The organism is Algoriphagus marincola DSM 16067 (assembly GCF_000429405.1).
Taxonomy (GTDB): domain Bacteria; phylum Bacteroidota; class Bacteroidia; order Cytophagales; family Cyclobacteriaceae; genus Algoriphagus; species Algoriphagus marincola.
In genome coordinates this window covers 402,372-460,042 of sequence record NZ_AUBU01000002.1, presented here as the reverse complement: position 1 = coordinate 460,042, position 57,671 = coordinate 402,372, and the positions used below count along the sequence as shown (strand labels likewise).

The following is a 57,671-nucleotide window of genomic DNA, read 5'->3' as shown; positions in this document are numbered from 1 at the left end:
GCTTTTTGACTACCCCTTCTGCAAATTGCAAGGATTTCAATGCCTTTTTCTTAAAGTCCCGAAATTGATCCACCGACTCAAAGTTTTCATAGCGACGACCATTTAAGCAAACTGTTCGTAGCACATCCACACCTGCGTTTTTTGCATCCTTGATTTCCTTTTCAAATCGATCTAAATCCGTCTCATCTTTTGGTAACCCGATACTTCCTTCCAAATACAAGTCCAACTTCTCCCGTTCTTCTCTTACCTTATTGCTAAAGTCAAGTCCCCAAGCTCCCACGGTAGTCTGAACTCCTCCGGCACCGATTTGATGACAGTGCCGCATCAAATCCAAAGCATTTTCAAAAGGAGGAAAATTCTCGTTTTTCACCCTACCTCCATAGCGCATTCCATAAGAATGGATGACTATTCCCATCGAATAGCCTTTCAAAAAATCAGGAATTCTGGGAAAAGGCATAGAGAGGGAAAGTCCTGCCAAACTGCTGGCTTGAAGGAATTGGCGTCTTTTCATCATGGCTTGGGGTTGGGTTTTGTCTCTTCTTGATTGAGTTTGGCGATATGCGCGTTCAGTTCGTCAGCTGACCAAGGGTAAACTCTCCCTTGCGATGTATGGCGCGTACCTCCCACGAGTCTTGGACTGATTGGTCCGGCTTGATTTCCCCATTCATTTCGGATATAGGTCAAAATAGCCGCAATACTTCCATCATCCATGGTGGAATGGGATGGCATAACAGGGAGAATTTCCGGTGCATCATATTCTTTCCCATTGACAGAGATCGGACCTTCGATTCCGTGCAATAAAATCAAAGCAAGCCTTCGCTCATCTCCAATCACCCATTCAGAACCTACCAAAGGCGGCCCCATTCGATTGACACCTCCTCCATTACTCGCATGGCAACCTGCGCAGGAAGTCAGGTACTTTTGCCTACCATCAGCAAAAAGCACTTGAGATTGCGCATCTAAAGTCAAAATATCATTAGATTCCTTATCAGGCGAAAACCCCTCCCAACGAAAAAGATTCTTTGCCCGAGAAAGCTGCTGATTTTGTGCCGTCAATTGGAATAATTCCGGCTCTTCATCTAACCAAAATTTCCCTTGATTTTCTGCCTTTGAACCTTGAATGGCTAGCGCTGACAATACTGCCTCAGAAGACCAATGAGTTGATTTGGAAGCAATAAAATTCAAAAGAGAAGCAGTCTCATCTGGATCTGAACCTTGTACTACAGCCAAAGCGAGCGTCTCTAAAAATATGGCTTTCGCTTCCGTTTGGGTTTCAAGAAAGCTCTCTTTATCAAGAAAAGACAAAAATTCAAACTCATCCCCTTCTAAGCTGCTCATGACCGCATCCCGAAAAAGTGCCTCAGAACCAAAATCCTCCAAAATGGACTTCAACAGATCAAATTTATCAGGAACTTGCAGTTGGGAGGCTGTTAAAGCGATCTGAAGTGCCAAAGCCTCATCTTGAATCGGTCTCATTTCCTTTAGGATTATTCCCAATCGCTTAGCAACTGACTCATCTTTTTCAGCAGCTTTTTCCAAAATCCTTAAAACATGCCTTTGCACCTCTGTACTTGAGGTGCTGAAGATTTGAAATAAAAAATCAGCATCTGCAGAACCCAAGCCTTCCAAGGCCCATAGTGCATGGATTTTTCCCAGTTCGGTTTTTGACTTTTCTAGGATAAAATTTTCAAGTAGCGGAACCAAACTCCCCTTTTCGCTTTCTACCAAAAGCCGTTGAGTCATGTCTCGATACCAGCCATCTGCATGGTCCAAGGTTGAAATTAAATCTTCATCGGAAAGCTCTGTTAGATTAACACTTTCAAAATTAGAATGACCTTTCGGAACTATTCGCCAAATCCTACCCATATGGCCCGGCTGATCAAGATTGCGAAGCAAGGTCTGCTCTCGAAGATAGTCTGTCATGTAAGAACCATGCTGTACGATTCCCTGATACATATCAGCGATATACAATCCCCCTTCAGGACCTAAAGTCCCATAAACAGGCCGAAAACGTTCATCCGTTGAGGCCATAAATTCCCTTCCGGGATTAGGATCCTCAGCGGATAGTTTTACGCCCTCCTCTCGAATGACATTGCGCTTTACAAGATTCCCGGCATTCTCCATCACAAACATATTACCATGATACTCCTGGGGCAAAAGGCTTGCTCGGTAAACGGTCGGTGCACTTGCCGAAGTAAATTCAAGTAAACGGCCGGTAGAGTCCAATGTGCCGGGAATATAGCCCCGATTTACAGCCAAATTACTTCGGATGGGATAGACACGGCGATCAATGGTCAGGCCATGATCGATTCCTGTATTCGTTTGATGATTCTTGTTTCTGCTGAAAGTATTTGGCGGAACCAGATCACCATGAAGCTGCGACCAGTTATAATTATAGATCAAGCGACCCTGATCATCTTGGGTGATACCCCATTGTCCTCTAAATTCGGTACTATCCCGGATCCATTCTCCATCCTGTAGTCGATATCGAAGCCTGGATTTGGCGCTGTAGTACCAGTTGTCTAGATTTCTGACAAAACCATTATCTGAATGTTCGGGAATTCCATTGGCAGCATAGGTGGAATCCAATAAGACCTTTCTATCAGCTATCCAATCTCCGTCCAAGTCTTCGGTAACCCAAAGCGCATTATTTTCGGCGACCAAAGCCCCATTTTCAAAAAGCCCTAAGGCACGAGGCATGATCAAGCTGTCCAAATAAACAATCCGATGATCCATTTTGCCATCACCATCTGTATCTTCTAAAATAGCAATGGATCCGACGGGTTGGCCCTCTTCAGAGCCATCGATATCATTCATATATCCACGCATCTCCACGACCCAAAGCCTCCCTCGTTCATCAAATTGGATGATCACGGGACTTTCTACCAAGGGTTCGGAAGCAACCAATTGAACTTCCAGTCCAGGATCAATTTGAAAAGTGAGAATTTCTTCCTCGGCAGCTCGTGCAGGGCTATCAGGAGTCTCAGGTATTGGCTTCGGCTCCTTGCAGGCAGCAAGAATTGAAATGGAGCAAAAAAAGACTTTCCAAGAGAGCCTATTCATGGCATGTAGATTATTTTGGGCGATAAGGTCAATAAACCTCCTTTCTAAAATGAAATATATTTCCCTGATTACCAAACGAGTATTTGGTGAGCGGTTTGAATTATGAGCTTTTGAAAAAGAAAGGGCTCAAATAAACCACAGGAGAGTTTACTCCCGCAAAGAAGCAAAGTGGCAATGGATTGAATGAAGAATTAAAAAGATACTGAAGAAAGAGTATTGAAGGCACGAAATATATTAGCCGGGGGGGGGGGGGGGGGGCAAACCCCAGGTAAAAGAACAACATCATTCCCAAGCGCTGGCCCTTGATCTCGAAAAGGAAGTAGAAATAGGGTGCCAGTAAGACGGAAACGAATTTGCTTAGTGAACAGATGCTATAACGTCAATTTACCACGGCGGAAAAGTACTTCCAATTTTCAAATCCTAAATAAACCTCCAATCAAAGGAAGCCTCCTATTTTCAAAAGAGATTCAGAAATCCTGAAAATTGGACGTAAATTCCATTCACAAACCCATGAAACAACTTCTGATCGCCATATTTCTTTGTGTGAGCATTGCCGGGCCGATGAGTCTGGGAATGGCTGCGTTCGAATTGCGCTTTTGGGAGTTGAGGGAAAATTTCTCGGAGCGATATACCCAAAGCGAAAATAAAGAACGCGTTCAGACCCTAATCTTTTCAAAAAGCGAAATCTCTCAAGTTTTGAAATGGGAGCATGATCGGGAATTTGAGTACCAAGGTCAGATGTATGACGTGCTGGAAATTCACGACAAAGGCGAACAAGTCGAATACCTGGTTTGGCATGATGAGGAAGAAAGCGAATTGAAAGAAAAAGAGCGCGAATACGAGGATTTTGAACATGAAAACCATGAAAGAGCCCAATCAAAAAGTTCTTTTCACCTCACTTTTTTCTTTCAGGAAATCCCACTAACAAGCTTCTTGAAATTATCTCCGGAGCCTTTAGACTCAGTCCAAATCGAAGCATCCTGGAATAATCTTAATACCCTTCCAGTCACCCCTCCTCCTATTCTATTCCGATGATTTAGCATTGCTGCTTATCGCCAGCATTTGTATCAATTAATCCAGAATAGAAATGAAATATTTTATGACCTGGGTGATTTGTTGTGCCTTGATTTTTGAAATGAGAAGTCAGACGATCATCATTTTGGACAAGGCCAATGAAGAACCAGTAAGTACTGCGGCAGTCAGTGATCCTGCCACGGGCAGAGTGGTTTTTGCCAATAAAAAAGGACAGGCAGACCTGAGTTCTTTCGCGGCATCTACTACCTTACAAATAAGCAGTTTTGGGTATAGCATCCTGATGATCCGAAAATCAGAATTGGCTTCGAGTGATGATCTGGTTTTCTACTTGGAGAAAAACAATCTGAATTTGGGAGAGGTAATCATCTCGGCCAATAAATGGACCCAAGACAGTCGGAACATCCCTCAAAAAATCACCCCTATCCCAAAGGCTGAAGTGGAATTTCAAAACCCTCAAACAGCAGCTGATTTGCTTGGGATTTCTGGCAAAGTCTATGTACAAAAAAGCCAACAAGGGGGAGGAAGCCCGATGATCAGAGGGTTTGCCACCAATAGACTTCTCTACTCGGTGGACGGAGTGCGGATGAATACGGCTATTTTCCGAGGAGGAAATATACAAAACGTCATCAACCTTGACCCTTTTGCCATTAGCAGTACGGAGGTCCTTTTCGGCCCTGCTTCTGTCATTTATGGGAGTGATGCTATTGGAGGAGTGATGAGTTTCCAAACATTGAATCCATCATTTTCTGTCAACGAAAAACCTGTAGTATCTGGCACCTTGCTTGGCCGATATTCGTCGGCTAATCAAGAAAATACGGGACATGCATCAGTGCAAATCGGCTGGAAAAAATGGGCCATTGCCACCAGTTTTACTTCTTGGGACTTTGATGATTTGAGGCAGGGAAGTAATGGTCCTGACGATTACCTGAAGCGTAACTATGTCGAGCGAATAGACGGAGAAGATGTGGTAATCCCAATCGAGGACCCTGCTTTGGTGCAGATTCCATCAGGTTACAATCAACGAAACTTGATGCAAAAGGTGCGTTTCCGCCCAAATGATGATTGGGAGTTTCAGTATGGTTTTCATTATTCGGCTACCTCTAGGTATGGGCGCTATGACCGGCACAATCGTGTCCGAAATGGACTTCCCCGCTATGCTGAATGGAATTATGGCCCGCAGAAATGGATGATGAATCACCTGAAAGTTTCCAATTTTCAGTCCAACGGCATCTATGATCGTGTAAACCTGAGTTTCGCCCTTCAAAATTTTGAAGAAAGCCGAATCGACCGGGACTTGAACAACCCGATTCGAAACACACAAATCGAAGAGGTCAATGCCTACTCGGCCAATTTAGATTTTATTAAAAACTTAAATCCCCAGAATTACCTATTCTATGGCTTGGAGTGGGTTTTAAATGATGTAAACTCTTCGGGTTTTACGACAAACATCGATTCAGAAATTCAGGAAGATGGACCTTCCCGCTATCCCAATTCCACTTGGACCTCTTTTGGAGCCTATCTCAATTGGGAGTCAAAAATCCATGAAAAAGCGACTCTTCAAACAGGCCTTCGATACAGTCATTTTGGAATCGAGAGTCAATTTGATACCCGCTTTTTCCCTTTTCCCTTTGAAGAGGCAAGTCTACAAAATGGCAACCTGACGGGAAGTGTGGGAATCATTTGGAATCCGGCTGAATCCTGGATCCTCAGCACCAATTTAGGAACCGCATTCCGCTCTCCAAATGTGGATGACATCGGGAAGGTATTTGATTCGGAACCCGGGGCTGTCACCGTCCCCAACCCAAATTTAAATCCGGAGTACGCCTACAACTGGGATATTTCTATTGCCAAAGTGATCAATGAGACTTTGAAGATTGACCTGACTGGCTTCTACACGCTGCTTGATAATGCCTTGGTACGTAGAAACTTCCAATTAAATGGTCAGGACAGTATCTTCTATGCCGGAGAACTGAGCCAAGTACAAGCTATCCAAAATGCAGCCCAAGCTCGAGTTTACGGTTTACAGTTGGGTATGCAGATCAAATTGAGTAGCCGCTTTACTTTCCTTACGGAAATGAATTTCCAAGAAGGGGAAGAAGAGCTGGATGATGGAAGCATAAGCTCCTCTAGACATGCGGCACCTTTCTTTGGAGTGAGCCGAATCGACTATCAGGCGAAGAAGCTTCGCGCTCAACTCTATGTGGATTATCAAGGTGAAAGAAGTTTTGAAAATTTAGCCTTCGAAGAGCAGCGAAAAGATGAAATCTATGCCAAGGACGAAAATGGGAACAACTACTCTCCAGCTTGGTACACGCTCAATCTGAAGTTTTCCTACCCTTTGACTGATTTTCTTTTTCTAAATGTTGGATTGGAAAATATAACCGATCAGCGCTACCGACCTTACAGCTCCGGGATCTCCGGACCTGGTCGTAATTGGGTTTTCTCCCTAAGGGGAAATTTCTAAGTATTGTTTAAAGTCTGGGGTTTTCCTCAGACTTTTTTTTAATTTAATCAGTGAACGCCCAGACTTTTATGATAGACTACCCCCAGTCCCCCGAAGAAATACAAGCCTACCTGAAAAATGGCCTTAGCAAGGAAGAAGCGGCTAAACGACTGGATCAATTTGGGCCTAATCAACTGAAAGAAAAAAAGAAGAAATCCACCTTCCAACTTTTTCTAGACCAATTCAAAGACTTTATGATTACCATTTTGGTCATCGCTGCTGTATTCTCAGGCATTGCCGGAGAATGGTCAGATACGATTATCATTTTGGTCATAGTTGTTTTGAATGCCATCATGGGCTTCGTACAAGAGTATCGTGCCGAAAAAGCTATGGAATCCCTCAAAAAAATGAGTGAGGTCCAGTCCCAAGTCATTCGGGGAGGAAAAAACCAAGTCTTACCCTCCCGGGATTTGGTGCCGGGCGATTTAGTACTCTGTGAGGCGGGGAATATGATCCCGGCAGATATTCAATTATTGGAAGAGAATGCCATTAAAGTCGATGAGTCTTCGCTGACTGGAGAGTCAGTCCCTGTGGAAAAAGAGGCAAGTAAATCCATCACCCCATCTGCTGAAATCGATTCTCCTACACACCTTTTTAAAGGCACGCTACAAACCAATGGACGCGGGATGGGAATCATTTTGGCAACCGGAATGAATACCCAACTGGGGAAAATCGCCGATTTACTTCAGGAAAAAAGGCCGAACACTCCTCTTCAAATTCGAATGGAGAAATTCGGCAAAACCATTTCACTTTTTATCCTTTTGATTTGTCTGGTGATTTTTGGAATGGGTATTCTGAGAGGAGAAGACCCCATCCCCCTAATGCTTGTCAGCGTGAGTCTAGCCGTGGCGGCCATTCCAGAAGCATTACCCGCTTTGATCACCATTGCGCTATCTTTGGGCGCAGCCCGACTTGCAAAAAAGGAGACTTTGATACGCAAACTACCCGCCGTGGAAAGCTTGGGCTCCATCACCTTCATTTGCACGGATAAAACCGGTACCCTCACCAAAAATCAGATGAAAGTGGTCCGGAAAGAAGCCTCCGAAGAATCATTTCCGGAAGGCCCGAATCCACTTCACTTGGCTATGGCGCTCAATCATGATATTCAGTCCAACGAGGAAGGGGATTTCATGGGCGAAGCGACTGAGTTGGCATTGGTAGAGCATATCGTGGAAGATTTGGGTCAAAAGGAATACGAGCAGATTCATGAAAAATATCCCCGAGTCGGAGAGATCCCTTTTGATTCCGAGCGAAAGCGTATGAGTACTTTCCATCAATTTGAGGACCATGTTTTAGTCATTTGTAAAGGGGCTACTGAGACTATCCTCGACGTACTTGAAAAGGATATTTCTTCAGAAGAAATTATAAAAATGTCCGACCAATGGGCTTCTGAGGGAGAGCGGGTTCTCGCTTTTGCAGGAAAACTCATCCCCTTCCTTCCGGCAGAAGAAGAATGGGAGAATTTGGAAAAAGACCTGTCTTTTTGGGGTTTGGCGGGCATGATAGACCCTCCTCGAGAAGAAGTGAAAGAAGCTATTCAGGAATGTAAAACGGCGGGTATTCAACCTGTCATGATTACTGGAGATCATCCCGAAACTGCCAAAACCATTGCTGAGCAAGTTGGTATTTTGGAGGAAGGCAGACTATCCATCAGCGGCTCGGAATTGCGTGAGCTTTCAGATGAAGATTTTGAAAAGCAAATCGAAAAAATCAGTGTTTATGCTCGGGTTTCTCCCGACCAAAAATTACGAATCGTCAAAACCCTTCAAAGTAAAGGACAATTTGTAGCCATGACAGGAGATGGGGTGAATGACGCCCCGTCCCTTCGAGCAAGTACGATTGGAGTGGCGATGGGAATTACCGGTACAGACGTGAGCAAAGAAGCCGCACACATGATACTTTTGGATGATAACTTTGCTACCATCGTGCGAGCAATCCGGGAAGGCAGAAGAATTTTTGACAACATCCGGAAGTTCATCAAGTACATCATGACCTGTAATGGGGCAGAGATTTTGACAATTACGCTTGCTCCATTTTTGGGTATGCCGATCCCCCTTCTTCCCATTCATATTCTGTGGATCAATTTGGTTACTGATGGCATCCCGGCATTGGCATTGGCAAAGGAAAAAGCCGAAAGCAATATCATGAAACGGCCTCCACGACCACCAAAGCAAAGCCTTTTTGCTGATGGTGTAGGGATTCACATCCTTTGGGTGGGCACCTTGATGGCAGGGGTAACACTCTTTACGCAATATTGGGCTATCCGAAATGAATGGCATTGGCAAACCATGGTTTTTTCCGTCTTAGCATTATCCCAATTGGGGCATGTCATGGCAGTAAGAAGCGACCGTGATTTCCTTTTCAAACAAGGGCTCTTCAGTAATCTGCCTTTGATTCTCGCCGTTTTAGGAATGATTGCTTTACAGATATTGGTGATTTATGTGCCCGTTTTCAATAAGCTTTTTCATACAGAGGCGTTGAATCTACCCGAGCTACTGATTTGTGGAGGGATGGGTTTGGTTGTTTTTCATGCTGTGGAAATGGAGAAACTAGTGAAAAAATTGCGAAGGAACAGCTGAATATGCTTGCATAGTTGAGCATTTTCGAAAAAAAGTCTGTGCAAGAGAAACGAAAACTCATGAATAGAAGAAAGTTTTTAAAATCCGGAATAGCATTGGGAACTGCTCTGGCAGCTGGTGGAATTTATGCATGGAAAATCGAGCCTTATTGGTTGGAATTTGTTCGCCTCCCCATGCCTGTCAAAAATTTACCCAAAGAGCATGTAGGGAAAACCCTCATCCAACTTTCTGATATCCATGTCGGTGATAGGGTTCCTGCTGATTACTTGATAGAATCCATGAGAAAAGCACAGGCCTTAAATCCCGATTGGGTTGTTTATACGGGGGACTTCACGCATTTCAAAAACTCCGAGCAGTACAGCCAACTCAGCACTGTGCTCCAATCAGCTACCAAGGGAAAAATAGGAACTTTCGCCTCCTTAGGAAACCACGATTATGGACATGCTTGGTCCATGCCCGAGGTAGCAGATGAAACCACTTCTATCCTCGAAAATGCAGGAATCAAGACTTTAAGGGATCAAAAATACAACTCGGAGGGATTGACGATATACGGAGTGGAAGACCTCTGGGGCACTAATTTCAATCCCGAAAAAGTGATGAAAACCTGGGATCCCAAAGAAGCCGCTCTCGTGATGTGTCATAACCCTGATGCCTGTGATCTACCGGTTTGGAACGGTTATGATGGTTGGGTTTTGGCTGGCCATACCCACGGAGGTCAAGTCAGACCACCTTTCCTTCCGCCACCTATTCTGCCCGTCCAAAATAGACGCTACGACCAGGGAAAGATTGACCTGGAAGATGGACGAACCCTTTACATCAATCGGGCTCTAGGAAATTACTTCCCTATCCGCCTGAATGTCCGACCTGAAATAACCGTTTTCACCCTTACCCAAGCATAAGTCCAATCTTCCATTTAATTCTTTCCCCAATCTGATTATCTTCCGAATTCATTTTTACAAAAAATAAAAATCGGTGTCATTAGAAAAACAGGAAAAACTACCAAGAAACCTTGGACTTTGGGCCATTTGGATGCTTGTAGTCAACGGATTTATTGGAGCAGGAATCTTTGGATTGCCTTCCGGCGCAGCGGATTTGGCAGGAGATTACAGCGTTTGGATTTATGCTTTTTGTGCACTGCTCATGCTTCCGGTGATTTTGAGCTTTGCCGAAGTTGGGAGTTACTTTAGGGGGACAGGCGGCCCGATCAAATACGGAACGCAAGCTTTTGGAGGGTTCGTAGGTTTTCAAGGTGGCTGGTTGTATTACCTCGCCCGGCTGATTTCCTTCGCCGCCAACACGGTCCTTTTATCAGACAGCATCGCCTATTTTTTTCCTGGTGCAGGAGAAGGCACCGGTCGTCTTTTTACCATTTTGCTTACCATTCTGGGACTTAGTTCGGTGAATATTTTGGGTTCGAGTGAGTCCATCCGATCCATGACCTTTTTCACCGTTATCAAATTTGGAGTCTTGATAAGCTTGGTTTTTGGAGGCTTTGTACTTTTGGGAGACACCATGGTCCCAACATTTGATTCAGCGCTTCCTCAGGCGGGAGATTTAGGTGCGGCAGCCTTGCTTTTGATTTATGCTTTTGTAGGCTTTGAGGGGGCGATTGTCCCTGCAGGAGAAGCTAAAAAACCCGAGCGAGACATGCCCATGGGGCTAATTCTAGGACTTATAGTTGTGGTGATTTTATACATGCTGATCCAACTAGTGGCTATGGCAGCAGTCCCAAATTTGGCAGAATCCACCACTCCCCTATTAGACACAGCATCCAACCTCTTTGGGGAATTTGGAGCCTACTTTCTGATGGTTGGTGTGGCCACCTCCGTAATCGCCAATCTGATTAGCTCCATGTTTTCCGCTACGCGTGTCACCTATGCACTTTCACTAGAAAATTCCCTCCCAGCTTGGTTTGGAAAGGTCCACAATCGCTTTCTTACACCCGCCAATTCAGTCCTATTTTTCGGAATCGCAGCCTTTATCCTAGCGGCCATGGGCTCTTTCCGGTTCCTGGCGGCCATGACAGTTTTATCCCGGCTTTTCCTATTTATCATGACTTGTGCAGCCGTACCTGCACTTCGACCAAAGTTCCGTGGACAAGGAAGATTTATTTTAAAAGGCGGCTATCTAATTCCAATTTTAGGAATTTTGTCTTGCCTGTGGCTGATGATGCAAGTAAGCTGGGAATCAGTTTGGATGACAGGAATCTTTGTATTGATTGGAACGGGTCTGTATTGGATCGGAAAGCGACAAGCAGATAATTCCACAGAATAAACGCTTAGCTTTTCCGATAAATAGTAATTTCGTCCATGTCCCAGGAGAAACTTGCCATCCGTACCGTAATTTTCAGCATGCTGGGAAATGCGCTGCTCTCAGGAATCAAATTTCTGGCAGGTATTTTCGGAAATTCCTTTGCGCTGATCGCTGATGCTATTGAGTCCTTGGTGGATGTTTTTTCAAGTATTTTGGTTTTGATCGGCTTGAAATATGCACAGCGGCCGGCAGACGAAAATCACCCCTACGGACATGGAAAAGCTGAAGCCCTGATTACCTTTTTGGTGGTGGGTTTTCTAATCGTCTCGGCGGTGACCATTGCCTATCAGGCCATTCAAAATATCCGCACACCACATGAGGGACCGGCATCTTGGACCTTGGCGGTTTTGGCAGCGATTATTATGTGGAAAGAAATATCCTACCGATTTGTACTTAATCGCAGCAAAAAGCTTCAATCGAGCTCCCTCCGAGCCGAAGCTTGGCATCATCGCAGTGATGCTATTACTTCAGTAGCTGCATTTATTGGGATTTTGATCGCGATTTGGGGTGGTGAGGGCTATGAAAAGGCTGATGATTATGCAGCCACTTTTGCCGCAGGCTTCATTCTCTACAATTGCTACCTTATTTTTCGGCCGGCACTTGGGGAAGTCATGGATGAAGACACGCATGATGACTTGACTGCCGAAATCCGAAAAGTCGCACTGACAGTAGAAGGAATCACTGGTACAGAAAAATGCTTTATTCGAAAAGCGGGTATTAAATTCCACGTTGATTTGCATGCTAATGTGGACGGGGACTTGACTGTGAGAGAAGGACATGACATCGCCCATGATCTCAAGGATACTTTGAAGAAAGAAATCCCCGAACTAGGGCATATCTTGATACATATCGAGCCATTCGATTAGAGGCTGACAATTGATGTCTTTACAAATCCTCTTCTGCGTTTTTTAAGCTAATTTGAGACCATGGAAAAAATCCTAACCACAAGTTACAAAAGCCCCGTCGGCGAATTGATCCTTGGAGCTTTTCAAGGTCGACTTTGCCTTTGTGACTGGCAATATCGGAGGATGAGAAAGGCAGTGGACGAACGTATCCAAAAAGGACTAAATGCTGATTTTTTGAACTTTGATATTGATTCGGAGAAGAAAAAAACCACTTCAGCTACAGATAAGGATTTTAGACCTGAAAATATCGAAGTCATCCAAGAGGCTATCAAACAGTTAGAGAGTTATTTTTCCGGAAATCGAAAAACCTTTGATGTGCCGTTAAGCATGGTTGGAACAGATTTCCAGCAGAGCGTTTGGAAGGAATTGATGGAAATCCCTATTGGTGAAACGAGAAGCTACTTGGAACTTTCCCGGCAATTGGGTAATCCGGATGCAATCCGTGCGGTCGCTTCTGCCAATGGTGCTAATGCAATTTCCATCATTATTCCCTGTCATCGGATTATTGGTTCGGATGGAAGCCTGGTTGGCTATGCCGGAGGCTTGGATGCAAAAAAGAAACTATTACGGCTTGAGGGAGCGAAACCTTTAAAAAACCAAAACCAGCTTGATTTTTTTAACTAGGCGAATAACCCGAAGCACTGCTTCGCAATTTCCAATTCTTCGTTGGTTGGGATGACCATGAGTTTGACCTTAGAATCCAAGGTTTGAATCTCCTGAATTCCTTTACCTAAACTCTCATTTTTCCCCAAATCCATCTGGATGCCGAGATAGTCCATATTTTCACAAACCAATTTTCGGGTCAAGCCATCATTTTCACCCACTCCTCCTGTAAAAATCACCCCGTCCAACCCATTCATACAAGCAGTGAATGCGCCTATATATTTTTTGATGCGGTAAGCGTACAAGTCATAGGCAAGTTGGGCACGAGGATCCCCTTCCTGCAGGTGCTTCTGAATATCCCGCATATCGCTAAAGCCTGTCAGGCCAAGCATGCCGCTCTTTTTATTCAAAAGATTATTAACCTCATCGAGGCTATAGCCCAGTTGATTGACCAAATAAAAAATGACTGCCTGATCGATGTCCCCTGCCCGGGTTCCCATAATCAAGCCATTCATGGGCCCCATACCCATGCTGGTATCAATCGATTTCCCATTTTGAATGGCAGCCATACTGCAGCCATTGCCCAAGTGAATGCTGATAAGCTTAATATTTTGACTTCCTAAATAATCTATCGCGCGCTCGGAGACATATTTATGGCTGGTACCATGAAATCCATAGGCTCGAATACCATGTTTCTCATAAAACTCATTGGGAATGGCCATCCGAAAAGCAACAGGAGGCTGTGTCTGATGAAAAGCCGTGTCAAAAACAGCCATTTGCTTGGCCTCAGAAAAAATCTCTTCCGCCACTTCTATACCCAAGTAATTTGCTGGATTATGTAGCGGAGCAAGGGGAAAAAGCTCCTTGATTTTTGCTTTTACCTCAGAACTGATCAGTTGAGTACTGGCAAATTTTTCTCCTCCGTGTACTACCCGATGTCCAACCGCTTCTACCTGCTTTGGATCAGAAATGACGCCTATCTCAGGATCTGTCAGATATTTAGCAACCAACCTCAAACCCTCAGAATGAGAATTAATAGCTTTGGTTTCACTTCGTTCTATTTTCTCCTTTGGCAAAAAAGCCTTATAGTCAATTCGGGACTCATCCAACCCAATTCGATCCACTATTCCTGAACAAATTACCTGCTCATCGGGCATTTGGATCAACTGATATTTGATGGAACTACTTCCGGAATTAATGACAAAGATTTTCATTTGGCTGATTCTTGTGCTTGAATGGCTGTGATTACAACCGTATTAAAGATATCAATCACCGTACATCCTCGACTCAGGTCATTGACGGGTTTGTTAAGCCCTTGGAGCATAGGACCTATGGCAATAGCCCCGGTTTCCCGCTGCACGGCTTTGTAGGTGTTATTTCCTGTGTTGAGATCTGGGAAAATCAATACACTTGCCTGTCCGGCTACCTCGGAATAGGGAAGTTTTTGCCTACCTACAATCGGGTCTACTGCTGCATCGTATTGAATAGGCCCCTCAATTTTAAGTTCTGGACGTCTGGATTTGACGATTTCGGTAGCCTTGCGTACTTTCTCTACCTCCTCCCCTGCTCCGGATGTTCCCGAGGAATAGGATAGCATCGCCACCTTGGGCTCTATACCAAACATCAATGCCGATTCGGCTGAAGATATGGCGATATCCGCCAACTGCTCGGAAGTGGGATTTGGTACGACAGCGCAGTCTCCAAAAACTGAGACACGATTAGGGAGACACATAAAGAAGACCGAGGAAACGGTATTAACTCCGGGTTTGGTTTTGACAAACTGCAAGGCAGGTCGAATCGTATGTTGGGTAGTATGCACTGCTCCGGAAACCATGCCATCAGCATGTCCTTTGTAGACCATCATAGTTCCAAAGTAGGAAACATCATGCATGAGGTCCCTTGCAGTGGTAAGTGAAACACCCTTTGCTTTGCGAAGCTCATACAATTCCTGCGCATACTCTTCAAATCGCTCCGATGTAGCAGGTTCTACAATTTTGATTCGGTCATAGTCCGTAGAAATATTCAGACGAGCCATCATGGATTCGATCTCCTCTCGATTTCCCAAAAGAGTAAGCTCAACCACTTCCTGTCGCAGAAGCATATCAGCTGCTTGCAAAATCCGTTCATCTGTTCCCTCTGGCAAGACGATGTGTTTTTTATGACTTTTGGCCCGCTTGACGATCTGATATTGAAACATCCGAGGAGTCAGAATCTCCGAACTAAATGACCCCATTCGATCATCTAGTGCCTTTTCATCCACATATTCCTCAAAAAGCCGAATAGCCAAGGCGATTTTTTCCTTATCCTCCGGTGCAATACGGGCGCGAATTTCATTGACTTTAGTCACGACCATAAAAGTCCCATCGTCCACCTGCAAAATCGGCACAATCGTCTCCAAACCTTCCAAAAGCTTGACGATGGAGGGCTCAGGATGCATTCCTCCCGAAACGATGACCCCGGCTATCTTCCCGAAGTTCCTGGAGATATTGGCCTGGAGAGAACCTATCAAGATATCCCCACGATCCCCCGGAGTGACTACGAGGGTATTATCATTAATTCGATCTAAGAAATTGTGAAGCTGCATGGCTCCCACGACTGATTGATCCACCCGATTGGTCAGGTACTGCTCCCCAAAAAGCAACTTGGCTCCCAAGGAATCCATAATTTCTCCCATTGTAGGATTGCTAAGCTGCTCATGGCTAGGAATAGCGCTGATCAGAATACTTTTTGGAAGAATATGCTTGAGCCGTCTAAGGATCTCATCCCGCTTGGATGGCTTGACTTTATTTGCGATGAGGGAAAGGACCTGAACCTCCTGACTGAGGTAGCTATTGACGCTTGCCATGGCCAGATCGATGATTTCTGAGGTCGTCCGATGGGCGCAATTGAGAATAATGGCAGCAGGGATTCCCAAGTTTTTGGCTATGCTGATATTCCCGTCAAACTCCACATTGGTGCTTACGTCCGAAAAATCAGTTCCTTCTACCACGATAAAATCTGCCGATTCTTTCAGAGAATTAAACTTCTCAATGATTACATCTATAAGAAAGGCCTCATTACTCTTATTAATTTCCTTGAAGGCATTTTTCCGAGTGAAGGCATACATTTCATCATAGCGCTGATGAAGGTTGAAGTGCTTCCCAAGCAGTTCCAAACGCCGGTCTTTATCTCTCTTATTACCTGTTATAATGGGCTTGAAATAGGCCAATCGATCCGTTTTGGCAGCCAGCATATTCATTAGGCCCAAGGCAAAAATGGATTTGCCGGAAAAGGGTTCAGTTGTGGTGAGATAAATCGCTTTGGTCATAATATTCTAAAAACTAAATGAATCTGAGGCAAAATTGCTCCCGATAAGTTTAAAAATACCTGATAAAGATCAGCTGACAAGGAAATTTTTCTTTTTCAAGATTTACCAAAGTTGGGAAGGGTTAAAACCAACAATGGTTAGATGCTTGGGGTTCGAAGTTCGGGGTTTTCTGACCTTGAAAATTGACTATTGAGTTTGATAATTGATTATTATCAACTGGCTCCCACTGCCAAGGAAAACAGTTTTGGCGACGACCTTTCAACTTTTCCACCTCTCCCCTTACAATTCACTATTTACCTCTCACTACTTACCAATGAGATAGCCACGTCGCTTCTAGAATTACCCGAGAATCTAATGTTTTTCGTTCCAGCTCCTCGCTATAACGGCACCTTACAACCTTCCCTCTTTAAACTTTCCAATTCTAAAAAGTCCCCGCCACCAAGAACCCAATATAGGTCCCCAAGGCATTTCCCAAGCTGCCAACTAAGACTCCGGGGATTAGCAAATCAGGCCGATTCAAGCTTTCAGCAGCAGCGATAGCTGTCGTATTCCCTCCCACATTGGCCTGGGAAGCAACTGCGATCACATCCCAGTCCATTTTCAAAAGGGCACCTATTCCAAAAACAAAAATACCATGAATCAAAACCAGCAAACCCACAAACAGAATCAAAGTACCCGCCAATTCACCCACACCGGACAGCGCACTGATATCGCAAAGCGTCCCTATCACCCCCAGGAAAATCATAATCATAAAAAAGCCTAGAGTTTGCTTTCCGTGCATTTGCTTGACGGCAGGAAATTGTGCTAGAATCAAAGCAATAGTCGTCAAGGTGATAATCTCAGGGACTTGAGGAAAATACTCCGCCACTATTCCACTAATAACCATGGCCAAAAAGCCCAAAGCCAGCACGGAGGCCAAGGAAGACATGGAAATCACCTCAACCCCAGTACTCTTTGGGGTGCTTTGGGCGGATTGTAGTTTTTTTCGGGGAAAAAGCTTTTGAAGGTAGCGTGGCAAAATCAAGGTGGCGATAATCCAAGGCGTTCCGATCAAATTATCCACCACGGTAGTAGCAGCAAAGAGCGGCCCATTTTCATTGACTGCATAGCTCAGTGCTACTGCATTAAAATTGATACTGCCCCCGATATAGGTACCCGTGTACATTCCTGCCACTGCCCCGGCGAGTTCGCCAATCGCCGCTTCCGGCCTCACCAGTAACCAAGAGACAGCCACCCCAACCACAGTGCCCACAGTCCCAATACCAAACATCAGGAGTATGGGAATCCCGGCGTCTTTGAGACTTCGTAAGTCGACTTCAAGCAAGGCGATGAAAATCCCCAATGGGGCTAAGTACAAAAACACCCCGTCGTAGATTGGGTGCCCTTCCATCGCAGAGGGAATCAGTCCCACATTAGCAAAAAAGGCGCAGATCAAAATCACCCAAATGGGCGTACCCACCGTCCTCCCCCATGGAAAACGCGTCAACCAAATGCCAAAAAACACAGCCACACAAAGTGTAGCAGCAATAAAAAGCGGATGATCTTGAAATCCCATGTCGGGAAATTAGGGAAAGACATGGAATAAAAGCATAAAATCCAATGGAAATGATGACTAAAAAATCGGTCAGTGATTGTTTTTGAGGACTTGCTTCACTAAATTTTGAAAAGCAAGATTGTTTAGAATATGAAAAAGTTACTTTGGTCTCTAGTTTTTTCTGCCATACTAGTCTCCTGCAGCCCCAGTGCTGCACCTCCTGTACTCACTGAAGTTTCTACACCCGGCTATCATCCGGGGAGGGTAGTTTGGTACACCTTGGCTTCCCCCAATCCGGAAGTAGCCAAAAACTTCTATGAATCGGTTTTCGGCTGGACCACGACTCCCTATGGGGATAATAATCGAGAACTTTGGGTCTTTCAAAAAGATCAAAAGCCAGTAGCACTCATGGCCCGCTATAAAAGCGACAACAACTCCGGAGAATGGATAGGAAGTATCTCAGCAGAAGATGTGGAGCAGGCAAGTTCCGAAGCCAAATCCCTCGGTGCTACCATTCTAGCCAAACCCGTAGCTGTAGCCAATCAGGGGATGATTTCCTATGTTCAAGATCCTCAAGGGGCGCATTTCTCCTTGATTCGAATGGCAGGAGGAGACCCCGAACCTAATCTTGCTTCCCTAGACAGTTTTTTGGGTATGGAGCTTTGGTCCAACGATACAGAACAATCCCAAAAATTCTACACCGATATCCTTGACTATGAGATTGAAATGCGCCAGGAGGGAGATGTAGATTATACGGTATTCAAGAAGAATAACCTCAACTGCCTTGGAATGCTCCAAAACCCGGTAGAAAATGTGCGTAGTCACTGGCTTCCTTATATCAGGGTAGCAGATGTAAATGCTGCCTTGGCTAAGGCCAGAGAGCATGGAGCGACTGTCTTGCTAGAACCGAGTTTTGATATCCGAAACGGCTCGGTAGCCATTATTCTTGATCCTACCGGAGCCCCATTAGCCCTTCAAGTCTACAATCCTTAAACATTCCCAAAATGAAAAAGCGCATCATCAGTTTACTGCTTATACTTGGACTATCTCTCTTTTTGCCCGCCTGTGCCAATATGCATGTGACAGGAGGTGTGGGGCTCAACTTCAGCGGAGGCCCTTATGGCATGCGTGTCACCCCTTCAGTCAATGTGGGGATGTATGGGGGAGGCTATCGCTGGTAAGTAAGATTAGGATAAAAGGATATTTATGGCGTCTATCCCCCGGATTTGGGTGGATAATGGAGTTTTTATGGCGCCTAATTGAAGTAGTGCTGCATTAAAAATGAAATACCAAAATCTATATATTGACTTTGAGCCAAGTTGGGACACATATAATAAAGTGACAGAAATTATAGGGAGGACTCCTCAAAAACATCAAAAATCAAAATTTGATGAAAACGATGAACCTTCAACTTGGTGGCTTCAACTATTGGAAGATGAAGAAAATGACATTTATGTTGACTTCATTAATGTTTTCATGGACTTACTCGAGCCAAACTTTGAAAGGTTAAAATCCATTGGAATTGGTAAAGAGAATATTTTGATTTGGCTTGTTTATGAATACGACAGCCAATGTGCATTAGGATTTAACGCGAAAGAACTTGAACGGTTAGGAAAGAACGGAATAGCCTTGAACATTGACTGTTATGAAAGAAAAAAAAGAAAAAACGCAGAACAACAAGGCATATAGCTTATGTAGAGTGAACGGTTTTCAGCAAGGTTTTTACTCCGTAGCTAGCTTTGGTTTCGGTGGACAGGTAATTAATCGGCTTAAAACCCGCTGCTGCTCTTATTTTTATCTTTGCTTACTACCAAATGAACAAATCAGTTGACAACTATTTTATCGAAGGCTGTGGAAGATGTCCTTTGGGCGGCAGTCCTGACTGTAAGGTTCATGCTTGGACATCGGAACTGGCACTTTTACGAGAAATAGTCTTGAGCTGCAGCTTGACCGAAGGATCCAAATGGGGAGTCCCTTGCTACACTTTTCAAGACAAAAATATCCTAATCGTCAGTGCTTTTAAAGACTATTGCTCCATCAGTTTTTTCAAAGGGTCGCTGCTAAAGGACGATAAAAAGCTATTGGTAAAACCTGGGCCTAATTCCCAAGCAGGAAGACTAGCCAAGTTTACAACTATCCAAGATATTATCGGCATAGAAAAAGACTTAAAGGCCTACATCTACGAAGCTATTGAAGTCGAAAAAGCGGGAGTGAAGGTTCCTATGAAAAAGAATCCCGAGCCCATTCCTGAAGAGTTTGAGGAAAAATTGGATTCAGACCCTGTCTTGAAAGATGCATTTGAAGCATTGACCCCGGGAAGGCAGCGTGGCTATATTATTTATTTTTCCCAGCCCAAGCAATCAAAAACCAGAATAGCCCGAATAGAAAAATGTGAGCCCATGATCTTGTCTGGAATAGGTCTCCATGACAAGTACAAATCCATGAAAAAATCCGGAAATACCGTAAAAAAGCCTGGATAATTCTACTTTTTAAAAGGCTCCACCAATAAATCAAAATTTAATATAGATGAGTAGACCAAACTTTGAAGACATTAAATCCGGTGAGGAATTCAATAATTGGTATTGGTTAAAGGAAGAAATGGTCGCCATTTGCAAAAAGACCGGATTACCTCATACCGGTAGAAAATTTGACCTTCGAGACAGAATCATGTACGCCTTGGACCAGCCAGGCAAAGTGAAGCCTGTGCCCAAAAAGCAAAAGACAAAGTCAAGCTTTAACTGGGTAAAAGAGAGCTTAACCTTAGAGACAAAAATAACGGATAATGTATCCTTCGGCCCGAATTTCAGAGCATTTATGAAAAGTCAGCTAGGCGATAAATTTTCATGCCATAGCGACTTCATGGATTGGATGAAGTCTAATGTAGGAAAGACTCTCCAAGATGCGATCGAACAGTATAGGCTTTTTGAAATTAGGAAAAAGGATCCCAACTTCAAACGAAGCATTGCTGAAAGCAACATGTACAATCAATACACCCGGGATTTTATGAAAGATAATCCAAATGAAAGTCTTAAAAATTTACGGAGGTGCTGGATGCTTAAGAAGCAACTACCAACCAAAGATGGTTTTGTAAGGTATGAGCGATCGGATTTAGAATTATAAAGAATAACCTCTTCATTGAATTCTTAGGAGAGCTAATAGTTATTGGATACTATTGAAAATCTATCTTTGTGCACTGGGAATATTTAGTAAGTAAAGACAAGAGAGGAGACTTTTAAGTTTAGACCAATAAAATAAATCTGAAAGTAGATGGTCTTATCTTAGAAATTCATTAAGACCAGCGTTTTCTATGATCGAAATCATTGACCTGAGCCAAGAAATCTATGAAGGAATGCCTGTCTTCAAAGATCTTCCTTCCGTGAAAATGAGTATTCATAATTCGCATGAGGAATGGAATGGAGAAAAAAATCCTGCTGCGCGGACGCCAGCTGTTCACAAACTTGAGCTCGGAGAGCATACAGGCACTCATGTGGACGCCATCAATCACATGGCCATTGAGCACAAGGGAAAGTCGATTGATAAGATGCCCTTATCCATGTTTTATACAGAGGGAATCTGTCTAGATTTTTCGCATAAAGGACTCCGGGAGTTAATCGAAAAAGATGAAATAACAGAAGCATGCGGCAAAGCTGAAGTAGAGATAAAAGGAGGTGATACGGTTCTGCTATATACAGATCACTTTCGAAAGCATTTCGGATCCGAAAATTGGAAAAACGGTCCAGGAGTCTCCACCGAATGTGCAAGATGGCTAGGAGAAAGGGGAATAGCGGCATTTGGGGTGGAAACCATGTCACCGGGTGTATCGGGTGTCTCCAATCGAGAGGTTCATCATATCTGCGGAGAGCTGAACTTTACTCATTACGAAAATATGATCAACCTACATCAACTAATCGGTAGGGGTAGATTTCGATTTGTGGGCTTGCCATTGAAAATCCGAGGAGGAACTGGATCTCCGATCAGAGCAGTAGCAATTTTTGACTAGGGAAACCCCTGCCACCATTAAACTGATAAAATTGATTTTTCCCATCCTGTGAAACTTTTACAATAAAGAAAAACTTCCTTTACGACTACTTTACATTGGAAATACATCTTGCTCGATGAATTTTCGAATCAAGCACTTTCTCACTTGGATTTTTCTGCTTCAATCGACCTATTCAATGGGTCAACAGAATCAATCAGATCTTGCCGAGATAAAAATACTAGCCGAAAAAGATCCCAAAGAAGCCTTCCAAAGACTTCAGAATCTTGAAAGACACCTATACAAAAATACTGAAGGAGAAGCCCTTTTTTTAGAAGGTCAACTATTGATGGAATTCGGCCTGTATAATGAGGCCGCAGGTAAACTCTATGAAGCAGAGGAGCTTTTTAAGAACGAAAATTGTACCAGCTGCCTGGCAAATCTTTACAATCAGCTTGGTAAGCTTTATTACAAGACAAAAAGCCCTACAGAAGCCCTACAGCTACACCATCAAGCACTTGGGCTTTTTGAGGAAATGGGTGATTTAAAAGGAATAGCCCACTCCAAAGGCTTGATAGGTTCAATGTTTGAAAAAATGGAAGATTACTCTCAAGCCTTGGCTTTTCAAAATGAGGCAGTGCAGTTGAGTAAGGAAATGAATGATTCGAGTGAACTGAGCATTCTTTTCGAAAACATCGGAAGCATTTATGAGGACTTGGAGGAATATGATTCCGCAGAGTACTATTTCCAATTAGCCTTTGAACTCAATAATGCAATAGGAAGTATCCTTCATATGCCCGGAAACATTAATAACCTGGGGGATACAAGAAGAAAAACCAATCGAGCGGCGGAATCCATCCCATACTATGAGGAAGCCTTAAGAATAAGTCAGGTGATTGGAAACACCTATTTAGAACGAAGTGCTACAGTGGATTTGGGGAAAGCCTATGCGGATCTAGGAGAATTTGAAAAGGCTTATCAGTTGTTTTCAGAAGCTCGAGAACTTAGTGAAAATATTTTTTCTGAGGAAGCCGCAAGGCAGCTTGCATCACAGGAATTTCAATATGAAATCAAGCAAAAACAGCTAGAAATAGCACAATTAGAAAACACCCACATCTTTGAGTCTCGAGTACGCTGGCTTTTAGTCAGTTTGATCGTAACGCTCCTGGGATTAGGATGGGTACTGATGTCAAAGCAACGACTGAAAATAAGTGGGACGAGAAATACCCTTAAAAGGCAAGAAGAGCTCATAGAGATCAAAGAGCGACTGCTGCAAACCGAAAAAGAAAACATCAACCTCTTGGAGGCTAGAATGTCAGCTGAGGTTGCAGCCCAACAAAAAGCTCTGACTGCACAGACACTTCATGTAATTGAAAAAAACCAGATGCTCAAAGAGATCCAATCCAAACTGGAGGATATCCTTCAGCGGGATTTAAAGGAGCAGAGGAAAAGGCTAAGAAACCTGATCAAACAAATTGCTTTCAATTTGGGACAGGATCAGGACTGGGAAGAGTTCAAACACACGTTTGAAAATGTGCATCAGGATTTCATAAAAAACCTCAAAACTGAAAACCCCGACCTCACACCTGGGGACATCAAACTAGCCTGCTTGATGAAGATGAACTTGAGTAGCAGAGAAATCGCAGCAACCCTCGGAATATCCATGGAAAGCTTACGAATATCACGATATAGACTCCGAAAGCGACTACAGCTCTCCGAGAGCAAAGAGCTACATCAATACCTCCACTGTTTATGATTTAAGATTTATTAATCTTGAGGTAACATAATATATTACATTGAAATTCAATACTTTAAATTATTTTTTCTAGATTCTGTTTCGGTTTTGTTAACGCTTTTTTCCCGGTCTGTTACAGTCATTCTTAACCTTTAATTTCCTTTTTCGGGACTTTTCATATCTAATCTTGCATGGTCAAAACAATTATAAACCATGCACAAAAAACTCAATTATTTTCTTTCAATTTTTACCCTTACAGGACTTGCCTCCTGCCAAGAATCCTCTTTGCAAAAAGGGGACTTACCCGACGAAAAAGTCGAACTAATCAGTCCCCTACACATCAGTGATTCGGTCATCCATGATACCGATGACCCAGCTATTTGGATTAATAAATCCAATCCAAGCCAAAGCCTAATCATTGGAACTGACAAAGACTCAATCGGAGCTTTATATGTATTTGACTTGACAGGAAAGACTATCGATAGTCTCGTCCGAAGAGATATTCAGCGTCCCAACAATGTGGACATTGGCTATGGATTGATTCATGGAAAAGATACCATCGACTTTGCCGTAACAGGCGAAAGACTGACATCTAAAATCCGCTTTTTCTCCCTACCTGATATGAAGGAATTAAATCCAGGAGGACTGGAAGTATATCAAGGTGAAACAGGAGAGGATTATCGGGATTTGATGGGAATAGCCCTTTATCAAAGCCCCAAATCAGGAAAAACCTACGTCATCGCAGGGAGAAAAAATGGACCTACAGATGGCACATATCTCTGGCAATATGAAGTGAAAAGCCAAGACGGAAACCTCTCTCTGGAATTGGTGAGAAAGTTCGGGAATTTTTCAGGAAACAAAGAAATCGAAGCCATAGCGGTAGACAATGAGCTTGGCTACATCTATTATTCAGATGAGGGTACAGGGGTAAGAAAGTACTACGCCGAACCCGATATGGGAAATGAGGAGCTTGCACTATTTGCCACTGAAGGTTTCACCGATGATCATGAGGGAATTTCCATCTATAAAACCTCTGAAACCGAAGGCTATTTGCTTGTATCGGATCAAGGGGCAAATCTTTTCCATGTCTTTCCCAGAGAAGGCAGCCAATCCAACCCACACCAGCACTCCCTGATTACCACACTTCCATTGAGTACACTTTCGAGTGATGGGAATGAGGTCACATCAGCTGATCTAGGCGGGGAATTTTCTGAAGGACTTTTTGTGGCTATGTCCGACGATAAGACATTCCAAATCTACTCTTGGAAACAACTCAAAAAACATATTAACCAAAACCAATAATCAATTATGAACAAACAGCTACGTGTAGTTACTTCCTTGTTGCTTTTTTTCCTTTTGATGGGAAATTCATGGGCACAAGGAGTGTTGAAAGGGCGAGTGATCGATGCTGAAAATCTATCACTTCCCGGTGCTAATGTCCTTTTGAAAGGAACCAATTATGGTACAATCACCGATCAGAAAGGGGATTTCTACTTTGCCAATCTTCCTGCGGGACCTTATGAAGTCACTGTCTCTTACCTAGGGTATGGTCAACTGACAAAAAATGTGGAAATCAGAGATGGACAAACCTCGACTCTAAATTTCAAAATGGATGAATCAGAACTGGAAGCTGCAGAATTCATCGTTTTTGGAGATCGGCTAAAAGGCCAGGCAAAGGCTTTGACTCAGCAAAAAAACAATGCTAACATCACCAATATTGTTTCTTCTGATCAAATAGGACGCTTCCCTGACGCAAACGTAGGAGATGCACTCAAGCGAATCCCGGGAATCACGATGCAGAATGATCAAGGTGAGGCCCGAAATATTATTATCCGCGGAATGGCTCCACAACTCAATTCTGTTACGCTAAACGGAGAAAGAATTCCTTCTGCAGAAGGTGATAATAGAAATATTCAGATGGACTTGATCCCCTCTGATATGATCCAGACGATCGAGGTGAATAAGGCTGTACTTCCTAATATGGATGCTGATGCCATCGGAGGATCTGTAAACTTAGTAACCCGGCAGGCTCCAAACAGCTTGAGGGTTTCAGGAACTGCCGCAAGTGGAATCAACCTACTCTCTAATAAGCCGATCTGGACTGGAGCAGTCATTCTAGGAGACCGCTTCTTGAATGATAAATTGGGTGTTATTTTCTCCGGATCATACAACAACCACAACTTTGGATCAGACAATGTGGAAGCTGTGTGGTATGATTCTGACAATGGAGTTGTATTGGAAGAATTTGATATTCGAGAGTATCGGGTACAGCGGGTGCGCCGATCTGCAACCCTCGCTCTAGATTATGAAATTGCACCAAACCATACCCTGTTTCTTTCGGGAATGTACAATCACCGCGACGATTGGGAAAATCGATTTAGAATGCGAGTAAGTAGATTGGATGATTCCTTTGACGATGGGGATTTCAGTCAGATTAGCCCGAATGTTTACGAAACAACCGGAAGGGTAGAATTCCAAACCAAAGGTGGTTTAGATAATGGAAGAATAAAAGCCGCTAGATTGGAAGATCAGCGGGTTTACAATATCACCGGTGGTGGTAAGCATTTGTTCAACAAATTACAGATGGATTGGAATCTGACCTATGCCAAGGCATCTGAAGAGCGTCCCAATGAACGCTATGCATCCTATCGCTCCTCGGGACAAGATGTCCGAGTAGATCTAAGCAATCCAAGATTTCCCTTAGCGATACTACGCAATCCTGCTGACAACTTGGGAATCGGCTTTAATGGACTATCTGAACAATATGGCTATACCTTTGATCAAGATCTCAATGGTAGATTGGACTTTAAGCTTCCTTACTCTGATAAGGGAATACTTCAGTTTGGTTTAAGGTATCGTGGCAAGAAGAAGGAACGAGACAATAACTTCTTCGAATACGAGCCACTCGATGAGGATGCCTTTGGAGCAACCCTCGGAGCTGTTCCCAATATTGACTATTCCGACCCCAATTACCTTGCAGGCTCACAGTATGCAGTGGGTAGATTCATGGACCCTAAATTTCTAGGAGGGCTTGACCTCACCAATGGCGGACTATTTGAGGAATCAGATGTGCTGGAAGAATATGCTCCCGGAAACTACAATGCTACCGAAAACATCACTGCTGCCTATGTCATGGCAGATCATCAGTTGAATAGTAAGCTATCTGCCATTGCTGGTTTACGAATCGAGCACACGGCAATTGATTACACTGGAAATATTTTCGATATCGACAATGAGACTATCGCTCCTGTTTCTGGAGATCAGAGCTACACAAATTTCCTACCGGGTCTACACTTCAAATATGACCCTACAGCCAATACAGTCATTCGTCTAGCTTGGACCAATACCATCGCAAGACCGAATTACTTTGACCTGGTCCCTTATGCAGCCTTCAGTATAGAAGATGAGGAATTAGAAAGAGGTAATCCAAACCTCAAAGCAGCTACCGCGATGAATTTTGATTTGATGGCTGAGCAATATTATGAAAACCTAGGTTTACTCTCTTTTGGAGGTTTTTATAAGGATATCGATAATTTCGTTTATACGATTACTACTCAGGGCTTCTCAGACCCGCAATTTGGTGAAGACCTTCAATATTCAAGACCAGAGAATGGGGGTACAGCATCAGTGTATGGTTTAGAGGCTTCATTTCAGCGACAGTTTTTCAAAAATTTCGGACTATACCTGAATTACACTTTCACCCAATCCTCGACTACAGGAATTGAGGATCGAGAAAACGAAGATCTTCAACTGCCAGGTACTGCTGAACATATGTTCAACGCCTCGCTTTCCTATGAAAATAAGCGATTGGTTGTTCGTCTGTCATTGAACTATGCTTCAGATTACCTAGATGAGCTAGGTGGAGAAGGATTTGAGGATAGATTCTACGATGAACAGACATTCCTTGATGTCAATGCTTCCTATGCAATCACTCCAAAATGGAGGATCTTTGCCGAAGGAAATAATCTGACCAATCAACCGCTTCGCTACTATCAGGGAATTCAGGCGAGAACCATGCAGGCAGAATATTACAATGCCCGATTCAACTTTGGATTGAAATTCGACCTTTTTGAGTAATTAACAGGTAATAATCAAAATAGGCTGCCCTTGTCAAATGGCAGCCTATTTCTTTTTCAATACGGAGAGCTTTGATACTCGTTCACTTATTTATTAATCCAACTTTCTCAAATATTTGAAAAACTCCGAATCGGTGGACAACACAATACTGGTGCTTCCATCCATGGATTTTTCGAAGCTTTCCATCGTTCTCAAAAACTTATAAAGTTCAATGGATTGACGGTTTTTATTGTATGCTGATGCATAAATCGCAGTTGCCTCGGCATCTGCCCGACCTTTGATTTCCTCAGCTTCTCGGAATGCCTCCGACTGAATCTGAGCCAAGTCCCGCTCTTTGTTACCTTCGATCACACGAGCGCGACCTTGTCCTTCAGAGCGAAACTGATCAGCAATCCGATTTCTTTCAGAAATCATTCTGTCATAGACTCGATCCCGCACATCATCTACATAATTCATTCGCTTAAATCGGAAATCAAGAATACGAACCCCCAAATCGGCTGTTCGCTCATTGGCTTTCTCCAATACAATCCGTTCTATCTCATCTCGTCCTACCGAGATATCTTGGAGCACCTCAATCTCCTCCATGAAATCCTCGGTGATCTCCGGTTCTCGATTGGTAGACCGGACAATATCCAGCAAGTCATGGCTAGCAATGGCATTTCGAGTTTCCCCATCCAGGATATCATCTAATCGGGATTGAGCTGATCTTTCGTCCCGAAGTCGGATGAAAAACTGCAAGGGATTCGTAATCTCCCAACGCGCATAGGTATCAATGAAGATGAATTTCTTATCCTTGGTAGGCACCTGATTCTTGTCTCCATCCCACTCCAAGTATCGTTTGTCGAAAAACTGCACCTTATGAAGGAATGGAATCTTAAAATTCACTCCTGGATCGGTCCGAGGCTCACCCACGGGCTTACCGAATTGAGTGACAATGGCCTGCTGGGTTTCATCCAAAATAAAATAACTATTGAATAGCAAAATGGTGAAAATCGCCACGGTTACGATGCTTATTATTCTTTTTCGATTCATTGCTGCGGGGTTTTTACTTTATCAATATTCAAGAGAGGCAACACATTGTTTCCTTTTTCATCCACAATGATTTTGTTACCGATTTTCGGAAGAATACTCTCCATCGTTTCGAGGTAGATTCGCTGCTTGGTGACTTCGGGAGCCTTTACATATTCCGAATACAAAGAATTGAATCGCTCCGCTTCTCCTTTGGCCCGATTGACTCGATTCAGGGCGAAAGCCTCCGCCAATTGAATTGTCTCCTCTGCCTCACCCCGAGCTCTTGGAATTACTCGGTTGTACTCAGCTTCAGCCTGATTAATGAGCGTTTCCCGCTCTTGCTGCGCTTGGTTTACTGCGTTGAAGGAAGGCTTGACTGGCTCCGGGGGATTCACATCTTGCAAAACAACCTGGTCGATTCGAATTCCATTCTCGTACTCGTCGCACATTTCTTGAAGTCGAACCTCTACACTGGAAGCCACCTCTTGACGTCCGACTGTTAGCACCTCATTGACGGTCCGGTCACCTACTACTTTTCGCATAACTGACTCAGACATATCGCGAAGCGTCTTTTCTGCATTCCTTACTTTGAATAGAAACTTGTAGGAATCAGTGATTCGATACTGCACCACCCACTCCACATCAGTCAAGTTGAGATCTCCTGTAAGCATCATACTTTCATCTCCATAGCCAGATTTGGTATATTCAGACTCACGACCTGCACGGGTGGTTCTAAAGCCAAACTCCTGCTTGAGCTGTCTCTGAACCGGGATTTTATACATTCGCTCGATTCCGAAGGGCAGCATAAAGTTCAGCCCAGGCTGCACGGTACGATTGTATTCCCCAAGCTGAATGACCACTCCCTCTTCTTCAGGACCCACGGTCCGAATACTCGAGAATAGTCCAATTAGTAATACAACCCCAATCAGAATTTTACTGAGGTACTTCCGAATCCAGTCCGGATTGATATTGATTTGATAGTTTCTGTCTTCCATATTTCTTGTTTACATCTTTTACTACGGATTCCTCAAGGAGAGGGATAGGAATAATCGTCTTAGTATCAAGATTACAATAAAAAAGGCTATGATTAAAGGTTTAACCCTAAACTTTCCGCTGACAAGTTTTTTAATATCCAGAAATAACTGGAATGAAACCTTGGCCTATATCTGGTAAAATACGACAAATAGCGTATGGTAAATCGGGAGTCATTAATCTTTCTTTATCCTATCAATTAAAGGAATTTTATACCTCCCAAACAAATGAAAAAATTAAGCTTCTTATTATTCGCGCTGGCCTTCCTGGTAGGAAAGGCTTGGACGCAGACAGCTCCCACCTTTAAGTATACAATCGGTGGGAAAATCGAAAAAATGACCCTGACAGATGCAGGTGTATTGCTGGTAAATGGCAGTAACGGATTGGCTGGGATTAAACCTGGTGCAAGTAGTCCACACTTCAACTTTGCGGAGTATGGAAAGATCAAAGAAGAGGAGATGGAGTTGGTACCCATGAGTCCATATGTTGTATTGACTCAGGGCGGAAAATCCCAGATTCCCGGGACCATCTTTGCCAACTCTAAGCGAACCGTGATCGATGTGATCACCGGAGAAAAAGTCTTCGTAACCGAAGAAAATGGATGGAAGCAAATTGCGCAGCTGAAGATTTTTATCCCAGAAAACAAACTGGTTGTAGTAGGCAATCGAGAGAAGAGTGAAGGGGAAGTTTTGGCTGTGGGCATCTATGATTTGGCTACAGGTAAGCAGGATGGCTTTGCCAATCTGGACCCAAATGCCGGCAAAGTGCGAAGTGCGGCAGCAATTCCCATGAGTTCAGGTGCCCCATTCCTACTCAATGATCAAGTGTTTGTTCCAACGACAAAAGGTGTGGTATCCGCCAATGTCAAAGAAGGTGGAATCATCTGGCAAAATGAAATTAAGAATATCACCAGCATGGTGGCAGATGAAACAGGAAATGAAATCTACGGATTTGAGGAACGGTCCAATGGGGACACCCGAATCCATAAATTCGGAAAAGATGGACAGGAACTTTGGGAGGACGAGCGCAAAATCAAGGGCTCGGTCACGCGTTTTCAGATTCTTCCGGGCGGCTTGGCTGTAGTCAGCGATGTATTCAAAGGCGGAAGCAGCCTTGTAAGTCAAATTGGTGGTAGTGGAGAATCAAAAATTGCCTTCCTCGATGCCGCAACCGGAGAGGATCTCTGGGAAAAAGCTCCTAAAACCAAAGGCTATGTGCAGCATTTTTATGTCATGGAGGATGGAATATTATTTGGTTTGGCAGAAGGCGGAATCAACAAAATCAAGTTTGATGGCACACCGCTCTTTAAAAAGCCAATTGATACCGGAGCAAATATTCACACCATGGCCACCACCCCACAAGGAATGATCTACATCACCGATACCGATGCAAATATCATCGACCTAAATACGGGTGATGCCAAATGGAAAAAGGGTATTCAATACAAGAAAGCAATTTCAGTGACCAGTGCTTATGACCAAGCGAATGGACGATATCTGATCAGTACGGGTGAGGAGATTTTGGCAATAGATGAAAATACAGGAGACCTCAGCACACTGGCTAAGTTGAAATTTGAAGGTAAAGAAAGTCCCAACACCATGGGGATGCGATCTTCTGGCTTGTATTTGGCTTCGGATCAAAATATGATGCTACTTGATGTCGATGGTCAGGAAAATTACCATGTATTCCATAAGGCCCCCGGCCAAAGTACATTTGCAAAAGTTGCTCTGGGTGCATTGACTGTAGCCTCAGCAACAGTAGCGGCAGCGGCAGCGTCCCAATCCACCTATTCTTACTACATCGGGGAATACAGCAGTGCAGAGGCCCAGCGTGCCAATAGAAATGCAGCAGCTGCAGAAAGCTTCTCCAATATTGCTTCTGTTTCCTACGGAGAGATGACCAAGCGATTTAAAGCTACTATGGCAACTGCCAACGACCAGTTTATCCTTACCGATCTGAGTGATGGTGTAGGATTAGTCAAGGTAAATAAGGATACCGGAAATACCGAAAAAGAGATCGTTCTTAAGGATAAAAAGCCTGTTTACGAAGTCGATGATATCGAAGGCTTCCTCTACTACCTATCAGGAAGTGGCGAAATCAGTGCTTTTGATTTAAAGAATTAAAGAATAGCTTGAAAAGCGAAAGCCCCTGCAAAATCTACTTGCAGGGGCTTTTTTGATTTTTAAGTCTATCTTAAGTCGGAAAAAAACTTAATCACCAAAAGAGAATTCTCCTCTATCAAAAATATCGAAGCTCAGTGAAACGTAGAAAATATTTGCTTGAAGATTTTCGTAAGGCCTAACAGCTTGGCCCATTTCAGAGATGGTAAAATCCTGATTGAAAAATCCGGTTGGATAGTATTTAAACTTAATACTGGTACCGTTGGAAAGGCTAATTCCTGCGAAAACAGAACTTTGAAAGAGGTTCACTCGATCGCTAAACCAAACGTTGAATTTATCCGTCTTTCGCTCGTCTACAAAGGTTTTTTCTTTGTAATTGAAGGCCATTTCTAGTTCATAGCCCAAAAAGACAAAGGTTTTATCCAAATTCCCAAATTTCAAACCTAGTGGAACTCCTAGGTTGTAGGTTCTAAATTTCTTACGGATGGAAGGGCTCTCGTCATAGATAAAACCCACATTTCTCAGATTCACTCCGGTAAACCACCCAAAGTTTTGACTTCTGTCGAAGTTGAGAAAATTCTGAAGGTTGATCACAGGAGACCATCGTACGACATTATTTTGTCCCTCAACGTTTCCAGTAGAAAAAATCCATTCCCCTCCTGAACTCCAATACTTGCTGGGATAGGCGGGTTCGGAATCTTGGGCTTGCAAAAAAGATGTGGAAAGAAATAATACTAGTGCAAAGGAGATAAAATATTTCATGGTTGAGGTTTTTGATGATTTGAAAATTAACCAAGAATTTTAAATATGGTTCTAATCAATCAATTAAATCACAAATTTATTTATTTAAAAATTGAAATATTACCATAAATTCCACTAGGAAACGCTTTCTAGAGGAGATGAAATAGGCTGACCAAGAAATGATCTTTGTTGCCTTGAGTAGAGCAAACCGGAGTTAAATAGAAATCTTGGCTTGACTTGGCATGGCCAAAACTCTGCATGGAAAAATCCCACCCTCCTTTAAGAATGAATCTTAAAAAAATAAGAACCTGAGCCTGCCTGAAAAAAGCTCCAGACAAACTCAGGAAATTCTAATACAAATCCTTTCAATTTCAAAGCGATCAAAACTTCAACCCTAAGTAAATATTGGGCTCAAAGAGGAAATAGTTTTTCCATTGATCATCCAACTGCTTGAAGCCATCGGGCGTATTTGTATCAAATACCCAAAACTGGGAATGAACCTGAGGCTCCACAAAGAATCGCTTTTTCTTGCCAAATGCCAAATGATAGCCAAGGTGGAAGGAATTATAGAGTTTAAATCCGTTCCCTATTTTTTCACCCTCCTCATCCAAATAGGTTTTGAACTGTGGTAGAACTTCCACGGTGGCAAAGAGACCTTTCCAGAGCATTCGCTGGTAGCTAAATCCAATTCCCGTTTCCCGCACATGCCCGGGATAAAACTCTGTCTCTGACTCCACCTTATCGAGTAGCCCATCCCACCAAAGAATCCCCATTGGTTGAAATAAACGCCAAGTGGCAAACTTCAACCCGATGATGTTTTTATTATCAAGATTTCGCTTGACGTGAAGCTCGATATGTTGGGTGTTGGTTCGGTCATCCCATGATTTGGTAAAAAACTGGGGCACGGTGATTCCGGGAGTACTGATCCTGTATTTGTAGTCTACCGCCTTTTCTCTCCCCTTCGGAAAATTGTTTTGGCCAAAGGCACTTAGTGAGGCCATTGTAAGGATTACGATGAATAGCTTTTTCATTTTTTTGTGTTTAAGTAAGACTTGTGTTTGTTTCAAATTGATAGGACAAATTTTACCTACAGGGCAAGGTCAATCGTCCCAAAATGTAATTGCGGACGTTTTGGTGAGAATCGGGACTTTGAAAAAATGTGGATTTAAGGAATGGTTTTGCAGGACGAAATGTCCTTCATGAATAAAAAAACATATGATTATTCCCTAAACATTGGTTTTTTAACTCTTTTCTTTTGCCAAAAAACTTCAGGAAGTTTTATCTTGAAAGCTGTTCAAATTTAATTCTCATTATCAAGGTATTTTTTTGGTGCCTTTTTCAATTGGATGAATCAACGCTCCATTGCTGTACTTCCCTTTGACAACCTCAGTTCTGACCCGGAAAACGAATATTTTTCAGACGGAATGGCCGAGGAAATCATCAACGCCCTGAGCAAAATCCAAAGCTTAAAAGTCATTGCCCGAACTTCCTCCTTTGCTTTCAAAGGGCAGAAAATAGATGTTCGGATCATTGGTAATAAACTCGGAGTTTCCTCTGTGATTGAGGGAAGCATCCGAAAAGCTGGAAGTCGGGTTCGGATCGCTGTCCAACTCATCCGAACGGACAACGGGTTCCATATTTGGTCCGAAACCTTTGACCGGACACTCGAGGATATTTTCGATTTGCAGGATGAAATTAGTTTATTGGTCGCAGATCGAATTCGGGAGAATTTTGGGCACTTGGAAATAGAGGACAGCCTTGTGTCCAGCAAAACGACCAATCCTGAAGCCTACGATCTTTTTCTGAAAGGCAGTCATCACTTTAAGCGAAAAGATTTGGTCGATGTCAAAGAAGCTCTGGTCTTGTTTGCCAAGGCGACCGAATTGGACCCTGACTTTCATGAAGCCTTTGCCTACATCGGGGAAACCTACTTGCATCATGCAGGATTCAATCTGATTTCAGCCAAGGAGGGCTTTCAGAAATCGAGGGAATATGCCCAAAAAGCTCTTGTTATCAATCCCAAGGACATGCGTGCCCATAAAGTTATGGCTTACGTTCATCTTTTTCATGATTGGGACTGGGGAGCTGCTATCGACTCCTACAATGAGGCAGTTGCGGCCGGGCTGAATAATGAGATCGACTTCATCACTAACTACTATATTTTCATCCAAAAGGACTATGACTTAGCCATTGCCATTGCCAAGGAAAATCAATCCCGGGATCCCCTCCACATCATCAGCTACTGGTGGCTGGGACTTTGCTATTACCTTTCTGGTAGATTTGAGGAAGCTCTTCCTGCCTTTGAAGAAAGCCTGCGGATTGACCCAAACTTCAGTGAGGCTCTTCGTTGGAAAGGCTTGGTTTTAGGCTATTTGGGGAGATTTGAGGAAGCCTTTCAAACCCTTGATAGAGCCGTTGACCTGACAAACGGAGAGGGATTGGTCAAACTAGACCTGATGACTGTCAAAGTACTGGGCGGAGAGACGGAAGGGGTCCTTGAGGAACTCGAAAAAAGTCACTACATCGACCCCTGTGACCCTGCGGCTTTGTACAGCCTGATGAACCGACCCGATGAGGCAATACACTTTCTGAAGAAAGGATTGGAAGAGAAATCAAGCATGATGGTCAGCCTGAAATATTGGTGGGTTTGGGATAATATCCGGGAAGACGAGCGCTTTCAGGAAATCTACGATCAGATGAATTTCCAAGACCACAAAGCCCACCGTCAGGATCCCTCCAATCAGCAGCTTATCATCGCCCAAAACAGTCAGATGTCCGAGGAGGAATGTGAGCATTTTCTTCAAAGCCTTCGGGAAAAAATGGCCTTGGAAGAAGTGGTGACAGATACCAACCTGACTTTAAGATCTTTGGCAGAACAAATTGAGCTGCACCCCAACAAACTTTCCTGGCTGATTAATATGAAATTGGGTCAAAACTTCAATGACTATATCAATTCCCATCGCCTGGCGATTTTCAAGCAAAAAGTAACAAATAAGGCGAATGCCCATATCACGCTTTTAGTCTTGGCCTATGAAAGTGGATTTACTTCCAAATCGGTATTCAATGACTTTTTCAAAAAATCCACCGGGCTAACACCCAAGGCTTGGGTGAAAGCTCACAGAAATTGATTTTTATGGAAAAACCGGAAAGATTCAGCACTTATCAAAAGTTAGTGATCCTGGGTCTCTCCTGTTTACTTTTCACCGTGGTACTGGATTACATGCTCCTTCCGGCCTTGAGTGCTACCTTGCTTGCTGAGCTTCAACTCAGTACAGAGGAGTTTGGCCTGATTGCATCAGCCTATGCCTTGAGCGCTGGGATTTCTGCCCTGCTAGCCTCAGGTTATGCGGATCGTTTTGAGCGAAAATCATTTCTGCTGGTATTCTATTCCGGCTTTTTGATCGGCATTGTGATATGTGCCTTATCACCCTCATTTTTCATACTTTTAATTGCCCGAATCATCACCGGGGCCTTTGGAGGCGTAATGGCTTCAATCTGTTTTGCCATGGTAGCCGATTTGTTTTCGCTGACGCAAAGAGGTCGGGTTATTGGCTGGATTCAAATGGCCTTTGCCGCAAGTCTAGTGATGGGTCTTCCCTTATCCCTGTTTATCGCAAGCTCCTTTTCCTGGCAAATGGCTTATGCGATGATTTTCTGTTTTGGAGTTTTAGCGCTATTGCTGATAACTTTTCTCATTCGTCCATTGTCAAATTCCACCGAGCTCTCACCTCCTTGGAGCCACATTTTTTCCAATTTGAGAAAATCCTCCTACTGGACCGTGTACAGCGCGAATATTTTGATTGTGGGTGGAGATGTGATCTTCATGACCTTCAATGCCGCCTTTCTCACCAATAATCTGGGGCTTGCAGAAAGCCAACTTCCCTATGTGTATGGAGCTATTGGAATTACTAGCCTTTTAGCGGCTCCTATTTTTGGAAAACTAGCAGATCGATTTGGGAAATGGTCCATCTTCGCGTTCGGCACCTTGCTTTCCGTAGTAGCGGTGTTGATTTACACGGCGGGAGCAATTCAGGGCTTCGAATGGATTATTTTGGTGCATTCATTTCTATATTTTGGAGTAAACGCCCGAATGGTCTCTTCAACAGCCTTGGCTACGGCAGTCCCGAAAAAGTCTGATCGAGGCGCATTTCTGGCAATTGACTCCTCCGTTCAGCAATTAGCAGGAGGCCTTGCTGCAGCCCTTGCAGGTTGGGTTATTTTTCAAGCTGCGGATGGAAGCCTGCTTCATTATCCCCAGATCGGATGGCTGATAACTGTTTTGATGATTTTTTCGGCGGGGTTGGTCTTTTTGGTCGATAGACAGGTCAAAGCAGACTCTAGATTGGAATCAGTTTGAATCGAAAAAGCTTGATGGCAAAAAGTCCGAAATCATATATCCGGACGATTGACTTTGCTTTTTCTTCCACCTTTGATTCAAACAAAAAACGCAGATTATGACAGGACCAGATAAAAACCAAGCCTTTCCTTTACCGGGTTATGATAGACTTTGCTTTCTCAAGAATGTGATCAAAAACCCTCAAATTCAGGTAGGCGATTACACCTACTACGATGATTTTGAAGACATTCACAATTTTGAAAAAAATGTCAAATACCTTTTCGATTTTGTCGGAGATCAATTGATCATCGGGAAGTTTTGCATGATCGCCTCGGATGTCACCTTCATCATGAACGGCGCCAATCATCTTTCCAAATCCCTTTCCTCCTATCCCTTTGCTATTTTTGGAAAAGGGTGGGAAATAGCCATGGAAGGCAAAAGCTACCCAAACAAAGGTGATACGATCATCGGGAATGATGTGTGGATAGGATATGGAGCGACCATCATGCCGGGAGTTCAAATAGGAGATGGAGCCATTATTGCCAGCAAGGCAGTGGTCACAAGAAATGTAGAGCCCTACACCATCGTGGGAGGCAACCCGGCCCAAGAAATCAAAAAGCGATTTTCAAAGGAAAAAATCGAGCAACTACTGGCTTTGAAATGGTGGGATTGGCCCATCGAGCGAATCACCGAAAACGTGCAGCATCTTACAGGGGATCAAATAGAAAATCTTATCTAATCCAGAGCTAACCTTATTCCTATTAACTCAAATGCCAAAAGGAGAGGTTTCCTTTTGGCATTTCTTTTTTAAAGCTTATCCAAAGCCTGATTTTTTTCACCTCCAGCTACTCCAAAGTCTAGGATTTCACCAAAAAGTCCCGAATCATAATTCAAGACGACTGGCGGCTATCTGCAGCCCAACTTTGTCCCAGTCATTTATCAAAAACCTAACTCGTAAAAAAATGAAAAATAAAGCAATTACCCTAGGGACAGGAATTGGTGTCGCCATCGGGACACTAATCGGAGTAGCCATAGGCACAGCCATCGGAATCATCGCACTTGCATTATTGAAAGTAGACTTTGACAATCAAATCACCTTCTGGATCAGTACAGGAATGGCCATAGGCGGAGGAATCAGTCTGGTCAACTTCATGCTCAAATCCTTAAAAGAAGAATAATCCAGGGGCAAAAGTGCGGGATTTCATCAAAACGTCCCAAATCATAATTCAAGACGACTGGCCTTGCCCTACAGCCCAAATTTGTCCTATCAATTTGAAACAAACACAAGTAAATCTTAAACAACACAAAAAATGAAAAAGCTAATCTTTATCTTCTTCGTCAGCCTAATTACAACTCTGAATATTCAGGCTCAAACCGAAAATCCACTACGCAAAGGCTTCACTGCCGGCGTCTCTTTAAATGGAAGCGTACTGCATTTCACTGAAGGCATGAGTGAGGATCCAACACAAGGCGGCATCTCCCTTCCCAACTTGAAAATGGGTTGGTTTGTATCTCCACGAACAGCCATCTATGTCAATACCGTCGGACAAATCTATGAATCCGAAGGAGTCGACAGGAGCTTTGAAGGCATTATCCCATCCATTCAATATTGGGCTACTGACAAGTGGTGGATCAGTGGTGGCTACGGTGCGTCCTTGGATATGCGAGCACTTTACGAATCTGAAGCTGACTCCAAAAAAAGTGAGTGGGGGAAGGGTGTTTTGATCTCCACAGGTTATGAAGTACTGCAGCGTAAAAAGTGGGCCTTAGACATCCAAAGCCGTCTCTACATGGGCCGTGTAACTCGAAGTGAGGGTGAAAATCTAGACGCGACCAATTTCTCCGTAGGAGTGGGTATTACGCTATTTTAAAAGCCGAACCACCCAAATCAAAAGGGGAAAGTTCTGAGTTCTTCAGCCGCTTTCCCTTCTGAGTTTCTCCAACTTTGTTCACCATGAAAACCCGAACTCTTTATATCTTCCTTATAGCCATGTCCTTCTTCCAATTCCTCTTTGCACAAGACATACTCAAAACGGAGAAAAAACTAGATAGCCTTTTCCAAAAAACAGCTGGAAAACAGATGATTCAAAATGCACTCTTCAGAGTAGATTCCAAAGCCTTGGATTTTCAAAAAAGCTGGGCTTATGGGCAATTCAAGAACGGAAAAAAAGTAGAAACTAACAGTCCTTTTCATACTGCCAGCTTGGGTAAAACCTTTACAGCAGTGATCATTGCCCAGCTGGTAGAAGAAGGAAAACTGGACTATGATTTACCCATGTTTCAATTCTTGCCGGACTCAATCACTAATGGCTTGCACGTCTGGGAAGGAAAAGATTGGACTCAGGAGATTACTATCGGGCATCTTTTGCAGCACCGGTCCGGACTTTCGGATTACTTCGAAGATCAGCCTAAAACAGGAAACAACATGTTAGAAGTCGCTTTCGAAAAACCGGATAAGTTTTGGACTCCCCAAGAAATGTTGGACTTCTACAAAGCTGGGTTTCAAGCGCGTTTCGCCCCAGGAACAGATTACCACTACACGGACACAGAATATCTCCTGCTCGGACTAATCATCGAAGCATTGGAGCGAAAGCCCCTTCATGAGGTATTTCAGGAACGGATCTTTTGGCCTCTTGGAATGATACACACTTCTATGCATTTACGGTCGCAGCCTTTGGAAGAGTCGGCTACTCATATGACGGAGGTTTACTTCGGAAAAGCGGAAGTCTCAAGCATGAAAAGCCTCTCCAGCGATTGGGCAGGAGGTGGTCTCCGAAGCACAACAGAAGACATCTCCATCTTTATGAAAGCTCTTTTTGAGGGTGAATTGGTCGATACAAAGAGTTTGGAAGGCATGCAAAACTGGACTCCAGCCAGCAAAGGCACCTATTACGGCTACGGCTTAATGCAATGGAGAATCAGAGAGTTATTCCCGCTTTTACCCAATTTGACCCTTATCGGGCATCATGGCTTCACTGGAGCCTTCATGTACTATTGCCCTGAACTTGACACCTATCTCAGCGGCACTTTCAATCAATCTGAATTCCAAAAAGGATCTGTCGAGTTTTTGATCAAGGTATTAATGGAGCTAAAAAAAACAAAAACTGATTCTCAAACACCCTAATCTAAACCACACTATTATGCAAGGAAAAATAATACTGGCTGGAGCCACCGGTTATTTGGGAAGCTTTATTGCCCAAGAGCTCAAAGACCATGGCCATGACTTTTTGGCTTTCGGACGAAGCGAAGAAAAGCTCAAAAAAATAGGCTTAACTGAAAAGGAATTCCAGGTCCTAGATGTCACAAAGTTGGCTACCTTTCCAAAAATAGAAGAACCGATAGACACCGTAATTTCCACCGTGGGGATTACTCGCCAAAAAGACGGTTTGAGCTACATGGACGTGGATTATGGCGCCAATCTGAACCTTTTAGAGTTTGCCATGCGTCATCGGGCCAGGAAATTTATCTACGTATCAGTCCTAAACGGTGAGCAAATGCGGCATCTAAAAATTACCGCCGCCAAGGAGCGCTTTGTAGATGCTCTGAAAGACTCTGGCTTGGAGTATAGTATCATAAGACCTAATGGCTTCTTCTCTGATATGAAAGACTTCTTGGCCATGGCCAAGTCAGGTAGGATTTATCTTTTTGGAGATGGAGAGTACAAGCTGAACCCCATCCATGGATTAGACTTGGCACGAGTGGTCATAGATAGCATTACTTCTCCTCAAGAGGAGGTAGAAGCCGGAGGTCCTGACATTTTTACTCAAAATGAAATAGGCCATTTGGCTCTTGAAGCCATGGGAAAGGAAGGGAAGGTCGTTCATTTACCCGATTTTCTCCGAAAAGCAGCACTTGGCATGATGCGGACCTTTACAAGTTCAAAGACCTATGGACCAATTGAGTTCTTTCTGAGTATGATGGCTCAGGACAATGTAGCTCCCCGCCATGGCGTGCATCGCTTGGATGCATTCTTTCGGGAGGAAGGAGATAAAACCCTAGAATAAAGTCTCTAAAATCAAGGATATGGCGAATATTTCTCAGGACTCAATCCGAATTATTGACCCATCCTCTAGTTCCAATTCGAAAACTCCCTGAGCTAAAAAATCGCGAATCCCCAATACATAATCACAATGACTTGGAAACACCTCTCATGCTTTCTTCCCATTTATACTTCTAATTTTTTGCCCAAGCTTCAAAGGCAGTTTGGGAGTGGTTCGGTCGACTACCCACAGTCCATCCGAACCGATTCCTGGTATGAAATCTAACCCTTCGGGTATATGGACTTGCTCTCGTCGCAAGAGGGTAACTTCCTTCTTTTGGTAATCCATTAGGATCTCAAAATGCTTCAAAAAGTCTGTTCCAATCAACCCCTTACCCAAACTCGAAAACTCCACAGGGATGCTTTGCTCGAAACCTCCGAAATTGATTCTCACCTTTTTGACAAGGATGGAATCTTGGCTCGATCCAAAAATCCCGGTGGTCGATTGGTCCAAAATTACTTTTTCCACTTCCCCTGGAATCTGATCGGCTAGGGAGAGAGGCAGGACGATCCCCCCATTGTAGCCCAAATCGAAAATCAAACCGCTAACAGTCTGCTCTCCGACTACCATACTAACTTCTGGAATTCCAGTGAGCTTTTCATGGTCAAAGGGAATGCGATACTGAGCCTCCATTCTGTCGGGCTGGAATGCCGAATCAGAGAAAGAAAGCATTTGATTCTGAAAATCAACCTTCCAATGGGCCAAGCGAATCAAATTTGACCCTACCAAGCCATGGGGAGCAAGACAAGGACTGCTAGAAGATTCATCATAGTCAAGCTTTCCCGCTGAGAGATTTCTGAAAGGAATCTGACCTAGCATCCATTCCTCTACTCGGGTGATTTCCAATTCCCGGGAAACCCCCGCAGCCGTTGAATTGTCTCGGGTGGCAAGTGTGGGCATTGCCAAGCTTTCGGCTAAGTCTTTCTCTACTTTGCAGTCAAAGGCTCCCGTATCAAAGATAAACTCACGCTCGGCCTCACTTCCGTTGAGTTTAGCTTGCACGACAATAAGTCCTTTTCTCAGTTCAAATGGGATTTCCTCCAGGTAATTGCTTGCTCCTACCTCCCCGTTTTTGAGTAGACGAACTTGCGTCAGGTAATCACAGCTGCACAGGATCAATATTAAAAAGCACCACACTAGATTTTTCATTGTACTTGTTTTGTTTTTTTTCCGAAAGAATGATTGATTTTTTGTTGCCAATAAATGAGTAAAGGAATACCAATGAGGCTCGGCAGAGCAAAGGCAAGAAAGGGATCCATGTAGCCATACCTACTCACAGTAGTGGAAATGAAAGCGGTCAAGGTAGCAATATATCCCCCCATCATATTTCCGATATGGGATAGGTACCAATGCCAGGGTTTTTGAGGTTTGAAAATGAAGGATGACAAATTAGTATAGCTAATAGCTAAGCCTCCAAGCCCAAAACCAATGGACAAGAGTGCTCCGCCCGTGAAGAAGCCGTTTTTGAATACATAGAAAATACCCAAGCCCAGAAAAAGAAAGTTTGCCAAGGCATTGATGCTTCCTGCTATCCAATCTATCTTTTTAGGTTTTTGACCTCGGTGAAGTTGCTTTAGCTTGAGTGCTCTCACACCCGCAAAGACCGAATAGTAACTTAGGAAAGCGATCAAAAAAAGGAAGCGATTATCACGCTCGACAGCTACCCAAACCCCAGAGACAAATACACCTGTCATAGCGATAAAATAAATCTTCCCTGATACGCGGTGTAGCTTTCCTCCTTTGGAAGCAAGAATAGCGAGCAGCCCCGAAGTCAAGGCAGAAAACCCAAATAGGATATGTAATCCAAGAACGATGCTTTGCAAGTTCATCCCGTTTTCATTTTGATTGAACAGGGGCAAAGATGCTGACAAAAAGAGCTCCAAGATCAATTCAGAAGCCTTTTGGGATGAATTGGAAGAGTTTGTGACGAAAGGGAAAGCGGCAAACCTAGGATTTAAAAAAAGCCAATAAGTCTTGGGACTTACTTCTAGATACAGGCACCCAATCCGGAAAGGACTCCAAGCGTATTTCGTAGTTTCGGGAGTTCCCACGTAGTTCTTTTATGCGGTGGCGATTGACCAAAAAGCGTTTGTGAGCATGAAAAAAATCTTCTGCAGGAAGTCGATCCACATAAGTCTTTAAGGTATTTCGGATAAGTGTTTTTCGAAGCTCTCCCTCCTTAGAAAGATGGAAAACTTCCAAATAGTTGCCTTCACTCTGAAAGAGAATTATCTCCTCAGCGGGAAGCTTGGCCAAAGGTTTTCCATTTTCATTTTCCAAAACGATCAAATGATTTGACGCAGGAAAGGTCTGGTCCTTTTTAGCTTCACTACTTTCCTTTGGAAAATGTGCAGCCAGGGATTTGATTTTTTTAAGTTGCTTCCGCTGCTCCAGATATTGCTCTGTCAGTACTAAAATGACTACAGGTAAAAAGCTGGCCAAAAGGGTTTTCAATACTACATCTTTGAAAACATCAACTATCGGCTGATCCGAAAACCCAAGACTGACAAATGCAATAAAAACCGACAAGCAAATGAGCAGAAGCACGGTCAAAATCAGCAGAATTTCCTTCCCCAAAGTCCATTTTTCATCTAAGTATTCCTGACTGACTACTACCCTCAAGAGCGTCACAATTCCCCAAATAGAGAAAGCAGCAACAGCCGCAATGGAAGCGGCAAAGCCCCAACGCCAGCTATCTTCCATTTCACCCAGACCGAAAGGCGCGTAAATTCCCAATATCAGAAAAGTCACCAATCCGGGGATCAGCACGCTTTTCCAGTCAAAAATAAAGGGATGAGGCTTAGACCAGAACTTTAGATTCATGATACAACTATAAGAAATTATGCTTTCTCTTCCGTTTTCATATTCCAGTCAATTGGTGTTTTTACCAGAGCTTTAAAAAAGACCTTGTAACGGATTTTACTAAGTCTTCGTAACTTCTTTAAGCAAAAGCCTTTAATTGCAAGTTATTCAGAAGCCCTCAATGCTCAGATCAGCTTTCATTTTAATTTTCTACTGGGTAAGTCTATCCATTTTTCAATTATCAAGTGTAATCGCACAAGTCCTGCCTGACACCAAAGAAGTCAATCATTATTATGTAGGGTTCATGGACAATCTCCAGCAAGGCCCACCGGTGGTCCCTACTCTGGTCATCACAGGTCTGGAGGATCAAGTCGAGGGAAGGATAGAATATGATGGAAACGCTGTCCCTTTCGCTTTGGCACTTGGTGAAGAATATATATTTGAAAGCAACGCCAGTCTGATCGTCCAAACAAATCGAGTAGTTGAAAATAAGGGCTTTCATATTTATTCTGAAGGAGAAATATCAGTTTACGCTATCAATATGAAGCCTGATTCATTTGATGGCACCTTGGTTTTACCTTTGGATCAATTGGGCTCTACCTACTTTGCCGCCTCCCATTTTGAAAATCAAACCAAGGGAACCAGGCTATCTGAAAGGCAATTCAATAATGAAAGCCAGATTCTCATCGTAGGGACTAAGGACAATACTGATATTCGAATTGTCCCAAGTTCTCCCATAGGAAATTCTCTGAATCCATTTACAATCACACTCAATCAAGGAGAGACTTACCAGATGAAATCAAAGGCAGATTTGACAGGCACAGAGATTTCAGTCATTAATTCCGCCGAAGAATGTGCTCGAATTGCCGTTTTTTCCGGAAACAAATTTGCCGACATAGGAGATCCGGAATGCGGTCCCTTTTCCACATCTCACATTTTTAATCAAAATGAACCTGTTTCGGCCTGGGGCACCAATTATTTTCACATCCCGCTAAAAGATCGGGCTTTGGGTGAATTGGTGAAATTCATCGCGGCCTTTGACGACACGGAAATCTACAGCGGGGCTAATTTGATGGGGACCATCAATGCAGGTGAGTTTCTGGAACTGGATATCCAAAACAATCTTGCCCTGCAATACACCTCCAATAAACCTGTTGGTGTGTTTGGCTTCGGAAAATCATACTCTTGCGAAATTCTGGACGAAAACTCGGTGCTTTCACCAGCCAATGTGAATAATTATGGTAACCCCCAAATGGTCAATTACTCCCCATTTGAAACCACCAAGACACAGATTACCGTCAATTTCCATCGAGTTTTTTCCACACTTTTCCACTATGCCCAGCTAGTTACTCGCACGGAAAATGTCCCACAAATGGAAATTGATGGAGAGTCCGTTGCTGATGAGTTTCAACCCTTTGTCAATAATGCTGATTTTTCATATGCTCAAGTTATCCTTTCTCCAGGCTTGCATACGCTAAGTAATCCATCAGGCTTTTCCGGGTATTTTTATGCTGTTGGGCCTTCACAGTCTTATGCAGTTGACTTTGGGAAAGACTTTGAAAACGAGCAATACGAAATTCTTTCAAGTTTTGATGAACTGACAACGGGCTCGCCTCGATTAGCCTGTATCGATCAGGAAGGAACCTGGTTGGTTAATATTTCCGATCCTTCCTATACTTTTTTCACTTGGGACTTTGGAGATGATTCAGCTATCAAAACAGGCAAGGAAGTGACTCATACTTACCTGGAACCTGGAATTTATAAGGTCAAAGTTCTTGCTTCGATAGATGCGAGTGGATGCGAAGAAACTGAATTGCACGAGTTTGAGGTAGAAGTCCAGGAATTAGGTGGTGAACTCACAGGCCCACTTACCTCTTGTCCTGAAGTGGAAGAATTGACTTACTTTTTTAGAGGTGAAGGTGAAATAGAAGAAGTCCTCTGGAATGCGGTAGGTGGAGAAGTGATCTCACAAACCAATGAGCAGGCGATCATCCGATGGGGAGTAGCTAATTCTGAGGCTTTGGTGCAAGCTACTCCGGTTGGAACTAATGGATGTCCAGGAGAAACAGTGGAGCTGGCGGTGGTCATCAAGCAGGAACTTGAGCCAGAGGCACCTATTGGCTTGGATTTTATTTGTGATTTGAATCTGGAATATACCTACAACGTAGCCCAGACCGTTCCCAATCGGAACTATGAATGGGAGATCAGTGGAGGTATTTTTATTGGTGGCAATACTGGACCTGAAGTTTTGGTCAGATGGGATGAAAACGAAAGTCAAGGAGTTTTGAGCTACAGAGAATCCAGCACTTTAGATGAGTTTTGTGAGGGCATATCTCCAGAATTAACAGTTGCACTGAATACTGGCTTTGAAGCAAAACTATTGAGTTTATCAGATGTGACCTGCTTTGGATCGGGAGATGGGTCGATCAATCTGGAGGTGGAAGGTGGTATTCCTCCCTATACCTTCCGCTGGTCTCATGATCAAAACCTTAACGCTGCTTCAGCTTCAAATTTGGCCCCTGGTAGCTATTCGGTTATTATTCAAGATAGCCAAGGATGCGAAATATCCCTTGAGAACCTAGAAATCAGCGAACCCGCCTCCTTGAAAGCATCTATTTTGAGGCAAGAAAACCCTTCCTGTTTTGGAAATACAGACGGAAGTTTATCCTTTGAGATACAGGGAGGCACCCCACCCTATCGACTCTCAGACCCACTTATACCCGTCGATCAAAATCAGGTCACTTTAGAAAATTTGGGAGGTGGAACATTTACTTTACTCATTATTGATTCCAATGATTGCGAGACAGAACTCAATGTGACTTTAAGCGAACCAGCGCCTTTAGAAGTTGCACTTACAGTGATAAAAAATCCCTGTCCAGAGGAATCCAATGGGGAATTGATCGCTGAGTTGATAGGAGGCACCGCACCTTATACTTACGAATGGAGCGATGGAAACACCGGTCAATTGAATCAAAATCTTGAAGCAGGAATTTATGAAGTGGAAGTAAGGGATGCATCAGGCTGCATCGGTATCGGAAGTATAAGGTTGGAAGAGACAGCTCCTAGTCTACGGCTCCCTACGGGTTTCGATCCTGATCAAGGAGCCTTCGGCCCAATTTCAAATTGTGGAGAACTGAACTACAGTCTCTCAATCTTCAATCGATGGGGTCAGTTGATCTACTCAGGGATCTCAGCATGGGATGGAAGCCTTGATGGGAAAAATAGTCCCCCGGGAACCTACTCCTATCGGATTGATTATGAATTTGTATTAAACGATCAAATAGTCAGGGAGTCTCAAAGCGGATCAGTAATTAAAATTAAATAGCTCAATTTTAAATCAAGTGAAACACTTTACAGCTGATTCTAATAGCCTAAAAATGATATACGGTTGATATGCTGGTCTAAAACAATTCTTTTACTAGGTCCAAAACACTCCCGAATTCGCATCAGTTCCCACTCTATCACACATGGAAAAGTGACCTACCTTCTTTAATCAAACATTTAACTAAACCCTAACCGAATTTGACAGGTGATACTTTGTGGTAAAAAGCATTAAGAGAAAATCCTGACGAAGCAAAAAACAAACCCAGCTTTTGGCTGGGTCCCTAATGCTTAAGATTTGTAAGACTTGAACTTAAAAATCAAACCCAGCCGATATTTTCAACACTCTGTTTTTCACATCAGTATTGAAATAATTTAAGCTACTCAAGCCCAAATCATAGCTCAACTGTAAATTGATTCCTCCGGGAATATACCCACCTATACCTACTACAGCACCTAAGTCATACCCTCTTATCGGCTCGGTACTAGTTTGGACATTTCCGGGCTCCTCATAATTTCTAGATGCCAAAACACTCAACTGTGGTCCTCCAAAGACATTGATGGCAGGAAGAAAATTAAGTCGGAAAAGAATAGGAACATCTACATAATTCAAGGTCTCTGTAATTACGTTTCCATTTGTCGGATTATTGGTTTCATAGCCTTTTTGCCCAAATTGAATCCCAGGTTCCACCTCCAACAGACTTGTGCCAAATCGATAGTAGCCCCCCACGTGAAAGCCAACATTGGCATTAAAATTCGTGTCGGAGAAATTAGCCGAAGACAATCCTGCACGAACTCCGAACTGAGCTTTCGCAGAAAATACCAATCCCAATAGGAAGAAAACAGTCAAAATCTTTCTCATATCTGCTTTATGTTTTAAATTCCCGATAAAACTACTAGATCAATCCCGGAAGTGGACAGTTTATTGGATATTTTTTCTCCTCAACTATGACAAAACCTACCCTGTTTGAAAACATCACTGAAGTCAGTGAGGATGTAAGAAACTTCTTTATCAGCAAGCTGGAAGAAATACAGGCTGAAAAAGGCTATAAGCTTGAGACAGCAGGGGAAGTGAGCAAATACCTATACTATATCGCAGAAGGCTCAGCTAGGAGTTTTTACATCAGAGAAAACCGCGACATCACGGTGTCATTTTCCCTAGAAGGTGAATTTGTCACGGCAATGCACTCCTTTATCACCCGAAGTCCTAGCTACGAAACGATCGAGACGCTGGAAAAGTCTTTGCTTTATCGAATTTCGTACAACGACTTACAGGAATGCTTCAAAAAATTCCCCGATCTCGAACGAGTATATCGGATGATTTTGGAGAAATATTACATCGCATTAGAAGAGCAGATGATTTTCTCCAAATTCAAATCTGCCCGAGAAAGGTATTTGGAATTAATGGAAAAAAAGCCCAAAATTATTCAAAGAGCATCCGTAGGACACATTGCTTCATTTCTAGACATGACGATCGAAACACTCAGTCGTGTCCGTGCCAAAATCTGACATTTTGACTTTTGTCAAGGCTAGTTTAGGTTGAAAAAAAGTAGTTTTGAAGCAACCCTAATGCGAAACCCAAAACTATGAAAGCCAAATACATCCCCTTTTTCAGCCTTTTTCTACTAGTCATCATTACATCTTGTAGCGAGACAAGCAATGAACAACTTTTTGATTCGAGCCTTCTCGAAAAACGTTCAGCAGAGGAAGTCGAAAAAGTGGTAGAGGATTTCATTCTTGCCGAAGACAGTACGACCATAGAAATTGGTGAAGGCTTTTTTGACCTCAAAACCCAACTGATTCTTGACAGCAAAGAGAATATCACGATTCAAGGTGCAGGAATGGAAAAAACTGTTCTTTCATTTCGAAATCTGAAAACCGGAGGAGAAGGAATGAAAATCGTGGGTAAAAATATCACGGTCAAAGACCTAACCATAGAAGATGCACCTGGGGATGGGATCAAAGCCCAACACACGGATGGTTTGACCCTCCGAAGAGTACATGCCACCTGGACTCATGGCGACAAGTCCAAAAATGGAACCTACGCACTCTATCCTGTACAGTGCAAAAATGTGGTCATTGATGAATGCATTGCTGCCCACTCGCGAGATGCGGGAATCTATGTAGGACAGTCTGAAAACATCATTGTAAAGAATTCCTTGGCCTATGGAAATGTGGCGGGAATTGAAATTGAAAATTGCGATAATGCTGAAGTCTTTGGAAATACCGCCCGGAATAATTCAGGAGGGATTCTGGTTTTCAACCTTCCGGGACTACCCAAATCTGATGGACGAGGCACCAAGATTTACAACAATAAAATCATTGACAATAACCACAAAAACTTCGCAACACCCATTGGGGAAGGGCCAAATGGTAATACGGTAACCATGATTCCTCCGGGTTCTGGAGTTGTTCTTCTTGCCGCCAAAGAAGTGGAAGTATTTGACAATGAAATTTTAAGGAATAAAACGGTTGGAGTAGCCATAGCCAGTTATCAGATTACAGGTTTCCCAACTGATGCTCCCAACTGGTCTCCATACACGCATGATATTTTCCTTCACGGAAACAGCTATGACAGAAGCGGTGGATTTCCGGACCTTAGTCGGGAATTGGGCCAATTAGTAAGTATTTATAATGCTCATGGGAAAGCAAAGACTCAAGATATTGTCTACGATGGCATCTTTGATAAAAGTAGAGGTAACTCCATTGCTCAAAACCCAATGAATATCTGTATTTCTGAACAAGGTTTGGAAAACCTTTATTTTACACAATTTGACCTCAGTGAAGGTGAAGAAAACATTAAAAGCTCAGCTGATGTTTCTCCTTTCTCAAATTGTCAGGTAAATGTGACCACAGACGTTTCATTTATATCAAGTAAGTAATGACTCGCTTTTCAAAGAAAAATATCGCTTCTTATTTATCCTTGTGCTTTTTGCTTGTCTTCTTTTTTTCTTGTCAGAAAGAATATCAAGTCGAGCAATCCATTGTCTTTGACCCACAAAAAGATCACGAGGAAGCAGATGGCATGTATCCCTATGATTGGCTTTCTACCTACGGTTTCTTTGAGGGAGATTTAAAAAGCTTAAATCCAAGCCAGGAGTTAATCGAATATGAACCTGCCTCTTCACTTTTCACCGATTATGCCCTAAAAAGCAGGTTTGTTTGGATGCCGGAAGACTCCAAGGCAGCTATCATAAATGACAAACTCACGCTTCCACTAGGGAGTGTTTTGATCAAAAATTTCTACTATCCTGAAGACTATTCTAAACCAGAAGGAAAACGGCGAATCATCGAAACTCGCTTAATGATTCATCAGGAAAAGGGCTGGGAAGCTTTTCCCTATATTTGGAATGACAGTCAAACTGATGCCAAACTCAAGGTAGTAGGCGGAGAAACGACGGTAAGTTTTGTAAATGAAAAAGGTGAAGATCAGGTCATCAATTACCTCATCCCAAACAAAAACCAGTGCAAGACTTGCCACAATGAAAACGAGAAGCTCGATCCTTTGGGAGTAGAAGTAAAACATCTCAATCACGAAAAGGACTTTGATGGCAGAAAGATCAATCAATTGGCCTATTGGACAGAAATCGGGAAGTTAGAGGGGTTTGAAGGCGTTGAAAATCACCCTAGCATGGTGGATTACAGCAACGAAAGCCTTCCCTTAGCTGACAGAGCCAAGGCCTACTTAGACATCAATTGTGCACATTGTCATCGGGAAGAAGGACCTGCTTCCACATCAGGCTTATTTTTAAGCTATGAGCAAACAGATCCTCTTAAACTAGGGATAAACAAAACGCCGGTAGCAGCGGGAAATGGCGCAGGTAGTCATCAATTCGATATTGTTCCTGGAAAAGCCGACGAATCCATCCTCGTTCACCGGATGAATAGCACAGCAGTAGGCGTAGCAATGCCAGAAATCGGAAGAACTAGCATCCACCAAGAAGGCGTGGAACTGATCCGTGCTTGGATCAATGAAATGAAGTGATTTAGTCAATCACTTTTTTGTCTACATAGTTGGAATTGAGGATACCCAAAGCACCCATATACTTCAGGTCAAAAGTCAGGACATCACCTACCTGATAGTTATTTGGATTCTCTCCCAAATTCATGATCAGCATATCCGAGGAAGCTCCTAATATCTCAATCGAATCATCGGCTGCCATCAGATATTTTGGGTCCACATCCAGTAGCCCGATATCTACAATTGCACGGAAGGAGGTTTTTCCATAGAGACTTTCATCTATTTCCACTACGTCACCTTGAGGATTCGCAGCGAGGTTCCCAACCGGAAGTAATGGCTTTTCCTGCATTTCGATAATTTCAACATGCAGTTCAAAAACATCTCCATGCATTCCTTCAATCACCTTTTCCTCAAAAAGATCCACTCCAAAATAGAGGGTCTCCCCAATTCGGAAATGATTGATTCCCTTTGGTAGCTGCTGTGTAAGCATCAATGGGATAGTCACAGAAGTACCTGCCGATACCCAAGGTATTTCTTTATTGAACTTCAATTCGATGATTTGCTTGTATAGTGCAAGTTGAATCAACTTATCCGTAGAAGGCATGACCCCATTTAGGCAATTGAGATTGGTCCCCAGTCCAATCACCTCAATATTCGGCAAATTGAAAACCTGAGAGTAAAAATCAAGCAACTGCTCTCCCATGACCCCTTCTCGGAGGTCACCGGTTTCTACCATAATGATAATTTTGTGCTTTTTATCCTGCCTCACAGCTTCATCACTAATCCAGTGAATGGTCTCCAATTCACTATTCAGGCTTACGTCCGCAAACTCCACCATTTTACCTACATTCCGCTTGGAAACAGGTTTGATGTATACCGTCTGTACATCAGGGTTGAGGCGTTTCACCATAGCAAGATTACTGATTCGGCTATCATGAATCTCATCCACTCCTAGGCTGATCAATTCCTGCAAGAAAAGTCTATTCCCACACATCAGCTTGGACACTACTCCCCAAGCCACGCCATTTTCATTGAATTTCTTTTTAAGAAACTCGAAATTGTCTTTAAGTTTTGTTCGATTTAATGTCAAATAAGCCATCTTATTTTTTCAATCTCATTTCCAAATACTTATTCGTAAAACCTAAACGCTCATAAAGTCTTTTGGCTGGATTATCCGGCTCAACGTGAAGGGCAATATCACCTTTGGCCAGTTTCATTGCTGAATCCATAATCTTAGCTCCGATACCTTTCCCCCTTTGGGCAGCATCTACGGCAATGTATACCAGGATATTCTCCGGGATGTAACCTGACATGCCTGTCTGATTCATGACGAGGGCTCCGACTATTTTTTGATTTTCACGAGCTACGACTACAAATCCTCCAGCATGCAGACTTTGGTCCAATGCATAATCGAGGCATTTCATCACATGCTCTTTAGGATCCCCATATTTCCCCAAATGCTCAACCAAAAAGTCGGCAATTTCATTCTTTTGAAGAAAGGTGGCATTATCTATTGCTGATAGGGTCTCAAGCTTTATCATATTCTTTATTTATTATTTCAGGATGAACATTAGTATCAATTTTATCTATCACTATAAAGGCGATCAAAGAGGCTGTCAAACCATAGAGGTTCGGGTCTAGCCCTAGTGGCATTTCTAGGTCCAAAAAGGTAAGGACGGCTGTAATAGAACCTCCTAGAATCATCGAAGTAACAGCAGCTTTCCAGTTACTTTTTCCAAAAAACAGGCCAGCTACAACGGGGACTAGCAGCCCCGAAACCATAAATGCATAAGAATATAACATTAAGCTGAGCACTTCGTTCATTTGCCAGGCCAAAAGAATAGCCACCACGCCAATTAAAAAGGTAATTAGCTGAGAAAGTCTCATCTCGGAGCGATGGGTTCGGGGCTTTTTAGAATTACCCAGCAAGTCAGTAGTCAGATTACCGGATGCAGCCATCAAACATGAATCCGCTGTTGACAATACTGCAGAAAAATAAGCCGACATCATCAGACCAAGGATGCCGGCAGGAAGAATTTGACTCAACAATACCGGTAATCCCATCTCGGGATCCATGGCGGTGGTAAAACCATCCAAAGCTCCTTGCTCCACTGCCACTCGCGCTAGTAAACCAAGGCTAACACCCATAAAGGCCATGATGGGCCATTCAAATAATCCAGCGATAAACCATGCCTTCTTGGCGGATTTCACATCTCTGGCAGCAAATATTCGCTGATAGAGAGTCATTCCCACAAACCAAATGGGAATAATCGTTATGGCCCAATTGAATAAATCCTGCCAAGTAAGATTCCCAAAGGAGAAAAACTCTGAAGGAACTGTTTCTTGAATGGATTGCCATCCTCCTACGTAGCGATAAGCCATTGGTATTCCAATAAACATTAATCCGAGCATGAGTATAATCCACTGAACCGTATCAGTGTAAATCACTGCCTTTAGGCCTCCCATTACGGTATAAACCACAGCAATAGCCCCCATAATCAGTAGAGCCGTGTGCAGGTCAAGTGTTTCAAAGGTTCCTGATGCTAATTTGGCACCTGCTAAAAGCTGAGAGGCGGTAAAGCCTAAATAGCCCAAAAAACATATGATGGCAGCCACCTTTGCTGTGGTGGAATTATATAAGTATCCGATAATTTGTGGAAAGGTGAAAAACTTGGCAAAAGCCGGATCGGATTTTACGCGCGGTATCAATAAAACTGCTGCAATCCAAGCTCCCAAAAGTCCAGTAAATAGCATCCAGGATCCGGATATCCCCATCATAAAGCCTAGACCTCCAAGACCAATTGAAAAACCTCCACCTACATCTGTAGCTACGACGGAGAGGCCGATATGCCAAGAACCAATACTTCTACCTCCTACATAATAATCTTCCTGCCCGGTATTCTTGCGCATAAAAAAAACGCCCACACCGAGCATAGCTAGCATGTAAACAACAAAGATCACCAGATCTATCCAATGCATTATGTAATTGGGTTTGTATCAAAGAATTTTAAAATATAATTTTTTAAAGTTAATGAAAAGGGCTCAAAAATGAAATAAAATTGGGTTTTTAGACTTATTTTGATATAATTATCCAATTTGAAATTAGAATAGTTAAAAATCTATTTTAAACCTTTCAAGTCTCCAGTACGAGAAAACCATATTTTTTCTACAGGCTACAATGTTATGATAACGATGTTTATCTCTCTCCAAATGGGGTAAAAACCGGCACCTTCAAAAACCAAATAGATCAAAAGCCCTAAATCGTATACAACAAAAAAAGCCGGATTTCTCCGGCTCTTTTTATGTAGTTATTTTTATTAAACGTTTTCGGTCGTAACAGCAGCAGTGAAGTACTCCCGATTCATCCGTGCAATGTTTGTCAGGGAAATACCCTTTGGACACTCAGCAGCACAAGCACCAGTATTGGTACAAGCACCAAATCCTTCTGCATCCATTTGAGCGATCATTTTTTCTGCTCTATCCTTTCGCTCGACTTGTCCTTGAGGAAGCATAGCAAGCTGAGAGATTTTAGCTGAAGTGAAAAGCATAGCCGAAGCATTTTTACATGCAGCTACACATGCCCCACAACCGATACAGGTTGCCGCATCAAATGCCTCATCCGCAATTTTCTTAGGAATCGGAATCTCATTGGCATCAGGAACACCACCTGTATTGACAGATACATAGCCACCTGCTTGGATAATTCTATCAAAAGCAGAGCGGTCTACCACCAAGTCTTTTACAACTGGGAAAGCCTTAGCTCTCCAAGGTTCAATCGTAATGGTCTCCCCATCACTAAAAGAACGCATGTGCAATTGGCAAGTAGTGGTTTGCTGAGGACCGTGAGGCTTTCCGTTGATATGCAAGGAACACATACCGCAGATTCCTTCTCTACAATCGTGATCAAAGTGAACGGGATCTTCTCCTTTTTCTGTAAGTTGTTCATTCAGCACATCCATCATTTCCAAAAAGGACATGTCTTTGGATATGCCATCTATAGGATAGGAAACAAAACCGCCTTTATCAGCATTGTTTTTTTGTCTCCATACTTTTAATGTCAATTTCATATGAATTTTGATCTTAAATTATTTGTACGAACGCTGAGTCAATTTCACATTTTCGAATTCAAGAGGCTCTTTATGAAGCTCTTCCTCTTGACCCTCTCCAAGGTATTTCCAAGCAGCGACGTAAGCAAAGTTTTCATCGTCTCTTAGCGCCTCTCCTTCTGGAGTCTGGTACTCCTCTCGGAAGTGACCACCGCAAGATTCTTCTCTGTTGAATGCATCATCGATCATCAACTCTCCCAATTCAAGGAAATCAGCTACTCGATGTGCTTTTTCCAAAGACTGGTTAAGTTCTTCGTTTTCTCCAAGGACTTTCACATCTTTCCAAAACTCCTCTCTCAAGGCTTTAATATCTGCTTTGGCCTGCTTAAGTCCTTCCGCAGTTCGAGCCATTCCGCACTCATTCCACATGATTTTACCAAGCTTTTTGTGGAAATAGTCAACTGTCCTACTTCCCTTGATGCTCAGTAGTTTTTGGATCCTGTCATTTACCTCTTGAATGGACTTATCAAACTCAGGATGATCAGCATTTACCGGACTTGGTCCAATCTGAGCTAAATAATCCCCAACAGTGTAGGGAATCACGAAGTAGCCATCTGCTAAGCCCTGCATCAAGGCAGACGCACCTAGTCGATTGGCTCCATGGTCAGAGAAGTTTGCCTCTCCTAATGCGTACAATCCAGGAATCGTAGTGCTGAGATTATAATCCACCCAAAGACCACCCATTGTGTAGTGCACAGCTGGATAAATCATCATCGGTACTTGATATGGATTCTCACCTGTGATCTGTTGATACATATCGAAGAGGTTTCCATATCTCGCGCGAATGGTATCCTCTCCGTCTCTTTTGATCGCATCTCGGAAATCCAAGAAAACTGCCTCTCCTGTTTCGTTTACTCCTCTACCTTCATCACATACATACTTGGCATTTCTGGAAGCCACGTCACGAGGTACTAGGTTACCAAATGAAGGATACTTCCGCTCTAGATAATAGTCTCGCTCGTTTTCGGGAATATCGTTTGCTTTGATCTGTCCTTTACGAAGCTTTTCAGCCATCTCTACAGTTGATGGCACCCATACTCTGCCATCATTTCTCAAAGACTCGGACATCAGAGTCAGCTTAGACTGATGATCTCCAGAGACAGGAATACAAGTAGGGTGAATTTGAGTGTAGCAAGGGTTAGCGAAGTAAGCACCACGCTTATGTGCTCTCCAAGCGGCTGTCACATTGGAGCCCATCGCATTGGTAGAGAGGAAAAACACGTTTCCGTACCCACCGGTACAAAGGAGAACTGCATGAGCAGCATGCTTTTCGATGGCTCCTGTGATGAGGTTTCTAGTGATAATACCTCTTGCATGTCCATCTATCTTTACCACGTCCATCATTTCGGTACGTGGGTAAAGCTTCACCTTACCATTAGCAACTTGACGGCTAAGTGCAGAATACGCACCAAGCAACAACTGCTGTCCGGTTTGGCCCCTAGCGTAGAATGTTCGGGATACCTGAGCTCCACCGAATGAGCGGTTTGCCAAAAGTCCACCATATTCTCTCGCGAAAGGAACACCTTGCGCTACACATTGGTCGATTATATTAACTGATACTTCCGCCAATCGGTAGACATTGCCTTCTCTTGCGCGGTAGTCACCTCCTTTGATGGTGTCATAAAAAAGACGGAAAACGGAATCTCCATCATTTTGGTAGTTTTTGGCTGCATTGATTCCACCCTGCGCTGCGATAGAGTGCGCACGTCGAGGGCTATCCTGGAAACAGAAAGCTTTGACATTGTATCCCAACTCTGCCAAGGAAGCGGCTGCTGAAGCGCCTGCCAATCCTGTCCCTACCACGATTACATCGTACTTTCGTTTGTTTGCCGGATTGACCAGCTTCATGTTGAATTTATGCTTAGTCCATTTTTCCGCTAACGGACCAGCTGGTATTTTGGAATCTAGTATCATCTATATTTGATTTATTTTCCTTTATCAGTTTATAAGCTCTGAATATACATTACGATCGGAATCAGCGCAAAAAGTGCTGGAATCAAGATCGAAAAACCTGTACCTATTTTTTGGATCAATGGTGAGTACTTAGCGTGGTTTAGCCCGAGGGTTTGGAAAGCACTGGCAAATCCATGTGAAAGGTGAAACGCAAGGAAGCCCATAGACACCACATAGACCACCACATACAGGATATTTGAAAACGCTTCAGAAACGATTTTAAACCCATCCTTGTAAATCATGCCTCCATATTCAGCGGTCGGCATCTCTCCAAATTTGAATTCATACCAAAAACCTCTCAAGTGAATGATCAAGAAAATCAGAATCACCGTACCCAAAATCCCCATATTTCGGGAAGACCAAGTACTGTTTGTGCTTGCTTTTGAAGTAGCATAGTTGACCGGTCGAGCACTTTTGTTTTGTCGACTAAGAACTGCCGCGTAAATGATATGGATCAAGATAAACGCGAAATTCCCAATGGAGACGACCCGGATGAAAGGGTTGTTGGCCATGGTCTCTGCATAAATGTTAAAGGATTCGCCATTGTCAGGAATGAGCAATTGTAGGTTTCCTGCCAAATGCACTACCAAAAACAAAATGAGAAATATTCCTGTCAAA

Annotated in this window: 47 protein-coding genes (2 of these 47 cut by a window edge); 28 read left to right on the top strand and 19 right to left on the bottom strand. The window is 43.2% G+C overall.

The window, feature by feature from the left end; genetic code table 11:
* Both G457_RS0105100 and G457_RS0105095 read right to left on the bottom strand, forming a co-directional pair.
* Positions 1 to 514 carry the 5' end (the start) of a sugar phosphate isomerase/epimerase family protein gene (locus tag G457_RS0105100; protein ID WP_322786333.1) on the bottom strand. 551 nt of this gene lie to the left of the window's left edge, so only the first 514 of its 1,065 coding nucleotides appear in the window; it begins with the start codon at positions 512 to 514; its stop codon lies beyond the left edge, outside the window.
* A complete protein-coding gene (locus G457_RS0105095; RefSeq protein WP_026945496.1) occupies positions 511 to 3,063 on the bottom strand; it encodes a DUF7133 domain-containing protein in 2,553 nt (850 codons plus the stop codon). Before G457_RS0105095 ends, G457_RS0105100 begins: the two co-directional genes overlap by 4 nt.
* A gap of 510 nt (positions 3,064 to 3,573) precedes the next feature.
* Here G457_RS0105095 and G457_RS0105090 point away from each other — a divergent pair.
* The 7 genes from G457_RS0105090 to G457_RS0105060 all read left to right on the top strand — a co-directional run bounded on the left by G457_RS0105090 (position 3,574) and on the right by G457_RS0105060 (position 13,022).
* On the top strand, positions 3,574 to 4,098 hold the full coding sequence (locus G457_RS0105090; RefSeq protein WP_155847087.1) for a hypothetical protein: 525 nt from the start codon (positions 3,574 to 3,576) through the stop codon (positions 4,096 to 4,098).
* Between the two features lie 52 nt (positions 4,099 to 4,150).
* Positions 4,151 to 6,562 carry a TonB-dependent receptor plug domain-containing protein gene (locus tag G457_RS0105085; RefSeq protein WP_035483156.1) on the top strand — a complete coding sequence of 804 codons (2,412 nt, stop codon included), beginning with the start codon at positions 4,151 to 4,153 and terminating at the stop codon, positions 6,560 to 6,562.
* Between the two features lie 68 nt (positions 6,563 to 6,630).
* Positions 6,631 to 9,180: a calcium-translocating P-type ATPase, PMCA-type gene (locus G457_RS21075; protein WP_035483153.1), complete on the top strand. Its 2,550-nt coding sequence runs from the start codon at positions 6,631 to 6,633 to the stop codon at positions 9,178 to 9,180.
* A 59-nt stretch (positions 9,181 to 9,239) separates the two neighbouring features.
* The gene (locus G457_RS0105075) at positions 9,240 to 10,079 is read left to right on the top strand and encodes a metallophosphoesterase (RefSeq protein ID WP_026945493.1); all 840 of its coding nucleotides are present in this window, start codon (positions 9,240 to 9,242) and stop codon (positions 10,077 to 10,079) included.
* Between the two features lie 73 nt (positions 10,080 to 10,152).
* Positions 10,153 to 11,454, top strand: coding sequence for an APC family permease (locus G457_RS0105070; RefSeq protein WP_026945492.1), 1,302 nt, complete (start codon positions 10,153 to 10,155; stop codon positions 11,452 to 11,454).
* A gap of 35 nt (positions 11,455 to 11,489) precedes the next feature.
* Positions 11,490 to 12,359: a cation diffusion facilitator family transporter gene (locus G457_RS0105065; protein WP_026945491.1), complete on the top strand. Its 870-nt coding sequence runs from the start codon at positions 11,490 to 11,492 to the stop codon at positions 12,357 to 12,359.
* Positions 12,360 to 12,419: 60 nt separating this feature from the next.
* The gene (locus G457_RS0105060) at positions 12,420 to 13,022 is read left to right on the top strand and encodes a methylated-DNA--[protein]-cysteine S-methyltransferase (RefSeq protein WP_026945490.1); all 603 of its coding nucleotides are present in this window, start codon (positions 12,420 to 12,422) and stop codon (positions 13,020 to 13,022) included.
* Here the strand turns inward: G457_RS0105060 and G457_RS0105055 are convergent.
* The 3 genes from G457_RS0105055 to G457_RS0105045 form a co-directional block, all read right to left on the bottom strand.
* Entirely contained in the window at positions 13,019 to 14,215 is a 1,197-nt protein-coding gene (locus G457_RS0105055; RefSeq protein WP_026945489.1) for an acetate/propionate family kinase, read from the bottom strand. The genes G457_RS0105060 and G457_RS0105055 overlap by 4 nt on opposite strands.
* Positions 14,212 to 16,308: a phosphate acetyltransferase gene (pta, locus tag G457_RS0105050; RefSeq protein WP_026945488.1), complete on the bottom strand. Its 2,097-nt coding sequence runs from the start codon at positions 16,306 to 16,308 to the stop codon at positions 14,212 to 14,214. The genes G457_RS0105055 and pta overlap by 4 nt, the downstream gene beginning before the upstream one ends.
* A 421-nt stretch (positions 16,309 to 16,729) precedes the next feature.
* Positions 16,730 to 17,863: a DUF819 family protein gene (locus G457_RS0105045; RefSeq protein ID WP_026945487.1), complete on the bottom strand. Its 1,134-nt coding sequence runs from the start codon at positions 17,861 to 17,863 to the stop codon at positions 16,730 to 16,732.
* A gap of 129 nt (positions 17,864 to 17,992) precedes the next feature.
* Here G457_RS0105045 and G457_RS0105040 point away from each other — a divergent pair, with 129 nt between their 5' ends.
* The 9 genes from G457_RS0105040 (at position 17,993) to G457_RS0105000 (ending at position 27,630) form a co-directional block, all read left to right on the top strand.
* On the top strand, positions 17,993 to 18,835 hold the full coding sequence (locus G457_RS0105040; protein WP_026945486.1) for a VOC family protein: 843 nt from the start codon (positions 17,993 to 17,995) through the stop codon (positions 18,833 to 18,835).
* 11 nt (positions 18,836 to 18,846) lie between these two features.
* A complete protein-coding gene (locus G457_RS22740; protein WP_155847086.1) occupies positions 18,847 to 19,023 on the top strand; it encodes a hypothetical protein in 177 nt (58 codons plus the stop codon).
* Positions 19,024 to 19,123: 100 nt separating this feature from the next.
* The gene (locus G457_RS0105030; RefSeq protein WP_026945485.1) at positions 19,124 to 19,531 is read left to right on the top strand and encodes a hypothetical protein; all 408 of its coding nucleotides are present in this window, start codon (positions 19,124 to 19,126) and stop codon (positions 19,529 to 19,531) included.
* A 125-nt stretch (positions 19,532 to 19,656) separates the two neighbouring features.
* Positions 19,657 to 20,322, top strand: coding sequence for a YdeI/OmpD-associated family protein (locus G457_RS0105025; protein WP_026945484.1), 666 nt, complete (start codon positions 19,657 to 19,659; stop codon positions 20,320 to 20,322).
* Positions 20,323 to 20,368: 46 nt separating this feature from the next.
* Positions 20,369 to 20,962: a DUF6434 domain-containing protein gene (locus G457_RS0105020; protein WP_026945483.1), complete on the top strand. Its 594-nt coding sequence runs from the start codon at positions 20,369 to 20,371 to the stop codon at positions 20,960 to 20,962.
* Positions 20,963 to 21,149: 187 nt separating this feature from the next.
* The gene (locus tag G457_RS0105015) at positions 21,150 to 21,842 is read left to right on the top strand and encodes a cyclase family protein (RefSeq protein WP_026945482.1); all 693 of its coding nucleotides are present in this window, start codon (positions 21,150 to 21,152) and stop codon (positions 21,840 to 21,842) included.
* Between the two features lie 115 nt (positions 21,843 to 21,957).
* The gene (locus G457_RS0105010) at positions 21,958 to 23,574 is read left to right on the top strand and encodes a tetratricopeptide repeat protein (RefSeq protein ID WP_026945481.1); all 1,617 of its coding nucleotides are present in this window, start codon (positions 21,958 to 21,960) and stop codon (positions 23,572 to 23,574) included.
* A gap of 192 nt (positions 23,575 to 23,766) precedes the next feature.
* Complete coding sequence (locus tag G457_RS0105005) at positions 23,767 to 24,855, top strand: phytase (RefSeq protein WP_026945480.1); 1,089 nt, start codon at positions 23,767 to 23,769, stop codon at positions 24,853 to 24,855.
* 6 nt (positions 24,856 to 24,861) lie between these two features.
* A complete protein-coding gene (locus G457_RS0105000; protein WP_026945479.1) occupies positions 24,862 to 27,630 on the top strand; it encodes a TonB-dependent receptor in 2,769 nt (922 codons plus the stop codon).
* A 93-nt stretch (positions 27,631 to 27,723) separates the two neighbouring features.
* Here G457_RS0105000 and hflC read toward each other — a convergent pair whose 3' ends face one another.
* A complete protein-coding gene (gene hflC / locus G457_RS0104995) occupies positions 27,724 to 28,662 on the bottom strand; it encodes a protease modulator HflC (protein WP_026945478.1) in 939 nt (312 codons plus the stop codon).
* On the bottom strand, positions 28,659 to 29,636 hold the full coding sequence (gene hflK / locus G457_RS0104990; RefSeq protein WP_026945477.1) for an FtsH protease activity modulator HflK: 978 nt from the start codon (positions 29,634 to 29,636) through the stop codon (positions 28,659 to 28,661). Before hflK ends, hflC begins: the two co-directional genes overlap by 4 nt.
* Before the next feature lie 264 nt (positions 29,637 to 29,900).
* Here hflK and G457_RS21070 point away from each other — a divergent pair, with 264 nt between their 5' ends.
* Entirely contained in the window at positions 29,901 to 31,796 is a 1,896-nt protein-coding gene (locus G457_RS21070) for an outer membrane protein assembly factor BamB family protein (protein WP_035483148.1), read from the top strand.
* A gap of 87 nt (positions 31,797 to 31,883) precedes the next feature.
* On the opposite strand, the gene G457_RS0104980 is transcribed toward G457_RS21070, so the two are convergent.
* On the bottom strand, positions 31,884 to 32,555 hold the full coding sequence (locus G457_RS0104980) for a hypothetical protein (protein WP_026945476.1): 672 nt from the start codon (positions 32,553 to 32,555) through the stop codon (positions 31,884 to 31,886).
* Between the two features lie 359 nt (positions 32,556 to 32,914).
* Positions 32,915 to 33,565 (bottom strand): hypothetical protein, encoded by a 651-nt coding sequence (locus tag G457_RS0104970; protein ID WP_026945475.1) that lies wholly within the window; start codon positions 33,563 to 33,565, stop codon positions 32,915 to 32,917.
* 315 nt (positions 33,566 to 33,880) lie between these two features.
* Between G457_RS0104970 and G457_RS0104960 the strand changes: the two genes are divergently transcribed.
* The 7 genes from G457_RS0104960 to G457_RS0104920 all read left to right on the top strand — a co-directional run bounded on the left by G457_RS0104960 (position 33,881) and on the right by G457_RS0104920 (position 40,874).
* Complete coding sequence (locus G457_RS0104960) at positions 33,881 to 35,662, top strand: tetratricopeptide repeat protein (protein WP_026945474.1); 1,782 nt, start codon at positions 33,881 to 33,883, stop codon at positions 35,660 to 35,662.
* A 5-nt stretch (positions 35,663 to 35,667) separates the two neighbouring features.
* Positions 35,668 to 36,891, top strand: coding sequence for an MFS transporter (locus tag G457_RS0104955; protein ID WP_035483258.1), 1,224 nt, complete (start codon positions 35,668 to 35,670; stop codon positions 36,889 to 36,891).
* 97 nt (positions 36,892 to 36,988) lie between these two features.
* Positions 36,989 to 37,609 carry a CatB-related O-acetyltransferase gene (locus G457_RS0104945; protein WP_026945472.1) on the top strand — a complete coding sequence of 207 codons (621 nt, stop codon included), beginning with the start codon at positions 36,989 to 36,991 and terminating at the stop codon, positions 37,607 to 37,609.
* Between the two features lie 223 nt (positions 37,610 to 37,832).
* A complete protein-coding gene (locus tag G457_RS22735; protein WP_155847085.1) occupies positions 37,833 to 38,048 on the top strand; it encodes a hypothetical protein in 216 nt (71 codons plus the stop codon).
* A gap of 132 nt (positions 38,049 to 38,180) precedes the next feature.
* Positions 38,181 to 38,741: a hypothetical protein gene (locus G457_RS21065; RefSeq protein ID WP_051260709.1), complete on the top strand. Its 561-nt coding sequence runs from the start codon at positions 38,181 to 38,183 to the stop codon at positions 38,739 to 38,741.
* 83 nt (positions 38,742 to 38,824) lie between these two features.
* Positions 38,825 to 39,994 carry a serine hydrolase domain-containing protein gene (locus G457_RS0104925; protein ID WP_155847084.1) on the top strand — a complete coding sequence of 390 codons (1,170 nt, stop codon included), beginning with the start codon at positions 38,825 to 38,827 and terminating at the stop codon, positions 39,992 to 39,994.
* 16 nt (positions 39,995 to 40,010) lie between these two features.
* Positions 40,011 to 40,874, top strand: a complete 864-nt coding sequence (locus G457_RS0104920) for an SDR family oxidoreductase (RefSeq protein WP_035483145.1) — start codon at positions 40,011 to 40,013, stop codon at positions 40,872 to 40,874.
* 144 nt (positions 40,875 to 41,018) lie between these two features.
* Here the strand turns inward: G457_RS0104920 and G457_RS0104915 are convergent, their stop codons facing one another.
* The 3 genes from G457_RS0104915 to G457_RS0104900 all read right to left on the bottom strand — a co-directional run bounded on the left by G457_RS0104915 (position 41,019) and on the right by G457_RS0104900 (position 43,733).
* Positions 41,019 to 42,059 carry an aspartyl protease family protein gene (locus G457_RS0104915; protein WP_026945468.1) on the bottom strand — a complete coding sequence of 347 codons (1,041 nt, stop codon included), beginning with the start codon at positions 42,057 to 42,059 and terminating at the stop codon, positions 41,019 to 41,021.
* Positions 42,056 to 42,739 carry a DUF2306 domain-containing protein gene (locus G457_RS0104910; RefSeq protein ID WP_026945467.1) on the bottom strand — a complete coding sequence of 228 codons (684 nt, stop codon included), beginning with the start codon at positions 42,737 to 42,739 and terminating at the stop codon, positions 42,056 to 42,058. The genes G457_RS0104915 and G457_RS0104910 overlap by 4 nt, the downstream gene beginning before the upstream one ends.
* A gap of 118 nt (positions 42,740 to 42,857) precedes the next feature.
* Entirely contained in the window at positions 42,858 to 43,733 is an 876-nt protein-coding gene (locus G457_RS0104900; RefSeq protein ID WP_026945466.1) for a LytR/AlgR family response regulator transcription factor, read from the bottom strand.
* Between the two features lie 160 nt (positions 43,734 to 43,893).
* On the opposite strand from G457_RS0104900, the gene G457_RS0104895 reads away from it, so the two are divergent.
* Positions 43,894 to 47,037 carry a PKD domain-containing protein gene (locus G457_RS0104895; protein ID WP_026945465.1) on the top strand — a complete coding sequence of 1,048 codons (3,144 nt, stop codon included), beginning with the start codon at positions 43,894 to 43,896 and terminating at the stop codon, positions 47,035 to 47,037.
* A gap of 309 nt (positions 47,038 to 47,346) precedes the next feature.
* Here G457_RS0104895 and G457_RS0104890 read toward each other — a convergent pair whose 3' ends face one another.
* Positions 47,347 to 47,895 (bottom strand): outer membrane beta-barrel protein, encoded by a 549-nt coding sequence (locus G457_RS0104890; protein WP_024281464.1) that lies wholly within the window; start codon positions 47,893 to 47,895, stop codon positions 47,347 to 47,349.
* An 86-nt stretch (positions 47,896 to 47,981) separates the two neighbouring features.
* On the opposite strand from G457_RS0104890, the gene G457_RS0104885 reads away from it, so the two are divergent.
* The 3 genes from G457_RS0104885 (at position 47,982) to G457_RS0104875 (ending at position 51,018) form a co-directional block, all read left to right on the top strand.
* On the top strand, positions 47,982 to 48,542 hold the full coding sequence (locus G457_RS0104885; RefSeq protein ID WP_035483143.1) for a Crp/Fnr family transcriptional regulator: 561 nt from the start codon (positions 47,982 to 47,984) through the stop codon (positions 48,540 to 48,542).
* A 77-nt stretch (positions 48,543 to 48,619) separates the two neighbouring features.
* A complete protein-coding gene (locus tag G457_RS0104880; protein ID WP_026945463.1) occupies positions 48,620 to 49,915 on the top strand; it encodes a parallel beta-helix domain-containing protein in 1,296 nt (431 codons plus the stop codon).
* Positions 49,915 to 51,018: an SO2930 family diheme c-type cytochrome gene (locus G457_RS0104875; protein ID WP_026945462.1), complete on the top strand. Its 1,104-nt coding sequence runs from the start codon at positions 49,915 to 49,917 to the stop codon at positions 51,016 to 51,018. Before G457_RS0104880 ends, G457_RS0104875 begins: the two co-directional genes overlap by 1 nt.
* 1 nt (position 51,019) lies before the next feature.
* Here the strand turns inward: G457_RS0104875 and G457_RS0104870 are convergent, their stop codons facing one another.
* From G457_RS0104870 to G457_RS0104845, 6 genes are all read right to left on the bottom strand, one after another.
* Complete coding sequence (locus tag G457_RS0104870) at positions 51,020 to 52,093, bottom strand: alanine racemase (RefSeq protein WP_026945461.1); 1,074 nt, start codon at positions 52,091 to 52,093, stop codon at positions 51,020 to 51,022.
* 1 nt (position 52,094) lies between these two features.
* Positions 52,095 to 52,535 (bottom strand): GNAT family N-acetyltransferase, encoded by a 441-nt coding sequence (locus tag G457_RS0104865; protein ID WP_026945460.1) that lies wholly within the window; start codon positions 52,533 to 52,535, stop codon positions 52,095 to 52,097.
* Positions 52,522 to 53,973, bottom strand: coding sequence for a sodium:solute symporter family protein (locus tag G457_RS21060; protein ID WP_051260708.1), 1,452 nt, complete (start codon positions 53,971 to 53,973; stop codon positions 52,522 to 52,524). The genes G457_RS0104865 and G457_RS21060 overlap by 14 nt, the downstream gene beginning before the upstream one ends.
* 338 nt (positions 53,974 to 54,311) lie before the next feature.
* Positions 54,312 to 55,061, bottom strand: coding sequence for a succinate dehydrogenase/fumarate reductase iron-sulfur subunit (locus tag G457_RS0104855; protein WP_026945459.1), 750 nt, complete (start codon positions 55,059 to 55,061; stop codon positions 54,312 to 54,314).
* 18 nt (positions 55,062 to 55,079) lie between these two features.
* Positions 55,080 to 57,014 (bottom strand): fumarate reductase/succinate dehydrogenase flavoprotein subunit, encoded by a 1,935-nt coding sequence (locus tag G457_RS0104850; RefSeq protein ID WP_026945458.1) that lies wholly within the window; start codon positions 57,012 to 57,014, stop codon positions 55,080 to 55,082.
* Between the two features lie 29 nt (positions 57,015 to 57,043).
* Positions 57,044 to 57,671, bottom strand: partial view of a succinate dehydrogenase cytochrome b subunit gene (locus tag G457_RS0104845; protein WP_026945457.1) — the 3' portion only. It continues 56 nt past the right edge of the window; the window shows 628 of its 684 coding nt (coding positions 57-684); the start codon falls outside the window, past its right edge — the gene reads right to left on this strand; it ends in the stop codon at positions 57,044 to 57,046.

Excerpts from the sequence above, each read along its gene's own strand:
- G457_RS0105030 (WP_026945485.1), top strand. The coding sequence starts at position 19,124 with ATGAAATACCAAAATCTATATATTGACTTTGAGCCAAGTTGGGACACA.
- G457_RS0105085 (WP_035483156.1), top strand. The coding sequence starts at position 4,151 with ATGAAATATTTTATGACCTGGGTGATTTGTTGTGCCTTGATTTTTGAA.
- G457_RS0105025 (WP_026945484.1), top strand. The coding sequence starts at position 19,657 with ATGAACAAATCAGTTGACAACTATTTTATCGAAGGCTGTGGAAGATGT.
- G457_RS0105090 (WP_155847087.1), top strand. The coding sequence starts at position 3,574 with ATGAAACAACTTCTGATCGCCATATTTCTTTGTGTGAGCATTGCCGGG.
- G457_RS0104915 (WP_026945468.1), bottom strand. The coding sequence starts at position 42,059 with ATGAAAAATCTAGTGTGGTGCTTTTTAATATTGATCCTGTGCAGCTGT.
- G457_RS0104955 (WP_035483258.1), top strand. The coding sequence starts at position 35,668 with ATGGAAAAACCGGAAAGATTCAGCACTTATCAAAAGTTAGTGATCCTG.
- G457_RS0104970 (WP_026945475.1), bottom strand. The coding sequence starts at position 33,565 with ATGAAAAAGCTATTCATCGTAATCCTTACAATGGCCTCACTAAGTGCC.
- G457_RS0105040 (WP_026945486.1), top strand. The coding sequence starts at position 17,993 with ATGAAAAAGTTACTTTGGTCTCTAGTTTTTTCTGCCATACTAGTCTCC.
- G457_RS0104920 (WP_035483145.1), top strand. The coding sequence starts at position 40,011 with ATGCAAGGAAAAATAATACTGGCTGGAGCCACCGGTTATTTGGGAAGC.
- G457_RS22735 (WP_155847085.1), top strand. The coding sequence starts at position 37,833 with ATGAAAAATAAAGCAATTACCCTAGGGACAGGAATTGGTGTCGCCATC.
- G457_RS21060 (WP_051260708.1), bottom strand. The coding sequence starts at position 53,973 with ATGCATTGGATAGATCTGGTGATCTTTGTTGTTTACATGCTAGCTATG.
- G457_RS0105005 (WP_026945480.1), top strand. The coding sequence starts at position 23,767 with ATGCACAAAAAACTCAATTATTTTCTTTCAATTTTTACCCTTACAGGA.
- G457_RS0104875 (WP_026945462.1), top strand. The coding sequence starts at position 49,915 with ATGACTCGCTTTTCAAAGAAAAATATCGCTTCTTATTTATCCTTGTGC.
- G457_RS0105020 (WP_026945483.1), top strand. The coding sequence starts at position 20,369 with ATGAGTAGACCAAACTTTGAAGACATTAAATCCGGTGAGGAATTCAAT.
- G457_RS0104865 (WP_026945460.1), bottom strand. The coding sequence starts at position 52,535 with ATGATAAAGCTTGAGACCCTATCAGCAATAGATAATGCCACCTTTCTT.
- G457_RS0105075 (WP_026945493.1), top strand. The coding sequence starts at position 9,240 with ATGAATAGAAGAAAGTTTTTAAAATCCGGAATAGCATTGGGAACTGCT.
- G457_RS0105045 (WP_026945487.1), bottom strand. The coding sequence starts at position 17,863 with ATGGGATTTCAAGATCATCCGCTTTTTATTGCTGCTACACTTTGTGTG.
- G457_RS0104945 (WP_026945472.1), top strand. The coding sequence starts at position 36,989 with ATGACAGGACCAGATAAAAACCAAGCCTTTCCTTTACCGGGTTATGAT.
- G457_RS0104900 (WP_026945466.1), bottom strand. The coding sequence starts at position 43,733 with ATGAATCTAAAGTTCTGGTCTAAGCCTCATCCCTTTATTTTTGACTGG.
- hflK (WP_026945477.1), bottom strand. The coding sequence starts at position 29,636 with ATGGAAGACAGAAACTATCAAATCAATATCAATCCGGACTGGATTCGG.
- G457_RS0105000 (WP_026945479.1), top strand. The coding sequence starts at position 24,862 with ATGAACAAACAGCTACGTGTAGTTACTTCCTTGTTGCTTTTTTTCCTT.
- G457_RS0104890 (WP_024281464.1), bottom strand. The coding sequence starts at position 47,895 with ATGAGAAAGATTTTGACTGTTTTCTTCCTATTGGGATTGGTATTTTCT.
- G457_RS0104980 (WP_026945476.1), bottom strand. The coding sequence starts at position 32,555 with ATGAAATATTTTATCTCCTTTGCACTAGTATTATTTCTTTCCACATCT.
- G457_RS0104895 (WP_026945465.1), top strand. The coding sequence starts at position 43,894 with ATGCTCAGATCAGCTTTCATTTTAATTTTCTACTGGGTAAGTCTATCC.
- G457_RS0105015 (WP_026945482.1), top strand. The coding sequence starts at position 21,150 with ATGATCGAAATCATTGACCTGAGCCAAGAAATCTATGAAGGAATGCCT.
- G457_RS0105095 (WP_026945496.1), bottom strand. The coding sequence starts at position 3,063 with ATGAATAGGCTCTCTTGGAAAGTCTTTTTTTGCTCCATTTCAATTCTT.
- G457_RS22740 (WP_155847086.1), top strand. The coding sequence starts at position 18,847 with ATGAAAAAGCGCATCATCAGTTTACTGCTTATACTTGGACTATCTCTC.
- G457_RS21070 (WP_035483148.1), top strand. The coding sequence starts at position 29,901 with ATGAAAAAATTAAGCTTCTTATTATTCGCGCTGGCCTTCCTGGTAGGA.
- G457_RS0105065 (WP_026945491.1), top strand. The coding sequence starts at position 11,490 with ATGTCCCAGGAGAAACTTGCCATCCGTACCGTAATTTTCAGCATGCTG.
- G457_RS0105010 (WP_026945481.1), top strand. The coding sequence starts at position 21,958 with ATGAATTTTCGAATCAAGCACTTTCTCACTTGGATTTTTCTGCTTCAA.
- G457_RS0105055 (WP_026945489.1), bottom strand. The coding sequence starts at position 14,215 with ATGAAAATCTTTGTCATTAATTCCGGAAGTAGTTCCATCAAATATCAG.
- G457_RS0104960 (WP_026945474.1), top strand. The coding sequence starts at position 33,881 with ATGAATCAACGCTCCATTGCTGTACTTCCCTTTGACAACCTCAGTTCT.
- pta (WP_026945488.1), bottom strand. The coding sequence starts at position 16,308 with ATGACCAAAGCGATTTATCTCACCACAACTGAACCCTTTTCCGGCAAA.
- G457_RS0104910 (WP_026945467.1), bottom strand. The coding sequence starts at position 42,739 with ATGAACTTGCAAAGCATCGTTCTTGGATTACATATCCTATTTGGGTTT.
- G457_RS0105060 (WP_026945490.1), top strand. The coding sequence starts at position 12,420 with ATGGAAAAAATCCTAACCACAAGTTACAAAAGCCCCGTCGGCGAATTG.
- G457_RS0104870 (WP_026945461.1), bottom strand. The coding sequence starts at position 52,093 with ATGGCTTATTTGACATTAAATCGAACAAAACTTAAAGACAATTTCGAG.
- hflC (WP_026945478.1), bottom strand. The coding sequence starts at position 28,662 with ATGAATCGAAAAAGAATAATAAGCATCGTAACCGTGGCGATTTTCACC.
- G457_RS0104925 (WP_155847084.1), top strand. The coding sequence starts at position 38,825 with ATGAAAACCCGAACTCTTTATATCTTCCTTATAGCCATGTCCTTCTTC.
- G457_RS21075 (WP_035483153.1), top strand. The coding sequence starts at position 6,631 with ATGATAGACTACCCCCAGTCCCCCGAAGAAATACAAGCCTACCTGAAA.
- G457_RS0104880 (WP_026945463.1), top strand. The coding sequence starts at position 48,620 with ATGAAAGCCAAATACATCCCCTTTTTCAGCCTTTTTCTACTAGTCATC.
- G457_RS0104885 (WP_035483143.1), top strand. The coding sequence starts at position 47,982 with ATGACAAAACCTACCCTGTTTGAAAACATCACTGAAGTCAGTGAGGAT.
- G457_RS0104855 (WP_026945459.1), bottom strand. The coding sequence starts at position 55,061 with ATGAAATTGACATTAAAAGTATGGAGACAAAAAAACAATGCTGATAAA.
- G457_RS0104850 (WP_026945458.1), bottom strand. The coding sequence starts at position 57,014 with ATGATACTAGATTCCAAAATACCAGCTGGTCCGTTAGCGGAAAAATGG.
- G457_RS21065 (WP_051260709.1), top strand. The coding sequence starts at position 38,181 with ATGAAAAAGCTAATCTTTATCTTCTTCGTCAGCCTAATTACAACTCTG.